Annotated in this window: 51 protein-coding genes and 10 pseudogenes (2 of these 61 cut by a window edge); 31 read left to right on the top strand and 30 right to left on the bottom strand. The window is 71.9% G+C overall.

Features of this window, described 5'->3' with window-relative positions; translation table 11 throughout:
- The 6 genes and pseudogenes from ABEB13_RS02000 to ABEB13_RS01975 all read left to right on the top strand — a co-directional run.
- Positions 1–360, top strand: a pseudogene (locus ABEB13_RS02000) (ABC transporter ATP-binding protein) (it extends 658 nt beyond the left edge of the window).
- Positions 357–1,370, top strand: a complete 1,014-nt coding sequence (locus tag ABEB13_RS01995; protein ID WP_345703976.1) for an ABC transporter ATP-binding protein — start codon at positions 357–359, stop codon at positions 1,368–1,370. Before ABEB13_RS02000 ends, ABEB13_RS01995 begins: the two are co-directional and overlap by 4 nt.
- Before the next feature lie 241 nt (positions 1,371–1,611).
- On the top strand, positions 1,612–3,687 hold the full coding sequence (locus ABEB13_RS01990) for a CocE/NonD family hydrolase (protein ID WP_345703975.1): 2,076 nt from the start codon (positions 1,612–1,614) through the stop codon (positions 3,685–3,687).
- 275 nt (positions 3,688–3,962) lie between these two features.
- Positions 3,963–4,412 (top strand): ATP-binding protein, encoded by a 450-nt coding sequence (locus tag ABEB13_RS01985; RefSeq protein WP_345703974.1) that lies wholly within the window; start codon positions 3,963–3,965, stop codon positions 4,410–4,412.
- Positions 4,413–5,180: 768 nt separating this feature from the next.
- Positions 5,181–5,336: a hypothetical protein gene (locus tag ABEB13_RS01980; protein WP_345703973.1), complete on the top strand. Its 156-nt coding sequence runs from the start codon at positions 5,181–5,183 to the stop codon at positions 5,334–5,336.
- Positions 5,337–6,491: 1,155 nt separating this feature from the next.
- Entirely contained in the window at positions 6,492–7,838 is a 1,347-nt protein-coding gene (locus ABEB13_RS01975) for a potassium channel family protein (RefSeq protein WP_345703972.1), read from the top strand.
- A gap of 55 nt (positions 7,839–7,893) precedes the next feature.
- Here ABEB13_RS01975 and ABEB13_RS01970 read toward each other — a convergent pair whose 3' ends face one another.
- Positions 7,894–8,148: a hypothetical protein gene (locus ABEB13_RS01970; RefSeq protein WP_345703971.1), complete on the bottom strand. Its 255-nt coding sequence runs from the start codon at positions 8,146–8,148 to the stop codon at positions 7,894–7,896.
- A 6-nt stretch (positions 8,149–8,154) separates the two neighbouring features.
- On the opposite strand from ABEB13_RS01970, the gene ABEB13_RS01965 reads away from it, so the two are divergent.
- Both ABEB13_RS01965 and ABEB13_RS01960 read left to right on the top strand, forming a co-directional pair.
- On the top strand, positions 8,155–8,352 hold the full coding sequence (locus ABEB13_RS01965) for a hypothetical protein (RefSeq protein WP_345703970.1): 198 nt from the start codon (positions 8,155–8,157) through the stop codon (positions 8,350–8,352).
- A 296-nt stretch (positions 8,353–8,648) separates the two neighbouring features.
- A complete protein-coding gene (locus tag ABEB13_RS01960) occupies positions 8,649–9,245 on the top strand; it encodes a hypothetical protein (RefSeq protein ID WP_345703969.1) in 597 nt (198 codons plus the stop codon).
- 192 nt (positions 9,246–9,437) lie between these two features.
- Here ABEB13_RS01960 and ABEB13_RS40175 read toward each other — a convergent pair whose 3' ends face one another.
- From ABEB13_RS40175 to ABEB13_RS01940, 5 genes and pseudogenes are all read right to left on the bottom strand, one after another.
- Complete coding sequence (locus ABEB13_RS40175) at positions 9,438–9,581, bottom strand: zinc-binding dehydrogenase (protein WP_425559945.1); 144 nt, start codon at positions 9,579–9,581, stop codon at positions 9,438–9,440.
- Positions 9,569–10,372, bottom strand: coding sequence for an NADP-dependent oxidoreductase (locus ABEB13_RS01955; RefSeq protein ID WP_345703968.1), 804 nt, complete (start codon positions 10,370–10,372; stop codon positions 9,569–9,571). The genes ABEB13_RS40175 and ABEB13_RS01955 overlap by 13 nt, the downstream gene beginning before the upstream one ends.
- Positions 10,373–10,796: 424 nt before the next feature.
- A pseudogene (locus tag ABEB13_RS01950) lies at positions 10,797–11,312 on the bottom strand (transposase); the annotation flags it as partial.
- On the bottom strand, positions 11,243–11,458 hold the full coding sequence (locus ABEB13_RS01945) for a winged helix-turn-helix domain-containing protein (protein WP_345709506.1): 216 nt from the start codon (positions 11,456–11,458) through the stop codon (positions 11,243–11,245). The gene ABEB13_RS01945 and the pseudogene ABEB13_RS01950, both read right to left, overlap by 70 nt.
- 181 nt (positions 11,459–11,639) lie before the next feature.
- Positions 11,640–11,837, bottom strand: a pseudogene (locus tag ABEB13_RS01940) (helix-turn-helix domain-containing protein); the annotation flags it as partial.
- 858 nt (positions 11,838–12,695) lie between these two features.
- Here ABEB13_RS01940 and ABEB13_RS01935 point away from each other — a divergent pair.
- The 4 genes and pseudogenes from ABEB13_RS01935 to ABEB13_RS01920 form a co-directional block, all read left to right on the top strand.
- Positions 12,696–14,453, top strand: coding sequence for a hypothetical protein (locus ABEB13_RS01935; protein ID WP_345703967.1), 1,758 nt, complete (start codon positions 12,696–12,698; stop codon positions 14,451–14,453).
- Between the two features lie 1,496 nt (positions 14,454–15,949).
- The gene (locus ABEB13_RS01930) at positions 15,950–16,255 is read left to right on the top strand and encodes a hypothetical protein (protein ID WP_345703966.1); all 306 of its coding nucleotides are present in this window, start codon (positions 15,950–15,952) and stop codon (positions 16,253–16,255) included.
- Positions 16,256–16,697: 442 nt separating this feature from the next.
- Complete coding sequence (locus tag ABEB13_RS01925; protein WP_345709505.1) at positions 16,698–18,281, top strand: FMN-binding glutamate synthase family protein; 1,584 nt, start codon at positions 16,698–16,700, stop codon at positions 18,279–18,281.
- Between the two features lie 19 nt (positions 18,282–18,300).
- Positions 18,301–18,659, top strand: a pseudogene (locus ABEB13_RS01920) (thiamine pyrophosphate-binding protein); the annotation flags it as partial.
- Positions 18,660–19,033: 374 nt separating this feature from the next.
- On the opposite strand, the gene ABEB13_RS01915 reads toward ABEB13_RS01920, so the two are convergent.
- Positions 19,034–19,465: a hypothetical protein gene (locus ABEB13_RS01915; protein ID WP_345703965.1), complete on the bottom strand. Its 432-nt coding sequence runs from the start codon at positions 19,463–19,465 to the stop codon at positions 19,034–19,036.
- Between the two features lie 1,072 nt (positions 19,466–20,537).
- Between ABEB13_RS01915 and ABEB13_RS01910 the strand changes: the two genes are divergently transcribed.
- The 5 genes from ABEB13_RS01910 to ABEB13_RS01890 all read left to right on the top strand — a co-directional run bounded on the left by ABEB13_RS01910 (position 20,538) and on the right by ABEB13_RS01890 (position 23,692).
- The gene (locus tag ABEB13_RS01910; protein ID WP_345703964.1) at positions 20,538–21,095 is read left to right on the top strand and encodes a hypothetical protein; all 558 of its coding nucleotides are present in this window, start codon (positions 20,538–20,540) and stop codon (positions 21,093–21,095) included.
- A gap of 215 nt (positions 21,096–21,310) precedes the next feature.
- Positions 21,311–21,946, top strand: a complete 636-nt coding sequence (locus ABEB13_RS01905; protein WP_345703963.1) for a PIG-L deacetylase family protein — start codon at positions 21,311–21,313, stop codon at positions 21,944–21,946.
- Positions 21,943–22,608: a class I SAM-dependent DNA methyltransferase gene (locus ABEB13_RS01900; RefSeq protein WP_345703962.1), complete on the top strand. Its 666-nt coding sequence runs from the start codon at positions 21,943–21,945 to the stop codon at positions 22,606–22,608. The genes ABEB13_RS01905 and ABEB13_RS01900 overlap by 4 nt, the downstream gene beginning before the upstream one ends.
- The gene (locus tag ABEB13_RS01895) at positions 22,605–23,306 is read left to right on the top strand and encodes a glycosyltransferase family 2 protein (protein ID WP_345703961.1); all 702 of its coding nucleotides are present in this window, start codon (positions 22,605–22,607) and stop codon (positions 23,304–23,306) included. Before ABEB13_RS01900 ends, ABEB13_RS01895 begins: the two co-directional genes overlap by 4 nt.
- Before the next feature lie 125 nt (positions 23,307–23,431).
- Positions 23,432–23,692 (top strand): DUF4235 domain-containing protein, encoded by a 261-nt coding sequence (locus tag ABEB13_RS01890; protein ID WP_345709504.1) that lies wholly within the window; start codon positions 23,432–23,434, stop codon positions 23,690–23,692.
- Between the two features lie 138 nt (positions 23,693–23,830).
- Here ABEB13_RS01890 and ABEB13_RS01885 read toward each other — a convergent pair whose 3' ends face one another.
- The 5 genes and pseudogenes from ABEB13_RS01885 to ABEB13_RS01865 form a co-directional block, all read right to left on the bottom strand.
- Positions 23,831–24,790, bottom strand: a complete 960-nt coding sequence (locus ABEB13_RS01885; protein WP_345703960.1) for an SDR family NAD(P)-dependent oxidoreductase — start codon at positions 24,788–24,790, stop codon at positions 23,831–23,833.
- 62 nt (positions 24,791–24,852) lie between these two features.
- Positions 24,853–26,037 carry a zinc-dependent alcohol dehydrogenase gene (locus ABEB13_RS01880; protein ID WP_345703959.1) on the bottom strand — a complete coding sequence of 395 codons (1,185 nt, stop codon included), beginning with the start codon at positions 26,035–26,037 and terminating at the stop codon, positions 24,853–24,855.
- 652 nt (positions 26,038–26,689) lie between these two features.
- Positions 26,690–27,142 (bottom strand): annotated as a pseudogene (locus tag ABEB13_RS01875) (DUF5709 domain-containing protein); the annotation flags it as partial.
- 93 nt (positions 27,143–27,235) lie between these two features.
- Positions 27,236–27,874, bottom strand: coding sequence for an endonuclease (locus ABEB13_RS01870; protein ID WP_345703958.1), 639 nt, complete (start codon positions 27,872–27,874; stop codon positions 27,236–27,238).
- Between the two features lie 18 nt (positions 27,875–27,892).
- Positions 27,893–28,483, bottom strand: a complete 591-nt coding sequence (locus tag ABEB13_RS01865) for a type 1 glutamine amidotransferase domain-containing protein (RefSeq protein ID WP_345703957.1) — start codon at positions 28,481–28,483, stop codon at positions 27,893–27,895.
- A gap of 443 nt (positions 28,484–28,926) precedes the next feature.
- On the opposite strand from ABEB13_RS01865, the gene ABEB13_RS01860 reads away from it, so the two are divergent.
- Positions 28,927–29,643 carry a hypothetical protein gene (locus ABEB13_RS01860; RefSeq protein WP_345703956.1) on the top strand — a complete coding sequence of 239 codons (717 nt, stop codon included), beginning with the start codon at positions 28,927–28,929 and terminating at the stop codon, positions 29,641–29,643.
- Positions 29,644–29,950: 307 nt separating this feature from the next.
- Here ABEB13_RS01860 and ABEB13_RS01855 read toward each other — a convergent pair whose 3' ends face one another.
- Complete coding sequence (locus ABEB13_RS01855) at positions 29,951–30,241, bottom strand: WhiB family transcriptional regulator (protein WP_345703955.1); 291 nt, start codon at positions 30,239–30,241, stop codon at positions 29,951–29,953.
- A gap of 295 nt (positions 30,242–30,536) precedes the next feature.
- Here ABEB13_RS01855 and tkt point away from each other — a divergent pair.
- A pseudogene (tkt, locus tag ABEB13_RS01850) lies at positions 30,537–32,680 on the top strand (transketolase).
- 127 nt (positions 32,681–32,807) lie between these two features.
- Here tkt and ABEB13_RS01845 read toward each other — a convergent pair.
- The gene (locus tag ABEB13_RS01845; RefSeq protein WP_345703954.1) at positions 32,808–33,338 is read right to left on the bottom strand and encodes a hypothetical protein; all 531 of its coding nucleotides are present in this window, start codon (positions 33,336–33,338) and stop codon (positions 32,808–32,810) included.
- Positions 33,339–33,517: 179 nt separating this feature from the next.
- Here ABEB13_RS01845 and ABEB13_RS01840 point away from each other — a divergent pair, with 179 nt between their 5' ends.
- From ABEB13_RS01840 to ABEB13_RS01830, 3 genes and pseudogenes are all read left to right on the top strand, one after another.
- The gene (locus tag ABEB13_RS01840) at positions 33,518–33,946 is read left to right on the top strand and encodes a hemerythrin domain-containing protein (protein WP_345703953.1); all 429 of its coding nucleotides are present in this window, start codon (positions 33,518–33,520) and stop codon (positions 33,944–33,946) included.
- A 5-nt stretch (positions 33,947–33,951) separates the two neighbouring features.
- Positions 33,952–34,074 carry a hypothetical protein gene (locus ABEB13_RS01835; protein ID WP_345703952.1) on the top strand — a complete coding sequence of 41 codons (123 nt, stop codon included), beginning with the start codon at positions 33,952–33,954 and terminating at the stop codon, positions 34,072–34,074.
- Positions 34,075–34,497: 423 nt separating this feature from the next.
- Positions 34,498–34,836, top strand: a pseudogene (locus ABEB13_RS01830) (LLM class flavin-dependent oxidoreductase); the annotation flags it as partial.
- Between the two features lie 683 nt (positions 34,837–35,519).
- Here the strand turns inward: ABEB13_RS01830 and ABEB13_RS01825 are convergent.
- Both ABEB13_RS01825 and ABEB13_RS01820 read right to left on the bottom strand, forming a co-directional pair.
- On the bottom strand, positions 35,520–36,056 hold the full coding sequence (locus ABEB13_RS01825) for a DUF6328 family protein (protein ID WP_345703951.1): 537 nt from the start codon (positions 36,054–36,056) through the stop codon (positions 35,520–35,522).
- A gap of 364 nt (positions 36,057–36,420) precedes the next feature.
- On the bottom strand, positions 36,421–36,627 hold the full coding sequence (locus ABEB13_RS01820; RefSeq protein WP_345703950.1) for an LPXTG cell wall anchor domain-containing protein: 207 nt from the start codon (positions 36,625–36,627) through the stop codon (positions 36,421–36,423).
- A 541-nt stretch (positions 36,628–37,168) separates the two neighbouring features.
- Between ABEB13_RS01820 and ABEB13_RS01815 the strand changes: the two genes are divergently transcribed.
- The 5 genes and pseudogenes from ABEB13_RS01815 to ABEB13_RS01795 all read left to right on the top strand — a co-directional run bounded on the left by ABEB13_RS01815 (position 37,169) and on the right by ABEB13_RS01795 (position 42,238).
- Positions 37,169–37,600 (top strand): STAS domain-containing protein, encoded by a 432-nt coding sequence (locus ABEB13_RS01815; protein ID WP_345709503.1) that lies wholly within the window; start codon positions 37,169–37,171, stop codon positions 37,598–37,600.
- A 326-nt stretch (positions 37,601–37,926) separates the two neighbouring features.
- Positions 37,927–40,205 (top strand): annotated as a pseudogene (locus ABEB13_RS01810) (catalase).
- A 310-nt stretch (positions 40,206–40,515) separates the two neighbouring features.
- Entirely contained in the window at positions 40,516–40,863 is a 348-nt protein-coding gene (locus ABEB13_RS01805; protein WP_345703949.1) for a phage holin family protein, read from the top strand.
- Positions 40,864–41,023: 160 nt separating this feature from the next.
- Positions 41,024–41,461, top strand: coding sequence for a DUF3618 domain-containing protein (locus ABEB13_RS01800; RefSeq protein WP_345703948.1), 438 nt, complete (start codon positions 41,024–41,026; stop codon positions 41,459–41,461).
- Between the two features lie 612 nt (positions 41,462–42,073).
- Positions 42,074–42,238, top strand: a complete 165-nt coding sequence (locus ABEB13_RS01795; protein WP_345703947.1) for a hypothetical protein — start codon at positions 42,074–42,076, stop codon at positions 42,236–42,238.
- Between the two features lie 247 nt (positions 42,239–42,485).
- Here ABEB13_RS01795 and ABEB13_RS01790 read toward each other — a convergent pair whose 3' ends face one another.
- Complete coding sequence (locus tag ABEB13_RS01790; protein ID WP_345703946.1) at positions 42,486–42,740, bottom strand: hypothetical protein; 255 nt, start codon at positions 42,738–42,740, stop codon at positions 42,486–42,488.
- Between the two features lie 150 nt (positions 42,741–42,890).
- Here ABEB13_RS01790 and ABEB13_RS01785 point away from each other — a divergent pair, with 150 nt between their 5' ends.
- The 3 genes from ABEB13_RS01785 to ABEB13_RS01775 all read left to right on the top strand — a co-directional run bounded on the left by ABEB13_RS01785 (position 42,891) and on the right by ABEB13_RS01775 (position 44,686).
- Positions 42,891–43,067, top strand: a complete 177-nt coding sequence (locus ABEB13_RS01785; protein ID WP_345703945.1) for a hypothetical protein — start codon at positions 42,891–42,893, stop codon at positions 43,065–43,067.
- Between the two features lie 705 nt (positions 43,068–43,772).
- Positions 43,773–44,099: an SDR family NAD(P)-dependent oxidoreductase gene (locus tag ABEB13_RS01780; protein WP_345703944.1), complete on the top strand. Its 327-nt coding sequence runs from the start codon at positions 43,773–43,775 to the stop codon at positions 44,097–44,099.
- Positions 44,100–44,185: 86 nt separating this feature from the next.
- Positions 44,186–44,686 carry a hemerythrin domain-containing protein gene (locus ABEB13_RS01775; protein WP_345703943.1) on the top strand — a complete coding sequence of 167 codons (501 nt, stop codon included), beginning with the start codon at positions 44,186–44,188 and terminating at the stop codon, positions 44,684–44,686.
- A gap of 567 nt (positions 44,687–45,253) precedes the next feature.
- Here ABEB13_RS01775 and ABEB13_RS01770 read toward each other — a convergent pair.
- Entirely contained in the window at positions 45,254–45,511 is a 258-nt protein-coding gene (locus ABEB13_RS01770; RefSeq protein WP_345703942.1) for a hypothetical protein, read from the bottom strand.
- A gap of 227 nt (positions 45,512–45,738) precedes the next feature.
- Positions 45,739–45,912, bottom strand: a complete 174-nt coding sequence (locus tag ABEB13_RS01765; protein ID WP_345709502.1) for a CsbD family protein — start codon at positions 45,910–45,912, stop codon at positions 45,739–45,741.
- 128 nt (positions 45,913–46,040) lie between these two features.
- Between ABEB13_RS01765 and ABEB13_RS01760 the strand changes: the two genes are divergently transcribed.
- Positions 46,041–46,211: a hydrophobic protein gene (locus ABEB13_RS01760; protein WP_345703941.1), complete on the top strand. Its 171-nt coding sequence runs from the start codon at positions 46,041–46,043 to the stop codon at positions 46,209–46,211.
- 444 nt (positions 46,212–46,655) lie between these two features.
- On the opposite strand, the gene ABEB13_RS01755 is transcribed toward ABEB13_RS01760, so the two are convergent.
- From ABEB13_RS01755 to dnaK, 11 genes and pseudogenes are all read right to left on the bottom strand, one after another.
- Positions 46,656–47,780, bottom strand: coding sequence for a hypothetical protein (locus tag ABEB13_RS01755; protein ID WP_345703940.1), 1,125 nt, complete (start codon positions 47,778–47,780; stop codon positions 46,656–46,658).
- 475 nt (positions 47,781–48,255) lie between these two features.
- Positions 48,256–48,696: a DUF1931 family protein gene (locus tag ABEB13_RS01750; protein WP_345703939.1), complete on the bottom strand. Its 441-nt coding sequence runs from the start codon at positions 48,694–48,696 to the stop codon at positions 48,256–48,258.
- Positions 48,697–48,741: 45 nt separating this feature from the next.
- Positions 48,742–49,689 (bottom strand): NAD(P)/FAD-dependent oxidoreductase, encoded by a 948-nt coding sequence (locus ABEB13_RS40170; RefSeq protein WP_425559849.1) that lies wholly within the window; start codon positions 49,687–49,689, stop codon positions 48,742–48,744.
- Between the two features lie 440 nt (positions 49,690–50,129).
- A pseudogene (locus ABEB13_RS40165) lies at positions 50,130–50,429 on the bottom strand (cyclic nucleotide-binding domain-containing protein); the annotation flags it as partial.
- 98 nt (positions 50,430–50,527) lie between these two features.
- Positions 50,528–50,791: a UBP-type zinc finger domain-containing protein gene (locus ABEB13_RS01740; protein WP_345703938.1), complete on the bottom strand. Its 264-nt coding sequence runs from the start codon at positions 50,789–50,791 to the stop codon at positions 50,528–50,530.
- Entirely contained in the window at positions 50,788–51,291 is a 504-nt protein-coding gene (trxA, locus tag ABEB13_RS01735) for a thioredoxin (protein ID WP_345703937.1), read from the bottom strand. Before trxA ends, ABEB13_RS01740 begins: the two co-directional genes overlap by 4 nt.
- Positions 51,288–53,914 (bottom strand): annotated as a pseudogene (clpB, locus tag ABEB13_RS01730) (ATP-dependent chaperone ClpB). The gene trxA and the pseudogene clpB overlap by 4 nt, the downstream one beginning before the upstream one ends.
- Complete coding sequence (locus ABEB13_RS01725) at positions 53,905–54,114, bottom strand: chaperone modulator CbpM (protein ID WP_425559848.1); 210 nt, start codon at positions 54,112–54,114, stop codon at positions 53,905–53,907. The pseudogene clpB and the gene ABEB13_RS01725 overlap by 10 nt, the downstream one beginning before the upstream one ends.
- A gap of 169 nt (positions 54,115–54,283) precedes the next feature.
- Complete coding sequence (locus tag ABEB13_RS01720; protein WP_345703936.1) at positions 54,284–55,255, bottom strand: DnaJ C-terminal domain-containing protein; 972 nt, start codon at positions 55,253–55,255, stop codon at positions 54,284–54,286.
- A gap of 7 nt (positions 55,256–55,262) precedes the next feature.
- Positions 55,263–55,856 (bottom strand): nucleotide exchange factor GrpE, encoded by a 594-nt coding sequence (locus ABEB13_RS01715; RefSeq protein WP_345703935.1) that lies wholly within the window; start codon positions 55,854–55,856, stop codon positions 55,263–55,265.
- 9 nt (positions 55,857–55,865) lie between these two features.
- A protein-coding gene (gene dnaK, locus ABEB13_RS01710; protein ID WP_345703934.1) for a molecular chaperone DnaK crosses the window boundary here: on the bottom strand, positions 55,866–56,147 show its 3' end. The gene runs 1,623 nt beyond the window's last position; the window shows 282 of its 1,905 coding nt (coding positions 1,624–1,905); the start codon falls outside the window, past its right edge — the gene reads right to left on this strand; the stop codon is at positions 55,866–55,868.

Below are 56,147 nucleotides of genomic sequence, written 5' to 3'. Positions count from 1 at the left end.
AAGCGCAGACGACGTCCTCGTCATGTACGCCGGCCGCGCCGCGGAACGCGGCACCGTCCGAGAAGTCCTCGGCACACCGCAGCACCCCTACACCTGCGGCCTGCTCGGCTCGGTCCCGAGACTCGACTCCGACCCCGACGCCGACCTGCCGCCCATCGAAGGCTCCCCGCCGGATCTGCTCAACCTGCAGGCCGGCTGCGCGTTCGCCCCCGCTGCCCGCACACCGAGCTGGTCGGCGCCGCCTGCCGCGACCGGCGCCCACTCCTCGCGCCCGCCGGGCACGCCGCGGCCTGCCACCTGCCGCTGGTCACCCAAAAGCGCCTTTTCACGGACCAGCTCGACGCCCGGAGCAGCGCATGACACCCTCCCAGACCCCCTTGCTGGACGTCCGAGGCCTCACCAAGCACTTCCGAGTCCACCGGGCCACGGTACAGGCCGTCACCGGCGTCGACTTCACCCTCGACCGGGGCGAGAGTCTCGGCCTCGTCGGCGAGTCCGGGTGCGGCAAGTCCACCACCGGCCAGCTCGTCGCGCGGCTCCTGGAGCCGACCTCCGGGCAGGTGCTCTACCGAGGCGAGGACATCACCCACGCCTCGCGGCGCCGGCTCGCACCGGTCCGCTCCCAGATCCAGATGATCTTCCAGGACCCCTACTCGTCCCTGAACCCGCGCCAGACGGTGCGCCAGATCATCTCCATGCCGATGGAGGTCAGCAACACCGCGCCGCCCGCCCAGCGGCGCGCGAAGGTCGAGGAACTCCTCGAACTCGTCGGGCTGCGCCCGGAGCACGCCAACCGATTCCCGCACGAGTTCTCCGGCGGCCAGCGCCAGCGCATCGGAATCGCCCGCGCCCTTGCCGTCGAACCGAAACTCATCGTGGCCGACGAGCCCGTATCGGCCCTCGACGTGTCCGTGCAGGCACAGGTCGTCAATCTGATGAGGCGCCTGCGCCGAGAACTCGGGATCGCCTTCCTGTTCATCGCCCACGACCTCGCCGTGGTGCGCAACTTCTCCCAGCGCGTCGCCGTCATGTACCTGGGCAGCATCGTCGAGATCGCCGAGCGGGACAGCCTCTACGCCGGCCCTCTGCACCCCTACACCCATGCGCTGCTGTCGGCCGTCCCGGACGCCGATCCCGGCGCGGCGGCCCATCGCAGCCGCGAGCGGATACGCCTCGCCGGAGAGGTTCCCAGCCCCGCTGACCCACCGTCGGGCTGCCGCTTCCGTACCCGCTGCTGGAAGGCCACCGACCTCTGCGCACAGCAGCCCCCGGCCCTGAGGGAGCTGGCCCCCGGCCACTCGGTGGCCTGCCACTTTCCCCACGCCGTCCCCGGCACTCCGGGCCAGACGGGCACCCGCGCGCTCGCCTGACACCATTCAAGGCCGCTCCTGAGGGCGCGCCGCCATCCATATCCCGGCCCGGTTGTCCGCATGCGGAAAACCGGGCCGATTGCCTTCTGTGGAATGCAAGGGTATGGAACATTGGCATTTCCATAGCCGTTCATCTGCCTGCAAAACTCCACATATGAGACCCCTTCACAGAAGACTCATCGGTGTCGCGATCGCCGGAACGCTCACGGCGTCCGGCACCGCTGCCGCAGCCGCGGAACCAGTGCCGGCGGCCCCCCAGGTCCAGAACCCGGACACGAAGATCTGCGACCAAGGCAACGTCGCCGCCGTCGCAGCCGATCGCAAGTCGGCCCTGGCCAGCCAGGCCAAACAGGCAGCCCCACAGCCCGAGACCATGCCGCAGTGCGACCTGTCCCAGGCGATCACCCAGACGATCAACATCGTGTCAGGGGCCAAACGGCCGGACGGCACGCCCGCCCGGGTGCAACTGCGCCTGAAGCGGCCCAAGACCCTGCCGGGTGTCACGATCTCGACCATCATCGAGCCGAGCCCGTACAACGGGCACGCCAGCGACACACTCGGCCGCCACGCGAACACCTTCGCGCAGGACGCCACGCCGCCGCTCGGCCAGGCCATCCAGCAACAGATCGACAAGATCTTCGCCGACGCCTCGGGGGCCGACAACCCCAACCGGGAGGACCTGCCCGTCACCGCGACCGCCGACCCCACGGTGCCGGCCGACGCCAAGTGGGACATGACCTATGAGGCCTACTTCGACAACTACTTCGTCCCGCGCGGCTACGCCGTCGCCGACCTCGACGCCGTGGGCACCGGCAACTCGCAGGGCTGCGTCGACCCCGGCAGCGCATCGGAGCAGGCCGGGATCACGGCCGCAATCGACTGGCTGAACGGCCGCGCCACCGGCTACGGCGAGAACGGCAACGAGATCACCGCCGCCGACTGGTCGAACGGCAAGGTCGCCCTCAAGGGCAAGTCCTACGACGGCGCCCTGTCCATCGAAGGCGCCGCCGCCAAGCCCCAGGGCCTCAAGACCATCCTGTCCGTCGCCGGCATCGCCGACTGGTACGACTACACCCGGTTCGACGGCGTCGTCACCAATCCGTCCGGCTCCAAGGGCTACGACCTGGACAACCTCGCCACCTACGTGAGCACCGGACCGGACCGCCACAGCTGCAACGACGCTATCGCCTCGAACGTCACTGCCCATCTCGAGCGCGACACAGGCCAGCGCAACGCCTACTGGGACGCGCGCAACTACACCGCCAAGGTCACCGCGGACCAGCCCAGCGTCTTCCTCGTCCAGGGCGTGAACGATCCGGTGGTCCGCCCCAGCCAGTCGGTCAGCTACTGGCAGGCCCTCCAGAACGCCCACGTCCCGAGCAAGCTCTGGGTGACCCAGGGCCTGCACTACCGGCCCTACAACCAGCGCCCCTACGACTACGTCCGCCAGGTCCACCAGTGGTTCGACTACTGGCTCGACGACGTGGACAACCACGTCCTGGACCAGCCTAAGGCCGATGTGCAGGGACCCGACCTCACCAGCTGGACCACCCAGGACAGCTGGCCCGCGGCCGGCACCGCCGGGGTCAAGCTCACCTTCAATTCCGACGGCTCCCTCGGCAAGAACGCGAAGCTGCCGTTCGTGCGCCAGCAGCTGACCGACGACGGCGTCACGAAGACCACGGGCAACCTCATTGACCCCGACGGGGCCAGCAACGCCCAGTCCCTGGCCTACCTGTCACCCGCCCTCGACCGGGACGTCACCCTGCAGGGTGCGCCGTCCTTCACCGTCAACGCGGCCCTCAACGGCCCCTCTCCGTACCTGACGGCCCTGCTCGTCGACTACGGCCCGCAGAGCAACAACTACTACACGCCGGACACCCGGTACGACACGGACACCAGGGCATCCCAGAAGCTCTGCACCGGGCAGAGCATCGCCGGCAACGACCCCTGCGTCAGCCCGTACAGCATCTTCTTCCGTACCACACCCGAGAACTACAAGTACAACGTCATCACACGGGGCTGGGCGGACATCCGCCACTGGATGGGTGACCGGCACCAGGCCATCGTCGTCGACGGCCAGCCCACCACCGTGACCTGGAAGGCCGAGCCGACCAACTACACCGTCCCCAAGGGCCACCGCATCGGTGTGGTCCTCCTGGCCACCGACAACGAGCAGGTGTCGATCTTCGCCAACACCACCTACACGCCGCACTACACCGGGGCCAACAACGACCCCACCACCCTCGGCGCCCTCACCGGATTCAGTTCGGTCACCCTGCCCGTGACCACCGGATCCGACGCACTCGGAGGCTAGCCGACCCCCGGCGCCCCCGGCGCCCCCGGCGCCCCCGGCGTCCCCGGCGGGCGGTCGGCTGTCCGGCACCCCCGCGCCGTTCAGCCCACCGCCCACCCCGAACCACCAGCACACGTCCCCTCCATCATCGCCGCGACCCGCAGACAGCCCCGGAGAGGACGACCCGGGAGGAGAATCCCGATGCACCGCCAGCCCCACGCCAGCCCGCCCGTCCCGACCCCCGCCACAGCGGACGATGCCGAACCGCAGTCTTCCTGCTCGCAGCGACCAGCGAGATGGCACACCTTGTACGATCCTGCTCAACGCGGCTGCTGACCGCATGGGGCCTGGCGGCCGACGACCCGATCGTCGTCCTCGCCGAACTGGTGGCCAACGCCGCAGAACACGGTGGCGACGACATGGCCGTCCGCCTCCACCACTGCAGCGACACCCTGGAGATAGAAGTCGTCGACACGGGCACGACCCTGCCTCTGCCCCACCTCCCGGTCATCCCAGGTGACGGCGCGTGGGGCGACCTGGAAGGCCTCCGAGGACGAGGCCTGCTCATGGTGTCCGCCCTCTCCGAGCACGTGCTCCTGCGGCGCGAAGCGGACGGCACCACCCGTGCCACGGCACGGGTGCGAGCCACCCTTCTCCCGGACGCCGCACAATGCCCAGCCGCCCCCTGCCCGCCCCCGGCGATCGATCCAGCGCAGCCCCAGATGCTCAGGCTGTCCCACGCGTGAACCTCCACCCGCGCCTCTCGCAGCGGACCGGCCGTCCAGCGCCGCACCGCCTACTGCCCTGGTGCCACCCCGCTCCCGCCGCGCAGCTTCAACCGCAAGAGATTCTGTCCCAGCTCGACGAGGCGAAAGCAGACACCGACCGGATGTGGTCCCGTACGGCCCGCCGGTGGGCCGACCTCATCCAGGACCGACGCACCGATCCCGCTGCCGCAGCCGCGCACTGAACCGTCGACCGGGTTGGGCACCGCTGCCGACACACCCACGACCGCTTCCTCCCACGCCCTGGACAGCCGTGGGAGGGGAGCCGCCCCTGTGCGCAGGTGGTCTTCCACACCCGCTCGGCGGTGACCCCTGCCGGTAGGCCCCGCACAGCACATCGGCTCCCAGCCCCGCCTGCCAGGCCGGCGGCCGGGCGTCATAACCGTCCCGCAGCACCGGACCCGCGGGCAGTGTCCCGGCCACACGCACGGGTTCCTCCACAACGGCCGGTGCTGATGACGCCCCGTCACCCTTTGGGCCCGCGCCTCCCGGACTTCCAGCAAAGCGATCACCGACGGCACTCCGCACCTCCACAACCTGACGCACCCTCCGCTGGTTGCCCGCAGTCAGCCACCCCGACACCGCCACCACCCGAAAGCTGCTGGTCATCGAGCTGCAGACCGGTTCACCACCGCGCTCTTAACGGTTCGGCTCGTTGCACTGGCATGGGCGAGATGGCGGAACCTGCCGGGGCGGGCGATGAGGACTGGATGGTCGAGCATCGGTTCCGTGCGGTGGTGGAGCCCAGGCGTCGCACACGCCGGCAAGACCGTCACCGTGGTCATCGAGGACACCTGCCTTCGCGTCCTCGACGGCGACGTCGAGATCTCCACCCACCCCCGCAGAGGCGGTCCCGTCGCCCGCTACATCGCCGACTTCCGCTGACCGGCAAGCATCACCTGGAACCGTCAGACATCACGCGAGACACCGTCAAGCAAGTCCCAGACCGAAACGTCAAGCATCTCCCCGGACCTCACAGACAGCTGCTGTCCAGGGTCCGCCACGGAGCGGGGTCCAACCGCGACGTCGCCCAGAGCGATGACACTCGGATCTGCTACGACGGCGTGGCCGCGGTGGTGGAGAAGCGACCGCCGGAGGCGAGGCGGCTGGGCCCTGGGGGCGCTGCAGCTCCGGACCGGCGTGTTCTCCCTTCCACGTGGACCCGCCCACCCTGCCGACAGGCCTCGGCTACCGGCCGCCGGATTTGGGGCAGACAGTCCACATTCCCGCCCGCCACGCATCGACTACTCCATCACTCCAGTGAACATGCGTCCGTGGTGGCCACAGACGCCACCACGGGCCACCGGCTGCAACCACCCGGCCCACCCGGCGAACGTTCGAGTAGTGCACCACCAAAGCCCCGTGCTCAGGACGATCGGCTGCCATGCTTCACCTCACCCGGTGTCCGTAAATCCTGCGGGAACCGCGCCCACAGCCGGCCCATCGCCGCGGAGTGTCCATGGCTGCCTGCCGGCAGGCGGGACCCATTCTTGTGCCGTTCGCCGGCCCCGTGGCCGGTTGGCCAAGGCCATGTCCACTGAGCGTCAGTTCTGGACCGTCACACGCCGACGGGCCCGGGCTGTACCGATTTCGGGGAAATCCCGTCTGTCCGTAGAGGTCGGCACGGAGCCGGGAAGCAGGTGGATCGAACGCGCCATGAAGCCGCCTGCGTCGTCAGACGTCATGTCCGCGAGTCGCCGCAACACCGTCAACGTAGTCACAGCCCCACCCTGCCGCCAGCAGCCATGTCCGGACAAAATTCCCCACACTGCGCATAAGGATCCATGGCAACTTTCGATAGTGCGCACGGGATTATGGAAAGCTGGAAGTACCCTGGCTGCCCATCACCTGCAACATTCCAGGGGTGAAGAGTGACTGTGCCTCGGAGGCCCGGACTTCGAGGATTGTGACGGTGTGTCAGGTTCGTGAACCGAGTCGGGTCCGTACAGGGTGCGTCAGCCATGCCTGGGTCGTGCACCCACCCGCCGGGAGACCCATCAGACCGTCGCACCACCGGGCCGGGCACTGAGCTGACACGATATGAACCACGTCCCCACCCCCGACGGCACTCGTTCCTTCGTCGTCATCGGAGAGACCAACCTCGCCCGCCGGGTGTGCGCGTCACTGCGCGAGGACGAGCATGCCGTCCTGCACCTCACGCAACCCCGTGACGAGGACCTCCACGCTGCGCTGTCACCAGAACCCACAGGAATCGCGGTGCTACTCCACGAGGATGCCGCAGCCCTGCGGTATGCACTGGCCCTCGCCCACATCTCCACCGGCATCCCCATCGTCGTGACGATCTTCGACCGCACGATGGCGGATGAGCTGCTCCGCCTACTACCGCAGTGCGACGTCACCTCGCCGGCCGATCTGGTCGCCCCGGCCCTTGCCGGGCCCTGTGTCGACGTGGCCATTGCAGCCCTGTACCGCCAGGGTCCTCTGACGCGGGCGGTCCGGGTGTCTGGCACCGACGTACGTGCCGAGCACTGGACGCCCGAGCGGGTCCAATGGCGCTCCCGTCTGGACAGGCTGACCGGGCAGCCGCATGACGCAGGTGCTCGGCTCATGCTCGCCGGCATGGCCGGCATGCTCGCAGCATTGCTCGGCGACTGGGCGTGGCTCACCAGTCTCGGGCACCCGGCGGCGGAGGCGCTTTTCGACGCCGCCCGCGTGGTCGCCACGGTCGGCCCGGCAGCCGCCCCGCCCCACTCTTCTGCCTACCAGGTGGTGGCGAGCGTGCTGATGCTGAGCACGATCGTCTTCAGCGCGATGTTCACCGCGGGCGTCGTCGACCGGATGCTCGGCCCCCAGCTTGTCGGATTGATCGGGCCCCGCACCGTGCCCCGGTCCGGGCACGTGATCGTGGTCGGCACGGGCCAGGTCGGACTTCGGCTGTGCGGGGAGCTGAGGCGCCTGGGCGTCCCCGTCGTCGGTGTGGACCGGGATCCCCACGCGCCGAATGCACGACTTGCGCGGTCACTGGGCATACCGGTGTTGGTGGGACACGGAGGCGACCGGGCTGTGCTCGAACGGCTGCACCTCAACCGTGCCAGGGCGCTGGCTGCCGTGGGCTCCGATGATCTCGACAACATCGCCGTCGCCATCACCGCGCACGGAGTCTCGCCTGGGACAAGGATCGTGCTGAGAGCCGGTGAGCACGAAGCAATAGCCGAAACCCGTTCGCTTCTGCCGCTGGGCACCATCCGTGACGTCACCAGTCTGGCTGCCGCGTACGTCCTGGCTCGTCTGCTGGGGAAGCCGGCCATCGGCGTCGTCGCCCACCGGCACGGCATTTTCGTGGAGTCCCACGGAGAGAGCTTCACGGCATGGCCGCTCGCCGCCCGTAAGGGATGCCTGCACATCGACGTTGCAGCCTCGGCATGAGCGGCTGTGTCGGCCGGCGCCGCCGCGAGCTGCCGGATCAGCCGCTTCGCCCAGCTCACGGGTAGCCCTCCTCGGGCGCCGGGTACTCGATTGAGGTGCGCAGTTCGCGGAGCTTCAGGTCGGCGACCACCGACACGTTCCCGATTGTGTCCTCGATCCGGAGCTCGGCGCGCAGGCGGTCGTCGTCGCCCAGCTGCTCGGCGAGCGCGGCACGGCGTGCCCCGACCTCCGCGCCCGCCGTCCGCGCTGGACCGGGACGACCTTCATCCCGAGCTCGCCGCTCAGGGTGAGACGCCTGTCGAACGACCACGCTTCGGTGGCGTACCAGGTGAAGCTGGGTGTGCTGGGTGACCAGCCGATCGTGCGGGACTGGGACGGCGACGGCCGCGACGAGGTCGGTGTCTACCGCGGGCAGTACTCCGACTTCTATGAGGCCTCCTACGACGGTGGCGCGACCGTCGGCAGCGCCCGTTTCGGCGTGAACGGCGACCTCCCCGTCATCGGCCAGTGGTGACCGGACCGCCTCGAAGGCGGACCGCGCCCGGACACGGGAGTCGCGGACCAGTTCGGCCAGCCCGGGGACCGTCGTGGTGGCCATGTCGGCCGCCGGCGCCACGGTCCCTCCCCGCGCCTTCGTCTCGATCTTCCTCGTCCACCCCTGACGGCTCACCACCGCCGACGGCCGGTGGCGCGGCAAGCCAGTACGCTGCCTCGCCGAGGAACCCGGGGGCGCTCCGCAGCGTCTCCCCTGGAGGAGGCGGGGCCCCACGGCGGGGCCGTGGGTGCGGGCACCGGTGCGGGGAGGGCTGCGTGAGCGAACGCGAGGCGGCGCTGGCGATGGGGGCTGCCGACGGGCTGGGCGGGTACCGGGGCCTCGCGGTCCCGGGATCCACGGTCGGCGACGGGTTTTTCATGATGCTGGGCGTGCTCTTCGTGGGGGCGGCGGGCTACGAGCTGGTCCGCGGTGTTCCCCGCTGGCCCGACGGTCTGATCACGACCCTGGGGCTGATCATGGGCCTGGGGCTGGCCGGCCTCACCTGCTGGCCCCTGTTCGAGCGACGCGAGGGCGGCCCGATGACGCACCTCTACTGCTTCGAGGACGGCTTCGTGACCGCCGCCCGTGACTCGATGCGCGCGGTCCGCTGGTCGCACGTCACCGTCACCACCGAGAGATGGGAGTCGGGAACGGGCGACTACCGCGAGTCGGGCACGCGCCGCACCCTCCGAGCACCCGACGGCACCGTGCTCGCCCACTTCACCGGTCGGGAGCCCGAACAGGTCGGCGGCTACGGCGTGCTGCGCCTCCACCAGGCGGCCGTCGAGCGCGAAGACGCCCGGCCGTTGCCCGATCCACCATCGAACGACCGGATCGAGCAGTCGGACCGGCGCGGAGCGGAGGAACGGTGACGCGCACCTTCGGTCGAGCGGTCCGCCCGCTACCGGTTCTGCGTCATCGCCGCGCTGCTGGCCGTGGCGGTCCTTGCAGAGGCCGCACCGGTGATCTGGACGGCCTCGCAGGACGAACCGGGCGATTTGCACGGGTGGCTGGTGGTGTGCGGAGCGGGCCTGGCGGTGGCGTTGCTGCCGTCGCTGACGTCGTTACGGGCCGGTAATGACGACCTTGCCCCGGATATGTTTGCCTGCGAAGTCCGACACCGCCTGCGGGGCCTCGGCGAAAGGGTAGGTGGCGCCGATCTCCACCCGCAGCCGCCCGTCGGCCGCGCGGGCGGCTAGGTCCTCCAGGTCACCGGGCTCGGCGGTGAAGCTGCCGATGTAGGCGCCGGTGACTCCCCGGCCCAGGTCCTGCGGCCCGAAGAGGGGGAGACCAGCCGGCCCCCGTCGCGGACTGCCCGGGCCGTGCTGGACAGCGTGTCACCACGATTGATCAGGTCGACCACCACGTCCACACCGTCCGGAACCTGGCGCAGCGTCTGCTCCGTGACATCGCCCGCCTTGTAGTCGACGGTGCCGTGTGCGCCGAGCCCGCGCACGTAGTCCGCATCCTCGGGGGTCGCTGTGGCGATCACGTTGGCGCCGAGCGAGGCGGCGAGCTGTACCGCGTACAGGCCGACACCTCCCGTCGCACCGACCACCAGCACGCTCTCGCCCGCTGTGAGGCCGACCGCCCGCAGTAGGCACGTGGCCGTCATCCCGGACTCGGGGATGGCCGCGGCGCGCTGTGCGGCAAGGCCGGCGGGCCTCTTGGCGAGGTGCGGACCGACCGCGACCACGGTGTACTCGGCGACAGCCCCGGCCTGACCGGTGAAGGCGAGCACCGGGTCACCCGGTGCGTAGGTCGTCACCCCCTGACCGACTTCGCCGACGGTGCCAGCAGCGTCCATCCCTACGACGAGGGGGTGCTCGACGGGGAAGAAGTCCTTCATCGCACCCGTGATCAACGCGAGGTCCAGCGGATTGAGGGCGGCGGCTTCCACCTTGAGCAGCACCTCACCGGGACCGGCGACGGGCTTCGGGAGGTCGGTGACGATGACCCCGTCGAGTGTCGTGTACTCGCGGGCTACGAGAGCCTTCATGCGGGAACTCCAGTCGGGCGTCAGCGCGGAACAGGTCGCGTTCACTTCTACACCGTGGCGCCCCTGAATCCAGGTGAGCGGTGGCGGCGCGGCGGGTCATGGGATACCGGAGGGACCAGCCGAGTCCCGAGGCGTTTGGTGATCAGCTCTGCGGTGTCAGCAGGCCGACTCTGCGGTTCACTCCGACCAGGAGCTGTCCGGCCGATCATTGATGGCGTGCTCTGCGGGGAAAACCCCACCGTCTCGCAGATGCTGCCGCCCACCTTCCCGGAACCGAGCCCGGGGACTCGCCTACTTTCGCCCGCACCCGCGCACCACTGCACGACCGGTGGCTCAACCTGCCGGCCCTGACCACTCTGTGCGCCGTCGACGGTCCCCAGCGCCGTTGCCGCTGCACCCCGGCACTCGCCCACGACCGCGGCCACTACCCGAGGAAGCCGTTGAGGACGTCGGGACGGTACTGCAGTCGCTTGAGGCGGTTGGGTACGAGGGTCTCGAGCCGGTCGATGGCGACACCGGCGAGGTTCGCGAGGCTGCGCTTGACGTGAGCCCACAGGAACTCGACGGCGTTCAGCTCGGGTGCGTATGCGGGCAGGATGAACACGGTCAGCCACTCCCGCGCGCCGATCAGGTCGCGCATGGCGTGTGAGACGTGGGTGTTCAGCCGGTGCCACACCAGCACGATCGGTGCTCTGACCAACTGGTGCAGACCGTCGATCAGGCTGATGTAGTCGCGTTCGGACAGGCTGCGGCGTTCGCCCTTGCGGCCGGTGTGGCGTCGCAGCCGGTGGCACAGTCGGGTCCGCGATCCCGGGCGCATCGCGAGCAGCTCGGCGACCGAGACCCGTCCGGAGCCCCGTCCGGAAACCCTCACGACCGGGGTGATACCGCGCCGTCCCCACGTGCGTCCCTTGGGCGGTCTGCGGGTGAACCCGGCTTCGTCCTCGAAGCAGATCCATCCGTCGCAGGCCGCCCGGGTGCTTTGACCTCCGTCCAGGTCACCTCCTGCCACGCCGTCACGGCCCGCTCGTCGCGCTCGGCGGCCCGCCGCGTCGGGACCTGCGGGGTGAAGCCGAGCCGGCGCATCAGGCGGGTGGCGCCCGAGACGCTGTACGTGACGTGGAACCTCCGGCCGATCACGTCGCCACCCGCGCCCCGGTCCAGATCTGGTCCCGGTCCCAGCCGTGGGCAGCCGGCCCCTGCTCGAGGTAGGCGGCCAGCTTCTCCTGGCACCGCACCGACAGCTTGCACCGCTGCCCGCCCGGCCCTTCCGAGCCAGGACCTCCGCCCCGCCCTCCCGCCAGGCCTGCTGCCACTGGTAGGCCGACTTCTGACTCACCCGCAGCCTGCGAGCGACCTCCGGTGGCCTGACCCCTTCGGCGAACAACCCGGCGGCCTCCAGCCGCACCGCCTCGCGGCGCCGACGACCCTTCGCCGTCAGCCCGCCCCCATCCGCATAACGCATACCAACGGCATAGCGCGCAGATGACCGGCAGTCAGCTACCCGAACAAGCCAATCACCTCGAAGCGCCGAAGTCAGTAGCCGCGCGGTCGGGGTCGGCCCACCGTCCGCCCCCGGCAGCGGGCGGACGGCGGACGCGGCGCCCTGACGCGGCGTCGCAGCCGGGAACCTCCGCCCGACGCGCAGCGTCCAAGATGTACCACGACCCCGACGTCGGGAGACCCAGGATGCCCGGAAGGAACGCGGTGCTCGCACTGGCCGCGCTGCTCACCGCAGTCGGCGGTACGGCGGCCGGCTGCGGTCCCGGAGCCCGACCGGCCGGGCCGGCGTTGCCGACCGGGAGCGCGGTGACGCCCTCGCACCCCGCCGGGCCCGCGGGCGCGCATCCCGCCTCGGCCACGCCGCGGGCGTCGTCGGCGGCGACGGCTCCCGCCGTTACGCCGTCGCGGGGAGCGGCGGTGACGCCGACGGGGTCCCCGTCCCACCCCGCCGGGCCCCGTGCCACGGCCACGCCGACCGGCGACCCGGAGAACCCCATCGACCCGCGGCGCGGTTCGCTCACCCCACCTTCACACCCGGCCCCGTAGCCGGGCGCACCGCCCGCCTCGCCGGCGCACCCCCGGCCGCCGCACCGCCACCGCCGACGGACCGGCGCGCCGGACCGGGGGAGCGGAGCCTGCGCCCGCCCGGGCGGCCCGCCGCGGCGTTCTCTCTGTCCGCCGGTCCATTCACTGTTTAGAGTTTTGACGATTCGTTACGCGCGCCGCCCTTCCCGCCGCGCGCTGCGACCCGGGAGGCTTCGACTGGCCCCTCGCCGAGGCGTCCGACCGACGCCCGGCCACACCCGGGAGGAAACGCACCGTGCCCAACAGGCAACGACGCCAGCTGTTCCTGTGTGCCGTCACGCTGACCGCACTCGGCCTGACCACCAGTCAGGCCCTCGCCGCTCCCGCACCCGGGCCGAGGCCCTGGCAGGCCCGGCACCTGGCCGACGCGGGTCGGCAGCACGCCCAGCGCACCCGGGCGGGCACCCTCGCCCCGCTGTCCGCCGCCAAGGCCGACGGCGGCGGTGAGGACGAGGGCGACGAGGCGGAGAACTCCGCGGAGGCGACCGAGCAATTCACCGAGGCCCGCACCGCCCCCGGTATCGTCGCCCCCGGCGCGTACGGCGCGGCCTGGGCCCAGCTGCAGTCGATTGCCCACACCTCCGGCTCCTGGGACCACGTCACCGGCAAGCCCTACGACTCGGACGACCCGCGCTACCGCGACGTCGACTCCAACTCCAGCGGCGGGTCCGGCCGCGTCACCGGCCGGATCACCGGTATCGCCGCCGATGACGACGGCTACGTCTACGCGGGCGGCGCCAACGGCGGCGTCTTCCGCTCCCGCACCGGCGGCGGCCGGTGGCAGGCCATCTCCGACCGGCTGCCCTCGCTCTCCACCGGCGCCCTGAACCTCGACGGCTCTGGGCGTCTCTGGTACGCCACCGGCGAGTCGAACACCGGCGCCACCTCCTACGTGGGCACCGGCGTGTACCTCCTCGCAGACCCGAAGCACGGCCAGTTCCAGCCCGGCGACCGGGTGGGCGGCGCCGAGTTGGAGTCCACCACCATCCACGCCCTCCGCTTCGCCGGCTCCAAGGTGTGGGCCGCCACCAGCCGCGGCGTGTGGAGCCACTCCACCACCGACCTCTCCGGCCCGTGGACACTCGAGTTCGCCCCGAACCCGAGCTATCTGCCCGGTGGCGCCGACGCGAAGGACCCGAGCGCCCCGTACAAGAACATCGCCAACGACGTCGCCGTCGACCCCAGGGATCCGGCCAAGGTCCTGCTGGCGGTCGGCTGGCGCAGCGGCGACACCTACAACGGCTTCTACGCCAAGGCCGCCGACGGCACCTGGCAGCGGGTCACCTCGCTCGGCGACCTGCCCACCGGCGCCGGGGACGTCGGTAACGTCACCTTCGCCCCCTCCCGGGACGGCTCCCGCTACTACGCCGTCGACCAGTCGCCGACCAGGCTGGCCACCGACCCGGACAGCGGCCTCCAGGGCGTCTACGTCTCGAAGTCCGGCTCGCCGTTCGGCCCGTGGACCTTGATCGCCGACAAGGACAAGCTCAAGGGGTCCGGCTCCGCGCTGCAGGACAGCGGCTACCAACCGGGCATCCAGTCCTGGTACAACCAGTTCCTCCAGGTCGACCCGGCCGACGCCGACCACGTCTACCTGGGCCTGGAGGAGGTCTTCGAGACCACGGACGGCGGCGCCGCCTGGACGACGCCCGGCCCGTACTGGAACTTCGGCTTCCCGTGCTGGTCGATCGACCCGGCCAAGCAGACCGGCGACTGCTCGCCCACCACGCACTCCGACCAGCACGCCGTGGCCGTCGGCAGCTACCACGGCAGGACCAGCGTGTACGTGGGCAACGATGGCGGCATCTACAGCCGCCCTCGACGGGGCGCTGGACGCCGGAGGCCACGCCAAGGACTGGAGGTCCCTCAACGACGGAACGATCGACACGCTCCAGTTCTACTCGGTCGGCGTCGGTGCCGATCCGGCCGGGCACGGCGTCGTCGTCAGCGGCGGCCTCCAGGACAACGGCGAGTCCGTCCTGCGCGCCCGTGACAACGTGATGGGTTCCGACTTCGGCGGCGACGGCACCGACACCATCGTCGACCCGGCCAACGGCTGCAACATCGCCGAGGAGTACGTCTACCTCGCCGTCGCCGTCACCCAGAACTGCGCCACCAACGACGGCTCCTGGACGACCGACCCGACCAGGGCCACCAGCTACTCCGTCGCCCCGCCGGACAGTGCGCTCGGCGGCGCCGGCGCCCGCTTCGTCGCGCCGATCACCACCGACGACCGGAACACCGATACCTGGATCGCCGGCGGCCGACACGTCTGGGTCCAGGACAAGGGCTTCGCCATCCGCAGCGGCGACGAGTGGAAGGCCGCCTACGACCTGGGCGCAGGCCACGTCGCCACCGCGGTCGCCTCCTCCGGCGGCACCGTCTACGCCGGCTGGTGCGGCCCCTGCAACAACCAGGGCTTCACCCGCGGCATAGCGACCGGCAACGCCGACGGGACCGGCTGGCACCAGCTCGCCCTGCCCGTCGACGGCGCCCTGCCCAACCGGTACGTCTCGTCGCTGGCCGTCGACCGGGCCGACCACAAGCACGTGTTCGTCGCCTTCAGCGGCTTCTCCCGGGCCTGGACGGAGGGCCCCGGAGCCGGTGTCGGCCACGTCTTCGAGAGCCGTGATGGCGGCACCACCTGGACGGACATCTCCGCCAACCTGCCGGACGTCCCGGCGGACTCGCTGCGCCTCCTGCCCGACGGCGGCATCGTCCTGGGAACCGACCTGGCCGCATTCCACCGCGCGGCGGGAGCCAGGGACTGGAAGGTTCTCGGCCGGGACCTGCCGACCACAACGGTAATGCAGCTGAGGACCGGCCCCGACGGCCGGCTCTACGCCGCGACGCACGGGCGCGGCATCTGGTCATTCGACCTGCGCGCCCTGGGCCGCGGCCACCGCGGCTCGGAGGACTGACCCCGCCGGGGCCAAAGCAGCGCCGGTGGCCGCCCCGATGCCGATCGGGCCGGACGCCGGCGCTGCGGCACGCTGTTCCACCGTCCCGGCGCGCCGACCGGGGATCGGGCGGCTCGGCGCCGCCGTGTCAGGACACCGGGCTGCCGGCGCAGTTGGTCGTAGGGACCGCTCGCGGTGGCGGACTTGCCGTGGCCGCGGCACTGCAGGTTGCAGGGGTCGACGGTCATGGCCTGGTCGGGGTATTGCGCGCCAGGTCACCGTGGCCGATGCCGGTGCTCCAGGCCGATGTCCGGCACCCGCGCCTTCTCACACCCATTTGTGCCGCTACCGGGGTCATCGTGTGCGACGCCACCGCTCCCGGCCGGCCCGACAGCGCAGCCCGTATCCGCGGGGAACTCTGCGCATTTCTCGTTGCAGGCACGATCCCGGACGACGACCCGGGGCTTCATGGAACGGCGGGCCAGCAGCCGCCCGCCGCCCAGCACGGCGGCCCGCAGGCGGGCACCGGCGCCTGCGCCGGGAGATCGCGGGTACAGGCCGGTCGACCACGTGTGGATCCTGCCCCGGAATGCGACCGGTCGTGTTGACGCTGCGTGAACTGCACCTACTCGATGAGATCGAGGTCTGCCTCGCCCACGACCGGCGGCTGACCCGACGGCTCGCCCGCCACCGGGTCGGACCACGCTGGTGGTGGCGCTCCCGGTCGCTCGTCCTGCTCCTCGCGGTGCACGCCTGCCTCACACCTCCGGCCCTCGCCGTCGTCGCCGGCAGCGCGAGCCGGCTCGCGATCCTGGAAGCAGGGACGGCAGCCGCCCTGGCGGTGGCCGCCACGCTGCTCGCCCGTATCACCTGGCTCTCACATGTCACGCAGTGACGCAGCCCCACCGCCCGAGGGGCGCGCGCACGAAAGCCGCCTACCGGGATCCCGCACTGCAGTCTCGACTGGTTCCGGCAGCCCACGGGAACACCCGCCCCGGGCGCAATCAGGTGGTGAGAGGTGCGGACGGCCTACCGCGTCGACCTTGGAAGCCCCTCGATGCGTCGCCGGCGCTGCCTGCAGCGGTTGATCGTGCGAGCGGGAATCCCGCCCGGGTGCCCACCTCCGGGACTCCGCCGGCCGGTACCGGCTGCGGCCGGCCGCCGTTGCGCCCGGCGCTGTGGCGCGGGGAGAACGTGCAGCGATGAACGGTGAGCCCGGCCCGGGCCCCTCCAGGGGTCCGGGCCGCCGTCCCGGCGGCCACCGCCCGCCGCGCCTACGGGCAGCGCCGACGCCCGCGCCGTGGGTTGCCCGGGAGGATCGGGGTTAGACGGTGAAGGTGCTGAGAATCCTGTGGGTTGCCTGGCTGGTCTGCGCGGCGACGGCGGCCGCCGTCGCGGGTTTGCTGCTGTCGCCGTGGTGGTGGTGCGCCGCCGGTCCGCTACTGGCCCTGGCGGTGCTTGCGGTGGCGGACCTGCTGCAGACCCGGCATGCCGTGTTGCGCAGCTACCCGGTCCTCGGCCACCTGCGCTTCGCTCTCGAGAGCATCAGGCCCGAGCTCCAGCAGTACTTCATCGAGCGCAACGTCGACGGCCGTCCCTTCGACCGCGACACCCGCAGCATCGTCTACGAGCGGGCGAAGGGCACCGACGCCGAGGAGCCGTTCGGGACCGAGCTGGACCTGTACGAGAGCGGACGCGAGTTCCTGGTGCCGTCGATGGCACCGGTCGCGGTGCGCACCGATGTCCCCAGGGTGCGGATCGGCGGCCCGGATTGCGCTCAGCCCTACGACATGGCGCTGCTGAACGTGTCCGCGATGAGTTTCGGCTCGCTGTCGGCCAACGCCGTGCTGGCGCTGAACGCCGGAGCGGCCCGGGGAGGGTTCGCCCACGACACCGGGGAGGGCGGCCTGTCCGAGTACCACCTGCGGCCCGGCGGCGACCTGGTGTGGGAGATCGGCACCGGGTACTTCGGCTGCCGGACCCACGGCGGCGGCTTCGACCCGGACCAGTTCGCCGCGAAGGCCGCGCACCCGCAGGTCAAGTGCGTCTCCCTGAAACTGAGCCAGGGTGCCAAGCCCGGCATCGGCGGTGTCCTGCCCGGCGCCAAGGTCAATGCCGAGATCGCAAAGGTGCGCGGTGTACCGCAGGGCCGCACCGTCATCTCACCGCCCTACCACCAGGTCTTCTCCACCCCGCGTGAACTGGTCCGTTTCGTGGCCCGCATGCGCGAGCTGGCGGGCGGCAAACCGACCGGGTTCAAGCTCTGCGTCGGCTCGCGCCGTCAGTTCCTCGCGGTCTGCAAAGCCGTGCTCGCCGAGGGCGTGACGCCGGACTTCATCATCGTCGACGGCGCCGAGGGCGGCACCGGCGCCGCTCCGCTGGAGTTCGCCGACCACATGGGGATGCCCCTGACCGAGGGCCTGATGACCGTGCACAACGCACTGCTCGGCACCGGCCTGCGCGACCGGATCCGCATCGGCGCGAGCGGCAAGATCGCGACGGGGAGCGATCTGGTGAAGCGCCTCATCCAGGGCGCCGACTACACCAACGCCGCGCGGGCCATGATGTTCGCCATCGGCTGCATCCAGGCACAACGCTGCCACACCAACACCTGCCCGGTCGGCGTGACCACCCAGGACCCGCGCCGCGCCCGTGCCCTGCACGTGGGGGACAAGTCGCGGCGGGTGCAGCTCTTCCAGGAAGCGACCGTCAAGAGCGCCCTGCAGATCATGGCGGCGATGGGCGTCGACGACCCGTCACAGCTGGACCCTCATATGCTCCGGCGCAGGCTCGACACCCAGACGATCCGCTCCTACGCCGAGCTCCACCCTCCGCTGGCGCCGGGACAGCTCCTCGACGACGCCCCCGATGCGTGGGCGCAGGACTGGCAGGCCGCACACCCCGACCGCTTCACCCTCTGACCCCTTTGGAAGGACTCGCGTGGCCCGTACCGTCGCCCGAGTGATCGTCGATGCCCTGCAGGAACTGGGTGTGCGCCATGTTTTCGGGGTGTCGTCGGTGACGCCCTGAACCCGCTGACCGACGCCATCTGCACCACTGACGGCCTCTCGTGGGTCGCCTGCCGCCACGAGGAGGCCGTCGCGTTCGCCGCCGGCGCGCAGTCCCAGCTGTCCGGGACCCTGGGCGTGTGCATGGGGACGGTCGGCCCCGGCTCCGTGCACCTGCTCAACGGCCTCTACGACGCCGCCAAGAGCCGCACCCCCGTGCTGGCCATCGCTGGCCAGGTACCCCTCGCCGAGCTGGGCAGCGACTACTTCCAGGAGGTCGACTACGACCTGCGCGGGTTTGCCGTCGTCGGCCGTGTCCGACACCGGGCACCGTCCTCAAGTCCGCCGTTGTGAGGGGCGCCGATCCCAGTCCTCGTCGACGCTCTGCAGATACAGCGCCGAAGGCATCCGGGGTGTCACACGGATGGACGCGGACTGCCGAGTGTGCAGGCAGCCGACCCGGGGCGCCGGGCCTCGGGTAGGCGGTTCCCTGGGGTAGGCCGGCGCACTTCGGCCCCGCCGTGGCTGATGCGGCAGCGGCGGGGCCGAAGGGGCGGGGGTCAGGGCTGGTGGTGGGAGTCGCCGCGGGCCTGAGTGACGCCGTGGGCGGAGCCGCGCCGGTTGGGGTTGGGGCGTATCCCGGTGCGGCGGATTCCGGTCGGGTTTCAGGGCTTGTGGTCCGGGGTGGTGGCGATGCGGGCCAACATGCCGTTCAGGCGCCGTACGGCGTGTTCGGCGTCGGTCATGTCGTCAGGCGTGGGGAGCACGGTGCCGAAGGCCTGGCCCTGCGGGGCGGGCAGGGCGCGCCAGTGCAGGACCGGGGTCAGGTCGCTGGTGCACTGGGCGAGGAACCAGGCGAGCTGGCCGTGGGTGCGGGCCACGGTGAGAGCCATGGCCGCGAGGGCCTCGCGCAGGGATTCCAGTCGCTCGATCCGTAACATGGCGTCCCGTTTCTCGGCCGGGCCGACGGCCTGCTCGAGCGCTGCGGCGGTCTGCCTGGCCAGGTCCACGTCGCCGGGGATCGGCTGCCATTCGCCCCGTGCGAGCTGACGCTCGGCCTCTTGGGCCGTCTTCTCGACCGCGGTGAACATGCTCATGGTTGTGAACGCTAGCGGGCCACACCGGGCCGGTGCTCGCTGCATCCCGCGGAGAGCCGGCTCCTGGCAGCCAGTCGGAGCTGTCGAGGCTCGAATCCGGCGGGTGGGGGTGGGCGGACGCCGTTTCGCTCCGGTGTGCCAGGCGGTAGGTGTGGCGGTGGTGGTGTCCGCGGCCCTCGTCCCACACAGACGTCCGGCAGAGCGCCCATCAGGTCAGGGTCGAAGAAGTCCTTGACGTCGTCCCACAGCAGATCCGGCATACCGCCATGCTGCCTGGCCCGCACGCCCGCGCGCAGCCCGATTTCCTTGACGAACCCCCATAGAGCCACCCCCGCACCGCGTCCCGGCGACCGGGCGCGGGCCAGCCCCAGCGACGGCACGGTGGTGCCGGGCGTGCGGTCGGGCCGTGCAAGGTGCAGTGTCGAACGGGAGTCCGGGCCGCTGCGCCGTGCCGCCCGGTGGCCGCCTAGACACCGAGGAGAAGGCCATGCCTGTTGGGCCGCTGCTCCAACCGTCCGAGTCGCGGGCGCTCCTTCGCGACACGGTCCGGGGCCCGGGATGGGGCCCGTGACGGGGGACGACTCCCCGGCACCGGGCGTGGTCCTCGCCGCAGGTGCGGGCCCCGGTCGGGGCACCGACCCTGAGCAGCATCGGCGGTGCATTGCGCAGGCGTTCACCCGTCTGGCCGCCTGTGGGCATCTTGATCTGCCGCTGCCCGGCCGGGGCAGGACCCGCACCCGATGGGAAGCCCTCGGCCAGTGGGCCCGCTGGGACCTGTCGCTGGCCCGGCTCGCCGAAGGACATGCGGATGCGATCGCGATTCTGGCCGATCTCGACGCCCAGCACGGCGACGACATCCCGGTGACCGGACCCGACGTCCGGTGGGGGTGTGGGCGGCCGAGCCGCCGGGCTACTCCCTGGCGGCCCGCAGGGTGCCCGGCGGCTGGCGCCTGTCGGGGGTGAAGCCGTTCTGTTCGGGCGCCAGGGTGTGCACGCACGCTCTTGTCTCGGCGCGTGAGGGGAGTCCCGCCGGCTGTTCGCCGTGCGCACGGACCAGCCCGGCATTGGGCCCGTGCCGGACAGCTGGCCCGGGCCCGGCATGGCCGGCAGCGACACGCTGGACGTCGGCTTCGACGCCGTCCGGGCCACCCCCGTCGGTGAACCGGGCGCCTACCTTCAGCGCCCCGGATTCCACCACGGCGGGATCGGCGTCGCCGCATGCTGGCAGGGCGGCGCCGCCGCGGTCGCCCGCACCCTGCTGACCGCATCGCGGACCTGGGACCTGGGCCCGCACGCCCTCGCCCACCTCGGCGCCGTCGACGCCCGTCTGTCCACGGTCGACGTCCTGCTGGACGGCGCGGCCACTGCCGTCGACGCCGACCCGCACGACCGGGAGGGCAAAGCCGCCCTCCGCACAATGCGGGTGCGCGCCGCCGTCGAGGACGCCGCCGACGACGTCCTGCGCCGGGTGGGCCGCGCACTCGGCGCCACCCCGCTCGGCCACGACGCCGTCCATGCACGGGCCGTCGCGGACCTGACCGTGTACCTGAGGCAGCACCACGCAGAACGCGACCTCGCCGCGCTCGGGCGGGCGGCCAGCGAGTCCCGGTCCGGCTGGGGGGACACGTGACCAGCCACCCGATCCCTCGCCCACCCGCGCCGCAACCGTATCCCGCCCCACCGGCCGACCCCATTCAGGCCCCAGGCACGCCGGAGAGCGCGTGGCGCGCCTGGCCTGGCCTGGCCCACCTTCCCGTCGCCGACCCGCTCGAAGCCCTCGCCCGGACGGCCCCTCTCCACGGGCCCGCGAGCCCCAAGCCCGCCGGCCGCGGCAGGGACCCGCGCGTGCTGGTCGTGGCCGCCCACCCGGACGACGAGGTCCTCGGCTTCGGCGGGACCCTCGCCGTCCTCGCCGCGGCCCGCATCCGCCTGCGACTGGTCTCCGTCACCGACGGAGAGGCCTCACACCCCCGCAGCGCCACCGCCACGGCCCGCCACCTGGCGGCCGTACGGACCCGCGAGCTCCACCACGCCCTCGGCCGCCTCGGCGCCGACGCGCAGCACGTCACCCTCGGACTACCCGACGGCCGGGTCGACCACCACGAGCGCGATCTCACCCACAGCCTCACCGAGCTCCTGGACACGTGCGACCTGTGCGTGGCCCCCTTCCACTGCGACCTGCACCCGGACCACGAGGCCGCGGGCCGGGCCGCGCTGGCCGCCGGCACAGCCCGCGGGGTTCCGGTCTGGGAGTACCCGGTCTGGGCCTGGCACTGGGCTGCGCCCGGCGACCCCCGGCTGCCCTGGCACCGCGCTGCCCGCATCCCGCTGCCGCCCTCCGCCGTGGCGCGAAAGAACGAGGCATTGGAGTGCTTCCGCAGCCAGATCCGTCCGCTGGGCGAGGATCCCGGAGACGAGGCGATCCTGCCGCCCGCCGAACTCGACCACTTCCGGCGCGACTTCGAGGTGGTCTGGCAATGACCGGCAGCCGCCGCGAGTGCCGCCCGCAGGGGGCGGACACGTGCACGCCGGATGCCTACTTCGCGCGCATGTACGCCGAACGGGACGACCCGTGGGATCTGGCCGGCCGCTGGTACGAACAGCGCAAGTACGCGCTCACCGTCGCGGCCCTCCCGCGCCCGGTCTACCGCAGCGCCTACGAGCCCGGCTGTTCGGTCGGCGTCCTGTCCGGCCTGCTCGCCGCCCGCTGCCGAAAACTCCTTGCCTGTGACCGGGAACAGAAGGCCGTCGAGCGTGCGCGCCGCAGGCTGTCGCAGCATCCTCACGTCCGGGTCGAACACCAGGTGCTCCCGCGCGACTGGCCCACGGGTCGCTTCGATCTGATCGTGCTTTCCGAGCTGCTGTACTACTTCAACGCTCCGGTCGGTGCCGACCTGCTGGACCTCGCCGTGCAGTCGCTCGAACCGGGCGGCACGCTCCTCCTGGTGCACTGGCGGCACGCAGTCGCCGACCACGCCCGGGGCGCGGAGGAGGTCCATCGGCAGGCCCGCGCCCACCCGGCCCTGGTCGCTGTCGCCGCGCACACCGAGCCCGACTTCCTCCTCGACGTCCTGGTCCGCCCCGATCGGCCGGACACGCCCGCAGCCCGGCTGTCCGTGGCGGCGCTCGAGGGCCTGACATGATCCGGTCCGTTGCCGTGGTCGTTCCGGCCCGCGACGAGCAGGACCTGCTCGGCGGATGTCTCGACTCGCTGCGTCGGGCTGCCCGCCACCCGCGAGTGCGGGGCATACCGGTGGACGTCATCGTGGTGGCCGACGCCTGCACGGACGGCACCGCAGCGCTCGCCCGGCAGTACGGCGCGTCGGCGGTCGAGATCGCGGTGCGCAACGTCGGCAGGGCGCGGGCCGCCGGCAGCGCCCGCGCGCTCGACCTCGCGCTCGGCCGCGGCCTGGCCCTCCATGAGGTGTGGCTGGCCCACACCGACGCCGACTCCCGCGTGCCGTCCGGCTGGCTCGCGCACCAGCTCGCCTGTGCGGCGGCCGGCTGGTGCGCGGTCGCGGGGACCGTCCGCGTCACCGACTGGACCGGCCACCCGCCAGCCACCGCCGTCGCCTTCCACGGTCACTACACGGCAGCAGAGGACGCCGGAGCGCATCCCCACGTCCACGGTGCGAACCTCGGGGTGCGGGCCGACACCTACCGAGCGGTCGGTGGCTTCGCTCCGTTGCCGGTCGGTGAGGATCGGGCGCTCGTGGCGGCCCTGGAGGCGGCGGGGGTGCACGTCACACGCACCGGCCGGCATCCCGTCACCACCTCGGCGCGCCGCGATGCCCGGGCGCGCGGCGGATTCGGCGACTTCCTTCTCCGCCTCGCCCGCTGACCACGGGCCGGTGCCCGCGGCGCGTGCGCGCCCGGGCCGAAGGAGCCGAGGATTGCCGGTGCAGGGCGTGGACAGACGCACCGCAGGCGCCGTGACGCGGTGGCCGACTGCATCGGGAGACCATGATGGTGAAGATCCTCTACAAGCCGCTGGGACTGCTGTTCGGCATCCTCGGCGGGCTGATCGCCGGCGCCCTCTTCAAACGCCTGTGGGCACTCCTCGGACACGAGGGGGACGCGCCGAAGGCCACGGACGAGGACCGCACCTGGAAGGAGGTGCTCGCCGCCGCGGCACTGCAGGGGGCGCTGTTCGCGTTGGTGAAGGCGGCTGTCAACCGCGGCGGTGCGGCCGGCACGCGGCGGCTGACCGGCACCTGGCCGGACTGACGGGCCACCGTCGGCATCGCCGCTCGCGGACACGGCCGCCGGGACGCCGGGCCGCCGGGCCGCAAGGCGGGGCGTCCCGCGACCCGTCCGGGCGACGGTGACGGCGCGCCCGCTGACTGTGTGGCAACAGCCGAGGAGTCAGGGGTTCGGCCGCGGCTCGCCGAAGCGGCGTCCGGCGCGGTCGCCCAGGACGGTGACCGCGGCGGGGAGCCCGGACTCGCGGGCCGCTTCGGAGCCCGGGATGTCGCGGTGCGGATGACTGCCGGCATCGGGGAGGATCCTGGCGGCGAGGCCGAGCAGCCGGGTGGTGGTGGCAGGGGCCAGTCCGTGCAGCCGGACGGCGAGCTTGGCCGGTGTGGTGAGGACGAGTTCGGGCCGGCGGTGTTCGGCCGCGCGCACGATGGCCCGGGCGGCGCGCTCGGCGTCCATGGAGAGCAGCGGCATCGAGGCGGCTGTGGCGAACCAGCCGTACTCGGCTCCAGGGCGGCCGTGGAAGCGGGCGGCGGTGTGGGACCCGGTCCGCATGAGGCCGGGGAACACGGTGGTGACGCCGACTTCGGCGTCGGCGAGTTCGGCGCGCAGCCCCTGGGAAAGCCCGGCGACGGCGAACTTGGCCGAGGCGTAGGGCAGCAGATGGGGAGGGGAGAGCCGCCCGCCGATCGAGGAGATGTTCACCAGTGTGCCCGCCGTGCTCGCGCGCAGGTCGGGCAGGGCGGCCAGGGTCAGTCGCAGGGGCGCGAAGAACATGGTCTCCATCGCCCGGCGGAAGTCCTCCTCGTGCAGAGTGTCCAGCGGGCCGACCTGGATGATGCCGGCGTTGTTCACCAGGATGTCCAGCGGGCCCAGTAGCGCGTGCACGGCGTCGAGGAGGTCGTGCGGCGCGGTGTCGTCGGTGATGTCACAGGCCAGGGAGGTGACGTCGGCGCCGGTGGCGCGCAGGCGGTGCTCCGCCGCCGTGAGCTCTGCGGGGTCGCGGGCGCACAGCAGCACCCGGCACCCTCGTTCCGTGAGCCGGCGGGCGATCAGTAGCCCGAGGCCGCGAGAGGCGCCGGTGACCAGCGCGATCCGGCCTTGGAAACGGTGCGGTCGACGGGTCATGTCACAGCTCCGGGAGATGGTGGCGGGCGGGCCCGTCCACGTCACGCGGGCGGGGCACGCGGTCAGGGCTGGAAGAGGATCTTGACGGCGCCGTCCTGCTTCTTCTGGAACATCCGGTAGGCGTCGGGTGCGTCCGTGAGCGGCAGGTGGTGGGTGGCGAAGGCGTCGACGCCGAGCGGGTCTTCGTCGGTGAGCAGCGGGAGGATGTCTCCGGCCCAGCGGTGCACGTTGGCCTGGCCCATCCGGAGCTGGATCTGCTTGTCGAACATGGTGAGCAGCGGCAGCGGGTCGGTCATGCCGCCGTACACGCCGGACAGGGAGATGGTGCCGCCGCGGCGGACCAGGTCGATGGCCAGGTGGAGGGCGTGCAGACGGTCGACGCCGACGTGCTGCATGATGCGGGCCACCAGGGCGTTGGGGAGCAGGGCGGTCGACTGCTGGGCAAGTGCGGCGGCGGGGGAGCCGTGGGCCTCCATGCCGACCGCGTCGATGACGGCGTCGGGTCCCCGGCCGTCGGTCATCTCCCGGACGGTGGCGGCCAGCTGCTTGCCGTGCCGGTCGAGGTCCAGAACTGTGGTGCCGCGCGCACGGACGCGTTCCAGCCGCTCGGGAACGAGATCGACGCCGATCACCTGCCCGGCGCCGCGGTGTGCGGCGATGCGGGTGCACATGTCGCCGATCGGGCCGAGACCGAGGACGACGACACTGCCGCCTTCCGGGATATCGGCGTACTCGACTGCCTGCCAGGCGGTGGGCAGGACGTCGGAGAGGAACACGAACCTGTCGTCCGGCGGGCCGTCGGGCACCTTGATCGGCAGGGTGTTGCCGAACGGTACGCGAAGCAGCTCGGCCTGACCGCCGGGGACCTGGCCGTAGAGCTTCGTGTAGCCGAACAGTGAGGCGCCGGTGCCGTAGGCGTGGACCTGTGTTGTCTCGCACTGCGAGTGGAGGCCCCTATCGCACATGAAGCAGGTGCCGCACGAGATGTTGAACGGCACGACCACCCGGTCTCCGGGCCGGAGGGCGGTGACCTCGGGGCCGGTCTCGCGGACGGTTCCCATGGGCTCGTGGCCCAGGACGTCCCCCTCGTCCAGGAACGGGCCGAGGACCTCGTAGAGATGGAGGTCCGATCCGCACAGGCCCGTCGAGGTCACTTCGACGACGATGTCCGTCGGCTGCTCGATCACCGGATCAGGGACGTCCTCGATGCGTACGTCCCGCCGGCCGTGCCAGGTCAATGCCTTCATCGTCACTCCTCGGAGAGGGTGCCGGGGATTGGCCCCGGTGGTCCGCGTCGACAGCATCCCGGTGCTGTACGGGAGATCGGCGCGCCAAGCCCGCGCCTGCCCGTGCATCCCTCCGCCAAACGCCGCCTCTCTCGGCGGGGCCGACGTTGCATATGGGCTGGCGGGCAGGTCAGCCACCGTGTCCTCGCGAGTGCCGGGACCGTCATCGTCTGCTGTTCGCTGCAGGTGTCCACGCCGGTCCCGAGCAGGAAAGGCAGGTGCAGCGCGTCTTCGGGACCGTGGTGCGGTGCGGATCGACGCGCACCAGCGCGGGCGCGGCGGCGTGAGCGAGCCGGTCGAAGGCGCACAACTACAGGCCGTCGGCGCCGAAGCCGATGGAGTCGGGAAACCGGGAGCCGGTGATGTTTCACCGGCAACGGGCAGACGGCCGGCATGAACCAGTGCCCTCGCGGCACACAGCGCCACGCAGCGGACCGAGGAGTGGCCGAGGCCATGGGGACGGGCGTGTTCGCCGCCGGCATCCCGGCCACCGGCGGCCTTGGACGACCGCCTGGCATCCCCCGGCATCCTCAAACAGGCCCAGTGGCTGACGGGCGAGCCGCCGAGGCCGGCCGCGCCTTCTCACCCCGCGACAGCTCCCTGCATGCGGGTCGTCGTCGGGCAGGACGTGCACGGCTGCCTCCTCTGCGCCGGCGGCGCCGCCGTCGATGCCCACGTCGGTGGCGATGATTTCCGCCTCGCTGTCCGGGTGGGCGCCCTCGTCCGGTGCGACGAGGCGGCCCGCACGATCCGTCCCGGCCTCGGGATCGACCGGTTCACCCTGCCCTGCCGAAAAGTCGCCGACGCCGTCGCCGTCCTCCGCGGCCAAGTCCGGTACCTCCTGCGCCAGCCGTTCGTCCAGGCTCTCGCCGTCCCGTTGCTCGGCCGCGGTGGTGCCCACCTTGGTGACCCCGAGCGGCTTCTCCGGCGGCGACCAGCCTTCGTCCAGCAGATCGTCATAGTCGCGTTCGTCCACATCGTTCTCCAGGTCCGGGAAGGTCGTGCCGTCCCGGTCCCCGGCGGCGGAGGGTTGGTAGACCTCGTCCGCCATGTCGCTCTCGCTCATGGTCGTCACTCCTTCTCCGGGGCACCTCCCGGCGGCCGGGAGCGTGTCCGATGATGGGGTTCGCCGGTCCCGGGTGTCCGCGGCCACCCGGTCTCAGGCTCCGAGCAGGTCCCGCACGCCGTCCTTCGCCAGCCCCACGCGCACCAAGGCCGCGGCGAGCCGGGCCAGCTCCTCGGGAGGGACTAGAGCGGACAGGCCGGCGGGGGAGTGCGGCAAGCCGAGGTCACCGGCGGTGCGCCGGGCCCGTTCGTCGAGGCTGGGGCGCAGTTCGGGCCATACATCCTGCGCCTCGCGGCAGAAGATTTCGGCGCCGACCGGCCCGATCCGCGGCACTTCCCGGAGCAGTTCGCGCACCGACGCAGGATCGCGCCCGGCCTCCTCGCGGAGCCTTCTGAGGTCGCCCTTCCAGCGGTCGAGGACGAGGGCGGATCCCTCCCCGAGGGCAGTGGAGGTGCTCTCGTCGTACCGCACGTAGTGGGCCCGGCCGAGGGCGTCGACCCGCTCCTGCCAGGACGAGCCGGCCATCGCCCGCGGCGTCCGCAGCCCTGCCCGGAACAGCTCGCGGGCCGCCGCCGTCGCCGTGCGGGACGAGATCCGGGATGCGCAGAGCGTCGCCAGCACCAGCAGCCGGTAGAGCGGTGCGGGCTTGTCCCTGAGGGTGATTCCCGCCTCGTCGGCATAGGTGCGCCCGTGCGCGTCCAGCAGACGCGCGGTCAGCTCGGCGTTGTCCATCGTGCGACCCTCCGAAGCTCAGCGGTGTCCCGCCGCCCGCCCGGCGGTCGCACCCTGCAGGGCGGCGTCGATCTCGTGCAGGAAGTCCCCGAGGTCGTCCGGGGTGCGGGCGGTGATCAGCGTCCAGCCGTTCGTGTCGTCCGTGACGACGGACTCGTCCACCCAGATCCCGCCGGCGTTGCCGATATCGGTGCGCAATGACGCGTACGAGGTGAGGGTCTTGCCCTTGACCACGTCGGCCTCCACGAGGGCCCAGGGGCCGTGGCAGATGGCGGCGACGGGACGGCCCGAGGACGTGAACGCGCGGACGATGTCGAGCGCGTCGCCGTCCAGCCGCAACGAGTCGGCGTTCAGGGTCCCGCCAGGGACGAGAAGCAGGTCGTAGTCGGCCGGATCCACCTCGGCCAGGGTTGTGGTGGGTCGGACCTCCTTCCCCGGATCCCTGTCCCCGACGAGGGTCCGGATCGTCTCCGGCGAGGGTGCCGCGATGTCGACCTGCGCGCCGGAGCCGCTCAGGTGTGTGTGGGGCACGAGCAGTTCGTCCTGCTCGACGCCGTAGGTGGTCACGATGGCCAGGACCTTCGGTCCGGGCTGTGCGCGGTCGGCCATGGTGTTCTCCTCCTGACGGAAGGGTGGGCGGTGCGCATGCCGGGTCCGGCGACGGCGCGCCCAGGGGCCACGGCGTCGGCCGCGGGGCTCGTCAGCCCTGGCCGGACGGGGGCCCGCCCACCGTCGGCGTTCCTCACCTCGGCCCGGTGCCCCGATGATGTCGGAACACGGCCGGGCTCACCCCCGCGGTTGCCCGGATGCCGACGGGCCACACCCGGTCGGCGTGCGTGTCCCCCGCGTCCGGTCTTCGCCCCGCTGCTGCCCCGACGCGGTCTCCCACGGGGGCGTCAGCGCGGGCTGCGCCATCCATGGCGGGCAGGGAGTGATCCGCCCGGTGCAGCAGGGAGGTTTCGGGCCGCGCCGGGTGTGATCGGCCGCTCGGCGTGCAAACGCTGAGCGAGCCGCCCACCGTGGCGCAAGCTTCGAAGCCAGGGGAGACGATCATGACGCGCGGTCGCGAGGAGTTGCGACACCGCCATCCGCGGCACGAACGACGCGGTGAGGCCCGGCTGCCCGCCGTCGCGGCCACGCTGGCCGCGATCCTGCTCTATCTGGCACTGCCCGAACGGCTCCTGGTCGCCCCGCGTTACCTGCTGCCGACGCTGGAGGTGCTGCTGCTCGTCCCGCTGATCGCCGTCAACCCCCGGCGGCTGACCCGCCAGACCCGCCTCTCCCGCGCCGGCTCCCTCACCCTCGTGGCACTGATCGGCGCCGGCAACCTCACCGCACTCGGCGTGCTCATCCACGCGCTCGTCTCGTCCCAGGTCAAGGACGGCGGCCAACTGCTCGTCGCCGCCCTGCAGGTCTGGCTCACCAACATCATCGTCTTCGGGCTCGCCTACTGGGAGCTCGACCGCGGCGGCCCCGTCACCCGTACCCAGGCACCGCGCGCCGACCTCCCGCTCGCGGACTTCCGCTTCTCCCAGGACGAGAACGACGACGCCGTCCAGGAGGTCTCCGACGGGGCCAGCGGGTCGTCCGACTGGGTCCCCACCCTGCCGGACTACCTCTACGTCTCGGTCACCAACTCGACCGCGTTCAGCCCGACCGACACCATGCCGCTCTCCACCCGCGCCAAGCTCCTCATGAGCATCGAGAGCATCGCCGCCCTGCTCACCTCGCTGCTCGTCATCGCCCGCGCGGTCAGCGTCCTGCACTGACCCCCACCTCCGGCCACTCCTCGGCCCACTCCCGCTGTCGGCCCGGCCGGAGTCGGCGGCGGGCCGGCGAGAGGACATGCCCCGGTCCGGACTGCGGGCGGGGTGCCGACCCGCCGCCGCCCCTGCGCCTTCCAGCCTGCCGGCCGTACCGTCAGGAACCGAAGCGCTGCTGTCTGTACCGCCCGGACCTGCGACAGCGCCTCACCGCGGGGCTGGTCGGCCTGGGCCGGGAGCAAGGCGGGGCGCCCGACAGCGCCCCCGGTGTCCCGGTGCCCTCGGACACCGCTGCCCGGGGGGAGTTGTCGGCTCAGCGACGGCGGTGGCGGACGGGACCGAGCAGGGCGATGCGCTCATCCTCGCCCAGGCCACCCCAGACGCCGTAGGGCTCACGGACGGCCAGCGCGTGTTCGAGGCACTGCGCGCGGACGGGGCACCGGGCACAGATCCGTTTGGCGGCGGCTTCCCGATTGTCGTGGGCCTGGCCGCGTTCGCCCGACGGGTGGAAGAACAACTGGTCGTCCGCGGCGCGGCACGCGGCCCGTAGCTGCCAGTCCCAGCGGTGGTGGATCGGTCCGGGAAGACGAGATATGACCGTCACGAAAGACTCCTCCTCGGCGAATACGCAGGGCACCGGCCGTCGGCGACCGGCCTCCGGAGCGCCGTCTTGCCGCCGCCGCCCGGTTCCACACGCCCGACCTGTGTGGATGCTCGGCGCATTCCGCGCAGGGCCGCGCAGCCGACGGGCGCCGTCGTGCGAGCCGGAACGGTGGTGGGGAGGCGGCGGCACCGGGAAGTGCGGTCGAATCCGCCGGCCGATGCGGTCATGGCCGGGCCGAGCCCGGGCAGGCGCGGGGTGGTTACCCGCCCCGCCCGACCGCCATGGGAGGACACTCATGACACCGCGCACCACGCCGTTGCCCGACCGCCATCCGTCCCTTGCCGAGCCCGTCGCCGAGCGGGCCGGCTGGAGCGCGGTGGACCTCCGTGCGGTCGACACCGCCCGGCTTCTCGCGGCCGATGCCGTGCAGCGCACGGGCAACGGCCACCCCGGCACGGCCATGAGCCTGGCCCCGCTCGCTCACCTGCTCTTCCAGAACGTCCTGCGTCACGACCCCGCGGACGACCAGTGGCTCGGCCGCGACCGCTTCGTGCTGTCCTGTGGACACACCAGCCTGACGCTGTACGTCCAGCTCTACCTGACCGGGTACGGGCTGGAACTCGACGACCTGAAGGCCCTGCGGACCTGGGGTTCCGCCACTCCGGGACACCCGGAGTACCGGCACACCCGGGGGTGGAGATCACCACCGGGCCGCTCGGCCAGGGACTCGGCGCCGCCGTCGGCATGGCGATGGCCGCCCGCCGCGAACGCGGACTGCTCGACCCGGACGCCCCGGACGGCGAAAGCCCCTTCGACCACCACGTGTACGTGCTCGCCTCGGACGGCGACCTGATGGAGGGCGTCACCGCCGAGGCCAGCTCGCTCGCGGGGCACCAGCGGCTCGGCAACCTGATCATGGTCTACGACCAGAACCACATCTCGATCGAGGACGACACCGACGTCTCCTTCAGCGAGGACGTCGCCGCTCGCTACCGCGCCTACGGGTGGCACGTCCAGACCGTCGACTGGACGGCCACCGGCCGTTACGTCGAGGACGTCGACGCCGTCCTCGCGGCCCTGGAGGCGGCCCGCGCCGAGACCACCCGGCCCTCGCTGCTCGTGCTGCGCACCGTCATCGGCTGGCCCGCGCCCAACCTGCAGAACTCCGGAAAGGCCCACGGAGCCGCACTGGGGGACGACGAGGTCGCCGCCACCAAGGAACTGCTCGGTTTCGACCCCGCGCGCAGCTTCACGGTCGAGGAAGAGGTCCTCGCGCACACCCACAAGGCCCGCGAGCGCGGCCGGGAACTCCACGAGACGTGGACGCCGCGCTACGAGCGCTGGCGCAGTGCCCATCCGGACCGGGCGGCACTGCTGGACCGGCTGCGGGAACCGCGACTGCCCGACGGCTGGCACACCCGGATACCCGCCTTCCCGGCCGATCCCGAAGGACTGGCCACCCGCGCCGCCTCCGGCAAGGTCCTGACGGCGCTCGCGCCCGTCCTGCCCGAGCTGTGGGGCGGCTCGGCCGACCTGGCGGGCAGCAACAACACCACCATGGACGGTGAGGCCTCCTTCCTGCCGGAGGGCGTCGAGACCGCCGAATGGAAGGGCGGCCCCTACGGCCGCACCCTGCATTTCGGCATCCGGGAGCACGCCATGGGCGCGATCCTCAACGGGATCGCCCTGCAGAGCCTGACCCGTCCCTACGGCGGCACCTTCCTGACCTTCAGCGATTACATGCGGCCCGCCGTCCGGCTGGCCGCGCTGATGCGGCTCCCGACGATCTACGTGTGGACGCACGACTCGATCGGTCTCGGGGAGGACGGCCCCACTCACCAGCCGGTCGAGCACCTCGCCGCGCTGCGCGCGATCCCCGGACTCGACGTCGTGCGGCCGGCCGACGCCAACGAGACCGCCGCCTGCTGGCGCGCGGTGCTGGAGCACATCGACCGTCCGACCGGCTTCGCCCTGACCCGGCAGAAGGTAGCCGTCCTCGACCGGGGCCCGGACGGCTGCGCTCCGGCGGAGGGGGCTGCCCGCGGTGGCTACGTCCTGCGCGATCCGGCCGACGGCGAGCGGCCGCAGGTGCTGCTGCTGGCGACCGGCTCGGAGGTGCACCTCGCGCTGGCGGCGCAGCGACTGCTGGCCGACGACGGAGTGCCGAGCCGGGTGGTGTCACTGCCGTGCCTGGAGTGGTTCGCCGCCCAGCCCGGCGCGTACCGAGAAGAGGTCCTGCCGCCCGCTGTCACCGCGCGGGTCAGCGTCGAGGCCGGCGTCGCGCTCGGCTGGCGGGAACTGGTCGGCCCGCGGGGCCGGATCGTCAGCCTGGACCACTACGGTGCCTCCGCCGACTACCAGCGGCTCTACACCGAGTTCGGCCTCACCGCCGAGGCGGTGGCCGACGCCGCACGGCAGAGCCTCGCCGACGCCGGGTGAGGTGACGGCCGCGCGATGCGCACCGGCTGCCCGGCCCGGGAGGGGACCGACCGGACGGGCGTTCCGGCCGTGACGCCGAACGACGACGTCCGCGTCCTGCGCGGGTCGGCTGCCCGCTTCCTCGCAGCTACCGCCGGACGCTGCGAGCAGCCGGCCGGCCCGGATGCCCGGCCAGCACCTCGGCGCTGGTCTCCCGGTGCCAGCCGTTGAGGAGGTCGGCCTGCGCCCGGGCCCGGTCCGCCAGGCGATCGAGCGCGGCGGCGTCCAGACGCGGGTCGTCCTCGGCGACGCTGCGCAGGGCCCGCCACAGGGCTGCCTTGCCCTCGACGCCGGTGCGCATGGCCTCCAGCTCGACGAGATCGCTCAGCGGCGACCGGCGAATCAGGGTGCCGTTCGGCTTGAGCCTGCCGATCCGCTCGCCGGCGACACCCAGCCAGGTGCGGTAGTGCCGAACGGGCACGCCCAGCCGGCCCATGATCCGCACCAATTCGTCCCGGTCCTCGGCGATCTCCCGGGCGAGTCGGCCCATGTCGGCGGCGCGCCACGGGTCCGCTTGGCTGCCCGCCATCCGGCGGGCCAGCGCGGCGCCGCCGAAGGCACCGGTGAGGTGGTCGTTCAGATAGATGTTCAACGGTTCGGCGATCTGCTGTCGGGACATCGTGCCCTCCGTCGATGGTGAGCCGGCTGCGGACGGCGGCGCGCTGCGGCCGAGCCACCGCCTGCGGTGCGCCTACCCGGATCGCCGAATTGTCCCGCCCCTGAACGGCGCTTTTAGCCGGGGCGGACCGGGGCAGGCGTCTGCCCGCAGCAGTCACCACGGCGACGGGAGTGCAAACCATGGCCGCCCCCGGCGGAGACGTGATCGCGGAGCTCGAGGCGGACCATCGGGAGGTGCAGATGCTCTTCGCGCGGATCGCCGTGGCGCCCCGCACCGAGCTGCAGGAGCTCGTCCACCGGGTCAGCGTGGAGCTCGTGCGGCACTCGATCGCGGAGGAGGCCTACCTCTACCCGGCCGTCCGCGCCCACGTCCTCGATGGTGACCGGCTGGCCGACAAGGAGGTCGCCGACCACGCCCAGGTCGAGAGGCTGCTCAAGGGCCTCGAAGGCAGGTCCCCGGCCGATGCGGACTTCGATCCGCTCCTGCGGACGCTGAGCCGCGAGGTCGACCTGCACATCCAGGACGAGGAGCAGCGACTGTTCCCCGCGCTCGCTTCCGGCACCACGCCGGAGGAGCTGGCGAGGTTGGGGAGCGGGTCCGCGCGATGAAGGCGATGGCGCCGACCAGGCCGCATCCCGACGCGCCATCCTCGCCAACCGCCCGCCGGCTGCTGGCCCCGGGGATCGGCCTCATCGACCGGGTCCGCGACTACCGCTCCGGCCGGGGCCGGGAATGATCCGCCGGACCCGGTTCCGTTGCGGAGCCGGACGCCGGGCCGATGACGACGACTTCGTCCGCGCCGGTGGGGCACAGCAGCTTCAGAACAGCTTCGGAGGGATCGGAGAGGGCGGAGGTGCTGCCCCGTCGTTCGGCTCGCCTGCAGAGGAGCCTCAGCCCGATGGGTGCGGCCGGAATGCAGCCCCGTACCGACCCCGATGCTGGCGGGCACGGGGCGGCCGGCGAGGGCGCGCTGAAAACGGGTCCTCCAGCGGCGCGCTGCGGCCGGAGTCGAGCAGACCCGTCACCACGACGGCACGCCTGTGCGCGGCGGTCCATGAGCGGCGGCAGGGCCGGCAGGCGTCGGGGCGGCGCTCCTTGCGCAGGTGGAATCGCCGCCCGGCCCGCGTTCCGAATCGCCGGGGCCGGGCACGCGCCGGGCATGGTGAAATTCGGCTACACGATGATGACCGAACAGACCGGGCCGAGCCGGCTGGTACGGGACGTGGTCCACGCCGAGCGGGTGGGCTACGACTTCTCCGTCATCTCCGACCACTACTTCCCCTGGCTCGACAGCCAGGGACACGCCTCCTACGCATGGGCGGTGCTGGGGGCCGCCGCTCAGGCGACCTCCCAGATCCCGTTGATGACCTACGTCACCTGCCCGACCTTCCGCTACCACCCGGCCGTGGTGGCCCAGAAGGCGGCGACCGCGCCAGTCGGTGAAGAGCAGCAGGTCCCCGGCGCGCTGGGCGCGCACGGCGGCGAGCAGTTCGGCGAAGTACGCGGCGCCGTGGACCAGCGGCCGTACCCGGTTGCCCTCGGACCACGCCGCCCGGCCGGCCCGTCGGTGGTCCAGGACGGTCGCCCGGTTCCCGCGTTCGTCGGGTCGCAGCAGCCAGTCGGTGAGTTCCACGGTGGGTCCCCTTTCTGCGGCGATGGATCCCACCCGTACGGCTACCCCGGGGCGCCGGTCCAAAGGGCGTGCCGGTCGCTGCGTCGGCCGGGATGTCGGTGCAGCGGCCTGGGGGCTGATCCGGGAGGTGGAAGGACCTGGCAGGGGCCGGGCAGAGGAGGTGGGCTCACCACCGGGTGCCCGTGCGCGGCGGGGCCGGACGCACATGCGGGCTTCGCCGTCGCCGTCCGCCGGCACCTTTGCCGCTGCTGGCCCTGCCCGCGCCGACGTGCCGGGGTCGTCGACTCGGGCCTCTGCCAGCCGGCGGGCGGCCTCCACGACCCGATCGCCGGCGTCCTGGACGCCACGCCCGCCGGCGTCCCACGCGTGCCGGCGGCGCTCGGGCCCGCTCTCGCGGCGGGCGGCGATACCGGCCTGGTTCTACCCCGGATCGGATCCCAGGCGATGGCCACGGCGCCCGCCGGTAGCGCTGTGACCCGTGCCGCGGCGGCCACAACGGTCTCGGCGACACGATCACCGAGGGGACCGGCCGCGACAACCGCGGCCGGTCAGCCCTCGGTCCTGCTCCGCTCGGCGCGGCGCAGGACGAGATGGGGGAGCAGCAGCCACGAGGTGGCGAACCAGCCCATCACGGCGGCGCTGAGGATCCAGGCGAGGGTGGGGTTGCCGGTGGCCGTCCGCAGCAGGAGCAGCAGCGCGCAGCCGATGGTGAGCGCCAGCAGGGCCAGGCCGACGCCGACCATGCGCGAGGCCGTCCGGACGAGAGCGGGCTTCAGGTTGTGGCCGGCCAGGAAGCGGTGGAAGCAGACCGGCGCGATGAGGGTGCCGGTGGCGCAGGCGCCGAGTATGACGGTGACGACGTAGAGGTCCGTGTCGAAGCTGCCGAGGCGGGCGAAGACGGGCGTGAAGGCGACGCTGACGAGGAAGCCGAAGAGGATCTGGGCGCCGGTCTGCGCGACGCGGACTTCCTGGAGCACCTCGTTCCAGCGCCGGTCGGCCCGTTCCTGCGGGGTCTCGTCCCGGCCCGGCCCGCCACCGCCGCCGTCGTCGTCGTGGGGCTCTGGGGTGTCCCAGGTATGGCCCAACGGTGTCGCCTCCTTCAGCGGCAGGGTTCCGGTCCCACCCTGCCCGTACCGGCAGAGTGTGCAGGCCACTGCGCCAGACCAGGACGGCTCCAGCTGCGCCGCGCCGTGGGTGACCTGGGCCCGCGGTCCGGGCAGGTGCAGGACGACGACATCGCCGCGGCGGGGCCGGACGCCTCCGGGCTGGGCGTCCCCTCGCCCGCGTTCGGTCAGGGGCCGCTCGTGGCCGGGGCGCGCCCTCTGCTGCCTCGGTCTGGCCCCGGCACGCCGTACCGGCACGATCCTGTGCCGGGGTTCCGTGCTCATGTCGGTCCCTTCCGCCCCGTTGTGCCCGCTTCCGTTCCGGGGTCGTGCCGGCCTGCCGTGATCAGCGCGGTCGCGCGTGACGGCGCGGACCGGAACCCGCGTCGCCCAGGTCGGCCGGCGGTGGTTCGCGGTCCTTGCGGCGCTGGCCCAGCACGAACGCCAGAAGCAGCCCGAGGACGAGGACGGCACCGACGGCGATGAGCCACAGGTGGGCGCCGGTTCCGCCGGTGGCGAGCGGGATCTGCTGCGCGAGGTCGGTGAGTGCCATGGCGGGCGCCTGTCCGCCGGGGACCCGACAAACCCGTGCGTCCGCCCGATCCGGCAGGCGGCTGCCCGATCCGCGCTGCTCACCGGGGCTTCTCGCCGGACGATTCGAGGAGGACCGAGAGGTCGTCGGGCACGGTGAACCAGGCTGCTCCGACCCGGCACGCACCAGCGCCTCGGGAACGTCCGGAGCACCCCGGCGTCCTCGTGCACGACCGCCGCGCCGCCGGTGCCCGTGATTGCCATCTCCGCTGCCGACTCGGAGGTGGCCGAACCGACTGGTTCGAGGTGAGGCCCCGAGACGTGGCCGGACCGGACCGCGAGGCGGCGCGCGTGCCCATCCCGCTGTCCGGCGCGGGTCCCCGCCCGGATCCAGGCGGCCGACCGCAGCTGTGACGAGCACCCGGGGGTGCCACCGGGCCGCGCCAGCCTGCGGATTCGGCCGACGGGAGACGACCGGCCGCTCAGCCTCCGGGTCGGTCGCCGCGGAGAGCTGACGGCGTCCCAGCCCGGCGAACGTCGTCCGGCGCCCGCGTCGGAGGCACCTGCCTGCCGTACGGTGGTCATGTCCACCACACGGGGATATTCGAGGGAGTCACCCGATCGCCGTAGCCGAGCCCGATCCCTTCTTCACCGTCACCGTCCGCGACAGCCTCGCCGGTCCCGTTCTGGAGTGCCAGGGCGAGCTGGAACCGGACACCGCGAACCGGCTGCGCACCGCACTCGACCGGGCCCTTGCCAGCCTGCCGGTGCCGCCGATGCTGATGGTCGACCTGAGCGCCGTGACCTTCATGGACTCCTCGGGCCTGAACACTCTTCTGCGCGCCCGGATGGCGGCCGTGCGCCAGGGCACGATTGTTCACCTGGCCCGGCCCTCGCACCCGGTCGTCCGCGTCCTTCGGATCACCGGCACCGACCGGCTCTTCGACATCGACCAGGACGCGCCTGCCGTCGTGCCCAGGACCCGGACCGGCTGACCGCCGCCCGCCGACCACCCCGCCCGGCCGTCGGCAGCAGTCCGGGATCCGGCCTCTCGGCTCCAAGGCGGCCCCGGACAGCGCGGAAATGTCGCGGGGGCGGATGGCGGCCCGGATGCTTGGCGGAGCGATGTGCGCGGCCCTGACCGCTGCGGCTCGCGCCGAGGCGGGGGCAACGCACGGGCGACGGCAGCCGGGCCTACGGCGTGGAGTCGGATCATCCGGGCAGGCGCACAGGTCGCAGAACCCGCCCGGTGCCCCGCGAGGCCGGCCCGGGCCGACCGTCCCGCCGGACGTGTGCAGTCCTTACTTCCTTCGGAGGAACCGTGGAAATCCCCAACCCCGTGCAGAAGGCCGTGGACGCTGTGGCCGACGTGGTCTCCAGGCCTGCGGGCCGCGCCCACGCGGAGGGACCGGGCGCTCCCGGAGTCGAGCCGCCGACGGTGGCCGAACCGACCGAGCCGAGGGCCCCGTTGCCGCCCAAGGCGGACCAGGACGAACCCGCCGCCGTCTCCGCCACCGGACGCGACAGCCACGCCCCCCGCAACGTGCGGGCGCAGAGCAGCGGCTTCCTCACGACGGCCCAGGGCACCCGGGTGGCAGACGGCGATCACTCGCTGAAGGCCGGCCCGCGCGGGCCTGTGCTGCTGCAGGACCACCATCTGCGGGAGAAGATCACCCACTTCGATCACGAGCGGATCCCGGAGCGGGTGGTGCACGCCCGCGGCGCCGCCGCGCACGGTGTCTTCCGCGGCTACGGCACCGCCGGTGAGGTGTGCCGGGCGGCGTTCCTCGCCGAAGGCGTCGAGACCCCGGTCTTCGTGCGATTCTCCACTGTGCTCGGCTCGCGCGGCTCGGCCGACACGGTACGCGACACCCGCGGCTTCGCGACGAAGTTCTACACCACCGACGGCGTCTTCGACCTGGTGGGCAACAACATCCCGGTGTTCTTCATCCAGGACGCCATCAAGTTCCCCGATGTCGTCCACGCCGCCAAACCGCACCCCGACCGCGAGATCCCGCAGGCGCAGAGCGCCCACGACACCTTCTGGGACTTCGTGTCCCTGCACACCGAAGCCACCCACCACACCATCTGGAACATGTCGGACCGCGGCATCCCGCGTTCCTTCCGGATGATGGAGGGCTTCGGCGTCCACACCTTCCGCCTGGTCAACGCCGAGGGCGCATCGAGCCTGGTGAAGTTCCACTGGAAGCCCAGGGCGGGAGTGCACTCGCTGGTGTGGGAGGAGGCCCAGCTGCTCAACGGCATGGACCCGGACTTCCACCGCCGCGACCTGGCCGATGCGATCGAGGCGGGCGCCTTCCCCGCGTGGGAGCTCGGCATCCAGGTCTTCCCCGACACCCCCGAGCAGACATTCCAGGGCATCGACCTGCTCGACCCCACCAAGTTCGTCCCGGAGGAGCTCGCTCCGGTCCGGCCGCTCGGCCTGATGACCCTCAACGCCAACCCGACCAACTACTTCGCCGAGACCGAACAGGTCGCCTTCCACCCCGGCCACCTCGTCCCCGGTATCGACGTCACGGACGACCCTCTGCTGGCCGGACGGCTCTTCTCCTACCTCGACACGCAGATCACCCGGCTCGGCGGCCCGAATTTCGCCCAGATCCCGATCAACCGCACCCACGCGCCCGTCAACGACATGCTCCGCGACGGCTTCCATCAGGACGCCGTGCACACCGGAGTCGCCCCGTACAAGCCGAACTCCTCGACGGCGGCTGCCCCTTCTTCGCCGGGAGCGCCGACCACGCCTTCATCGAATACCCCACCCCGATCGCCGCCGCCGCCAAGGTGCGGGAGGCGCCGGCCTCCTTCGCCGACCACTTCAGCCAGCCCCGGATGTTCTGGCTCAGCCTCAGCCCGGTCGAGCAGCAGCACGTCATCGCCGCCTACACCTTCGAACTGACCAAGGTGCACGAGCAGGCCATCAAGGAACGCGCCCTCACCGTGCTCGCCAACATCGACGCCGGCTTGTGCGCCGAGGTGGCCAGCGGCCTCGGCCTGCCCGTCCCGGCGGCAACCGTCGAACCCGCCAGTGCATCGCCGAGCCCGGCCCTGTCCCAGCTGGGCGCGAGCTGGCCCACCCAGGGCCGGGTGATCGGCATCGTCGCCGACCCCACCGGTGACCCCGACGCCGTACGGCAGGCCCGGGACACCATCCGCGGAGCCGGCATGACCGCACTCGTCATCGCCCCCACCGGCGCGCCCCTGGCCCAGGACCTCCCCGTCCAGCGGACCTTCGCCGCCACCCGCTCCGTCGAGTTCGACGCCCTCCTGGTCGTCGGTACCCCGGCACCGGCCGCCGACGACCTCGGCGCACGCGACGCCAAGTCCGGTGCGACCCGGGGCACGGTCGACTCACGCATCGCCCTCCTGGTGAACGAGGCATACCGGCACGCCAAGCCGATCGGCGGCCACTCCTCGGCGCGCGCGGTGTGGACCGCCGCGGCCGTCGACCCGCAGGCCCCGGGCGTGCTCACCGGAGGGGACCTCGACGAGGTCCTCGCCGCACTTGTCGGCCTGCTGGGCGCCCACCGGGTCTGGGACCGCTTCCCGCCCCCCGCCCCGCTCCCGCCGTCCGCCTGAGGGACGAACGCACACCCTGCCCTGGCTCCCCGGCCCGGGGCAGGGTGTGCGGTTGTGCTCGGCCGAAGACGGCTCACCGGCACGCCCGGGCGGATGCCACTTTGCCGGCGCCAAAGCTCCGGGGCTTTCCTGCCACGACGCGGGGCCGGGGCAGGGAAGAACGCCAGCACGATGGCGATGGTGACGAGCGAGGGCCGCGGGCGCACCCGGACGGGATCATTCGTGCATGTTTGCCCCGGGCGCCTGCGGTCAGGCGCGGTGAGAGGCGACCGCAGCACGGACGAAGGGAAACGGCGAGGTGAAAACGATCATGAACACAGGCCGGGCCGGCACCGCCGCACCACCGAACCCGGCGGTCGGCGCCCACGACCCCACCAGCAGCGCTCCGGCCACCTCCAAAAGCACCCGGCCGGTGAACCAGCTGGTCCACGAGGTGACCGAGCTGGCCACCCGGCTGGTGCAGCAGGAAGTCCAGCTCGCCAAGGCGGAGCTCGCCGAGAAGGGGAAACGCGCCGGCCTGGGCAGCGGCCTCGTCGGAGGCGCCGGACTCCTCGCGATCATCGGCCTGCAGGCCTTCGTCGCTGCAGCGATCGCCGCCCTGGCCCTGGTACTGCCACTGTGGGCGGCGGCCCTGATCGCGGGGGAACGCTCCTGCTGATCGCGACTCTCCTCGCTCTGAGCGGCCGAGGGCAGCTCAAGAAGGCAGGATCCCCGGTGCCCGAGGCCGCCATGGCGACCACCCGCGCCGACATCGACGTGATCAAGGAGCGTGTGCACCGATGACCCCCGCGCACAACACCGAGGACGCCCCACCCAGCGTGGCCGACCTGACGTCACAGATCGCCGACACCCGTGACCGGCTGGCCGACGCCGTCGAAGAACTCACCGCCAAGGCCGACGTCAGCGCCCGCGCGCGCGAGGCCGCCGACCAGGCCAAAGCACGCGTCAACCGCACAGCCGACCACGCCCGTCAACGCGCCATCCAGACCACCGACCACGTACGGCACACCCTCGAGGAAGGCGTCAACGCCGCTGCGCACAGCGTTCGCGTCGCAGGGGGCCGGGCCAAGGAGCACGCCGCAGGCCTCACCCGCGCGTCCATAGGGGCGGTCCGGCCCCAGAAGTCGGCCCGCGGCCTGGCGCTGTCGTCCGCCCGGTACGGCGGCCCGGCGCTCGCTGCCGCCGGTGCCGTGATCCTCGGGACCGCTGCCGTTCTGACCCTTACTCATCACGGACGCCAGCCGATCGGGAAATGAGCGCCGCGACCGCCACGCACGGCCCGAGGCCGATCGTCCGCCCCGTCCGCGACCGAGACCGGTTGCGGGCCCCCAGAACTGTCGGACCCGCCACCGATCTCCACCCCCCCGCTGGCACGCTCCCGGGGCTGCCGCGCCGCGGTCTCGGCCCCGAGCCCCACGCCACCGACCAACGAGAGGAACATCGACCATGGGCGAACATCAGCAGGAGACGGCGTCCACACGCCAGACAGACACCGACCCCAGCAGCGTCGATAAGGCGGTCGCAGCCGAGGCCGACCGCGTCCGACGGGCCCTGGAAAGCGACGATGCGGGGCGAGTCGCCGGCCCCGGGGCCAAACCGGGCAACCGGCCGAAGCCCCCGTCCCCGCCGGGCCACGGCGCCCAGGACCAGGACGAGCCCCCACAGGCCGACGCCGGCCCCCTGAGCACGCGGGCCGCCCGGCCTGCGACGCCTGTGTGGCTGCCGCACGGGATCCGCGTCCAGCGCTGTGCAAGGGAAGCGCTGGGACACTCCCCCTGCCCGCGGACGTCACCCGTGGTATCGCCCACCGGTGCGCCCGGCGTGGCCGGGTGCGAGGGTGATGAGAAATCAGCGAAGGGAGAACCGCCGTGAGCACTTCGAAGAAGAACGACGACCCGCGGATCGACGAGGAAGCCAGGGAGCGGTCCGCGCAGCAGCGGAACGTCACCGCACCGACCCCACCGGACGTGCGGGCCAAGGCCGACGAGGAGGAGGAGCCCGAGCCGCCGGCGGCCGACGCACAAGCACCGTGACCCTCCGTCCAATGTGGTGCCGCCGGTGGCGTCGAGGATCTCGCCGATCACACCGGACTGCAGGCGTCCTTGCGCGGTGCCGCCCGCGATCGGCAGCGCGTGCTGGCACGTCTGCCCTGCCCGGTCCCGGAGTCCGCACCGGTGATGATCGCGATCGATCCCCCGCCCGGCGGCCCGAACCGCGGTAGGAGTCCTTGCCGCGCTCCGGCCGGGGCACCATCCGCTCCCTACTGCAGAAGCGTCGCGGCTACGCCGCAGCGGTATTTTCCGCAGCCAGCAGAGCGGCGAGTTGTGCCCGGTGCAGGGACGCGACGACGTCGAGCAGGTCCGGATGCCGTAGCAGGACAGCTGCGTGGGTGTCGTGGGTGCCGGGGTGAGCAAGGCGCCGCAGGCCTCCAACGCCCACGGAGCACCCGGCCCGGGCGACCACGTCGTGGGCGAGGGCGGCGAGGGAGGCGTCGGCCAGCAGGCAAGCGGCCCAGCTGACAATGCTCTCGTCCACCCACGTCCGCCATGCGCTGTCCTCGGCCTCGACAAGGTGGCCGGTGAGCCAGTCGAGTCGATCGGATCAGCTGGGGGCGAGCAGGTGCAACAGCTGCACATCGAAATCGGTGGGGTAGCGCAGGGCACCGGCGATGGTCGCTGCCGGGCCATGACCGTGCTGATGGAGAACGTGCGCCACCACGTCGAGGAGGAGGAGAAGGACTGGTTCCCCGAAGTCCGCAAGGCCATGGGCCGCAACCGCCGCGTCGAACTCGGCGAACAGCTCACCGCCGCGAAGACCGACGCCCCCCGCGACCCGCTGAAGGTCCCCAGCGCCACCGAGTGACCATCCCGGATTCGGCGGGCAACGGAGCGGCCGCGCAACTGATCCCGGCTCAGCCGACCCTGGCCTGAACACGTCTGCTCCACCATGCCGCCGGAAATGGTGATGTGCAGCCCGTGGGTGCGGGCGAGGCGGGAGGTGCCGCCACCTGATCGGTTGATGACGTCAGCGGCGGTGATCGGCGGCCAGGAGGCGGCGGGCGAGCGTGGCGGTGAGCCGAACACCGCAGGGCCCGCACGGGCGACCCCGCCGAAAGCCGAACCCGTGGCAGGTCGCGCACTGCGGGTCCGCAAGGCGCACCGCTGCCTGTTCAGACGCCCGTGCCTTCTCCACCTGCTCCACCGCCTGTCTCGCGAGACCAGGCCCGCTGCCGCCGACTGCACGCCGGGCCGGACTCAGAACGTATTCCGCTGCTGCACCGTGCTCCTTTCGCAGCAGTTGTGCACCGCTTGGCCGGACATCGGCCTCCGGATGATCTCTGAGGGGGCCGTGCCTCTCGGCGTGCTCCCGGCCCCGACCGGTTTGCGGCCCGGGGACGCCGGCCGCGCAGGCCAGGTCCCCTCGCGGCCCTGCTGCGCCCGATCGCTGCATCCCACTCGCCCTGAGTGCTTTTGGGTCCGGTATTGCCGAGCGTGTGTCAGGGTCCGGCGGCTGCCAGCGGTGCGTCCTCCTGTTGTGTGGGTTCGGGGGTTTGGGCAGGAGCGGGGCATGTCGGTGGCTTCGGTGATGGATACGGCGCTGGACCGGTCGGTGGTGCTCGGGTACGGCAATGTCGGGCTGTGGGCCCGGCGGCACCTGGCCGACTGGCCGGCTGACCCGCCGCGTATGGACGGCAAGGTGGTCCTGGTGACCGGCGCGGCTTCGGGAATCGGGTTGGCCGCCGCGGCCGGGTTCGCCCGCCTCGGCGCCTCGGTGCGGGTCCTGGCGCGGGATCGGGTGCGCGCCCAGCAGGCGGTTCGCCTGACCCGTCAGCGGGCCGGCGATGAGGACGAGGAGGAGTTCGGGGAGGACGGTGGTGAGCGTGCCCGCCGTTGACCGGCGCGGGCGCCGGTGCAGGCCGGCCGCCGGTCGTGGGTCCCTGTGGGGCGCTGTCGTGCGGTTTGCGGAAGAGAGGGAAGGACATGTCCACTGATGCCATCGTGCTGCTCAAGGAGGACCACAAGGAGGTGCGTCGTCTCTTCCGGGAGTTCGAAGGCGCCGATGCGGGCGCGGCCGAGGTCAGGGCCGATCTTGTGAGGCGGATTGTGGAAGCCCTGACGGTCCACACCTACATCGAGAACGAGGTCATGTACCCGGCGGTCCGCGAGCGTGTCCCCGACCTGGAGCAGGACATCCTGGAGTCGTACGAGGAGCACCACGTCGCCGATCTCCTGTGCGCCGAGCTCGATGCGATGGAGCCCGGTGACGAGCGGTTCGACGCGAAGACCACCGTGCTCATCGAGACGGTCGGGCACCACATCGAGGAGGAGGAGAACGACTGGTTCCCGAAAGTGCGGGAGGCCCTGGGCCGTAAGGAACTGCAGGAGATCGGGGCCCGGATGCTGGAGGTCCGGGCCTCGGCACCCAGGCGGCCCGAACACCCGGGTTCGCTCAAGAAGGCGGCCGACGCCATCCTCAGGTGAGGCCGCGCGGGCGGCCTTGCCACTACGGCCGGGCGCGGCAGCACGCCATGGCGCCCCCCATCGATGGGAGTGGGCGGCCCTGTTCCCAGTCTTGCCCAGGCCGCGCAGCTTTCGGCAGGGCCCGTCACCTCGGCGGGCCACTGAACCGCAGGCTGCCAGGAGAGTCTGCGGAGTCGGCCGTCTGCCGCCGAGCCACGCCGGGCCCGGTGGCATGCCATCGCTCGCTGCTGTCGCGGAGCGGGAGGGCAGCCGCTGACTGTGGAGGCCGCCAGGTAACGGTGGGCTCGGAGCCGCAGCGCGAACAGCGTGTCGGTGCCAGTGGTCTCCAGCACCTGCACTCGGAAGAGAGGGCCAGGAGCAGGCGTACGCCGGCCGCATCCGCGTCCAAGCGGATATGGCCGGCCCGACCTGCTTCGCCACCCCGATCGAGAGCTTCACCTCACCGCGCTGCGGCAGAGCGCCGTCCTCGGGGCCGATGTGGCTGGCTTCGGCGGGCGAGGCCAGGTGGGAAGGCCTGTATGCGGCGCCAGAACGTGTGGTGTTGCGATGTGAGGGGGCCGGATCGGCTCAGACGGTGCCGGAGTGCCATGCGTCGCGGGCAGCGTGGGAGGCGGACACGGCCTGGTGGGCGGTGCGGGAGGCCATCTCCACGGGGTGGGTCTCCCAGGCGGTGACCACCCGGCGTCCTGCGGTGGCGAGGGCGGTGGCGATCAGTGCCGCCCCCGCGACGCCCAGGAAGGCCCCGGCGCCGGTCATGGCGGTGCCTACGGCGAGGAGGCGGACGTTCGGCTTGAACTGCTCGGTGCGGAAGGGATTGTTCGGCATGCCTCCACGATGCGTTCCGCCTCCGCGCGCCGCACCTGCGGCGCCACGGCGGTTGTGGCGGCGGCCGTCGATCTCGCTTTCGACGTGGCGACGTGGGCTGGAACAGGAGGGCTGAGCCGGTGGGTCAGGCGCCGCAGCGATCTCGTCCGGTTCCGCCAAGCCGCTTTAAAACCCCTGTGGCGGTGGGCCACTCCGGGTGGCTCACCGCCACAGGGCAGGCGGGTATGTCAGTCCTTGAAGGCGTCCTTGATGTGCTCGCCCGCCTGCTTGAGGTCGCCCTTGGCCTTGTCGGCCTTGCCCTCGGCCTCCAGGCGCTCGTTGCCGGTCGCCTTGCCGGCGCCTGCCTTGACCGTGCCCTTGGCCTTGTCCGCGGCGTTCTCGATCTTGTCACTGGCACTCATGTCGGCCTCCGGTTCGTCGAAGCTGTGCTGGCTCATCGCCTGCCCCTGCCCCGGCCCGAGATTCCCCCGAATATGTGCCGCAGGCCGGGGCACGCGGATCGCCGACGACGCTGACGACGGAGGTCGAGATGGTTCCGCTTCTTCTTGTTCTGCTGCTGGCACTGGTCCTCTTCGGTGCCGGCTTCGCACTGAAGGCCCTGTGGTGGGTGGCGATCGTGGTGCTGGTGGTGTGGCTGCTCGGGTTCGTGGCCCGCGGCACCGGCGCTTCCGGCAGCCGCGGCCGCTGGTACCGCTGGTAGCGGGGCCGCCAGCGACACCGGAAGGACTGCGGGGACGAGGGGCACGCACCACACGGTGCGTGCCCCTCGTCACGTCCGCTTCCGCCGCCGGGGCTGCCCATAGGGTCTGCCGCCTGCCTTGGCCCACGGTGCTCGTGGACAGAGCCAGCCGCCTCACGGCGCCGGTCCGCTCCTCGACCGGGACTGCGGTACACCTCAGGGGGCAGAGGGAGGACGGCGAGGTGAAACCGCCCACTACCCGAGGGCCCGAGGAGGAGCGATGGACGCCGACTCGTCCGCGAGCAACCCCGCCCCCAACCGAGCGGGCCCCCGGGGGTGGGGGCGCGGCGGCGCCGGAGCTGTTGGCCGAACCTGGCGAGGACGTGCTGCCGGATGCCGAGGCCGGCACCGGCCCTGTGCGGGACGGGTGCGGCATGACCGGGCTGGGGCTCGGGCCTCCAAGCCCTACTGGTCACCGTGGTCGTCGAGCAGCACTCTGCGGCGTTCCTGTTCGCGCTTGGAGTAGGCGGCTGCCCGGATCGCCTCGTCGCTCTCCAAGCCCGATCCAAGGGCGCCGCCCACGGTGGCGACCGAAGCGACGAACCAGGACAGCGTCCAGTACTGCGTGGCGTGAAGCGGGGTTTGTGTCATGGAGGCGAACAGTCGGTCGTTGAGGATGAACAGCGCCCACGCCCAGTTGATGACCAGCAAACCGACGTAGCAGACGAGCACCCCGATCCCCACGGTCACGATGGTTGAGGCGTTGTAGAGAGCCGCCCGCTGCCTCGCCTCCGGCGAGCTCTCCGGTGATCGATGCCACAGGTTCGCGTCCACGATCAGCCAGCCGATCATGATCGCGACAGAGCCGACCGTGGCGATCACGAGGCGTGGTGTGCCCAGGGATGTGGCCAGGCTCCAGACGGTGGAGTTCACGGTGGCTGCTGTTCCCGTGGCGAGTGCGGCCGCCAGGGCTTTCGACAAGCCCGGCACCAACCGCCACGGCCGGTTGGCGCGGACCATACCGGCGAGCACCCGCAGGTAGCCGCGCGGGCCGCCGACGACGTACCGGACATCGTCGGTCTCCTCGTCACCGGATTGGCCCGGATGAATGGGCGCGGGAAGGTTGACGAAGGCCCCCGGGAGCGGCTGACTTCGCAGCGGTCCTTCAGCCCCAGGGGTTTGCGGACCTGCCAGGCCGAGCACAGCTTCTTCAACGGCTTGCCGGGCCCTCGTCTGCAGCCGTAGGCCCCCCAGTGAAGGGAGAGAAAGCAGCGCCAAGCCGTTTTCGTGATTCCGATACACGGCGAGCCTGCGCCCTTGTGAGTGCAACGGAAGGTCGGTGAGGGCCACGACGATGTCCCAGTTCTCCGCACTCCCGCGGTCCATGATCCGGCGCATCAAGGTGGGCGGGTCCTCGGTCCCCGAGGTGAAGGGTTCACTGACCACCTCGACGTTGAACCGTCGCCCCTGGCCGGACTTGTCGGCGAGCCGATCAGGAAGCGTCCGGGCCATGCGCTGAGCGATCTCCGTCGGCGCGTCCGGGTCCGCGAGGAGCGTCACGACCGTTACGTCCTGCGACGACACCGGCATCGCTGGACCCTTCTCGTCGACTGTTCCCGCGATCGCAAGTGCCCTCAGGATGCCCTCGGGGTGGCGTCGGCGCCATGTGACACGCTGGCTCCCGTCCGGTGCAGGTGGTACGGCCGGTCCCCTCACTCTCCCAGTACAGGGCCTGCACTCACCACCAAGGCCGCGATCGCGTGGGTCGCAACTCCCCCACCCCTGATTCCCTGACGGCCGATAAATTGCATGGGAATCACTGAGCCCTTTCAACTGCTGCTCGGCAGGGTGAGCAGTCGTCCACCGTTGACAGCCACCTGGACCAGAGAGATCGCGGACGGTCACACCAACCGCCGCGTCGGCTCTGTCACCCGATCGGTGGACACTCTGAAAGAGCTCACTGGTCCGGGCCCGGTCCGTCTCGGAGGGCAACGAGTTCTGCGTGCTGAGTTCGCCCGCCACGTGTTCGCTGGCCGAACCGGCTGCAACGGGTTGAGGCCCGCGCTCAGATCAGCAGATCGAAGAGTTCGAAAGCCTCGTCCCACTGGGCCGTGGAGGGGCGGCGGGAGTCGCGGGCGATGGTTTTGAGGGCGCGGGCGAGGGCGACGCTGAGGCCGCCGGCCAGGTCGGGCAGCTGCTGCTGGGTGTCCTCGGCTGCGTCCATGCCGAGGGCGGGGCGGGCGGCGAGCTGGTCGAGCAGCGGGCGCAGTTCGATGCCCTCCTCCAGCTTCTTGAAGGCGTGGATGCTCTCCTGCAGGCCTTTGGTGACCGGGAGGTCCTGTGGCTCGATGATGTCCCGGCCGTTGGCCTTGGCGTCGGCTGTGCCGATGAGGAAGAGGTCGTAGAGCTTGGCGTCCACGAAGTCGTTGTAGCGCTTGAGGTCGTTCTTGTTGACGTCGAGGCCTGCGGCTGCGCGGAAGAAGCGCTCGAACTTGGGAACTCCCATGACGGGCATGTCATTTCGCCTTTCGCGGCGGTGGATGGGCTGAGGTCATCGGATGGCGGGTGGTCCCACCTCCTCGAGGTGTTCGTGTGCCAGGCGGACGGCCATGGCCCCCTCGCCCACCGCGGAGGCCACCCGCTTGACCGAGCCACTGCGGACGTCGCCGACGGCGAAGACTCCCGGCAGGCCGGTCTCCAGTGCGAGCGGGGCGCGGGCGAGGGGCTTCCAGATGTCCGCTGTCAGAGGGATTACGTCCTGCCCGGTCGGAATGAAGCCGCGCGGGTCCAGGGTGAGGGCGTCGGCGAGCCAGGACGTTCCGGGGCGCGCGCCGATGAAGACGAACAGGGCACGGGCCGGCAGCACCTGCTGCTCGCGGGTGCGGTTGTCCTCGACGACGACGGATTCGACCCGGTCCTCGCCGGTGACCTCCCGGACCTCGGTATGCAGCTGGACATGGACCCGGGGGTGCCGCTCGATCCGGTCGATCAGGTAGCGGGACATGCTGTGGCCGAGGTCCCCACTCCGGACCAGCAGGTGGACGGCGGGCGACTCACGCGCCAGGAACAGGGCAGCCTGACCGGCGGAGTTGCCGCCGCCGACGACGGCCACCGGGTCAAGACGGCAGCTCCGTGCCTCCCAGAGGGTGGCGGCGTAGTGGACGCCGAGCCCCTCGAAACGTTCGACGCCGGGGGCTGGCAGCCGCCGGTAGCGGGCGCCGGTGGCCACCACCACGTTCCTGGCGGTGACTGTGCTGCCGTCGGTGAGCCGCACCATGGTGGTCCCGTCGCGCTGTCCCAGGCCGGTGGCTTCGGCGGGGACGGAGATCCGCGCGCCGAACCGGCTGGCCTGTACGACGGCGCGTTCGGCGAGCTCCATACCGGAGATCCCGGCGGGGAAACCGAGGTAGTTCTCGATCCGGGAGGAGGTACCGGCCTGGCCGCCGGTCGCCACCGCGTCCAGGACGACCGTGGAGAGCCCCTCGGATGCGCCGTACACCGCGGCGGCCAGGCCCCGGGTCCTGCGCCGACCACCAGCAGGTCGCAGACGGCCCTTGTGGTGGTCCCGGTCCGCAGCCCGATTGCCTGGGCGAGTTCGACGTTGGAAGGATTGCGCAGTACCCGGTGGTCGTGCCAGACGACGACCGGGGTTTCCTGCGGTGTGACGCCAAGACGCGTCAGCAGCGCCTCGGCCTCGGTGTCCTTCTCCAGATCGGCCCAGCGGTGCGGGAGGCGGTTACGGGCGGCGAACTCCAGCAGCCGCCGCGTGTCGGGCGAGAAGGCGGAGCCGATGATACGGAAGCCCGTTCCTGCGCCGGCCAGCATGGTACGCCGCAGCACGTAGGCCCGCAGGATCACGTCGCCGAGCGCGGGCTCGCCGCTGAGCAGGTCGCGCAGGGCGGCCGAACCGACGGCCAGCACCTCGCCGGGCGTGCGCACCACCGCGCTGAGGACGGCCGTCTGGCCTTCCAGGAGGCCGAGTTCGCCGAGGAAGCTGTGCGGGCCGTGCAACTGGACGACGTGCTCCTGGTCGCCGTGGTCTTCGACCACGGCCACCGTGCCGCTGAGGACGACAAAGAAGTCCTCGCTGGGTTCGCCCGCCCGGACGAGGTGTTCCCCTCGAGGACCGGCCGTACCCGTCCGCAGGATCTCAGGATCGCAATCTGGTCGTCCGTCAGCCGAGGATAGGCGCCGTAGACGTCGGCGACGTTCGAGGCACTGGTGGCGGTCACGGTTCACTCCCTTCGACGGAGACAGCGGCGGAACCGGAAAGCGAGGCGGAAGCAGAAGCAGACTTCGCAGGCTGGAAGAAGCACGGCCGGGCGAGGCTGCCGGGCTCAGACCATCGCCTCGTGCACGAAGCACCACCGCCAGTCCTCACCGGGCTCGAACGACCGTACAACCGGGTGCCCGTCGCTCGCCGCGTGAGCACGGGCGTGCCGCATCGGCGAGGAGTCGCAGCAGCCGACGTGGCCGCAGGTCAGGCACAGACGCAGATGCACCCACGGAGCCCCCATGCGCAGGCAGTCCTCGCAGCCCTGCGGGGTTCTGGGCGTGACAGGCCGGACCATGGACAGGTGCGGGTCGGGCAGAGTGGTCATCGCGGCCTCCCCGAGGTGGGATCGGCTGACCCGTGGGACGCCGACAGTGACTCGTCCACCCACCGGCGAAGCGCGTGCGCCGGCGCGGCACCGGTCTGGCGGGCGACCGGCCTGCCGCGGTCGAGAATCAACAGGGTGGGAACGGCTTGGACCTCGAACCGCCGCGCCAGGTGGGGCGACTCGTCGATGTCGACCTTCACGAGCTTGATCTGGCCGGCCAGGTCCTTGGCGACCTGTTCGAGGGCGGGGCTCACCATGCGGCAGGGACCGCACCAGCTTGCCCAGAGGTCGACGAGCACGGGCAGGTCCGCCTGCTCGGCGACCTTTCCGAAGTCGGCATCGCCCGCTTCGGCGATCCACGGCAGCGGGGCCCGGCAGTTGCCGCAGCGCGGGCTGCCCTTTGCCGCGGCGGGTACGCGATTGGTCCGGCCGCAGTTGGCGCAGGCGACCGTCCACGTACTGCCGCCGAGGTGGGCGTGGCCTGCTGGAGAAGTACTCATCCCGGCTCCTGCGGCTCGTCTTGGAGGGTGACGGTCAGTTCGTCGCCCCTGGTGTCGACCAGGATGGTCACGCCTTCACGTGCCTCACCACTGAGCAGCGCGCGCCCGATCCTGGTCTCGACCTCGTGCGAGATGAAGCGGCGCAGCGGCCTGGCCCCGTACACCGGGTCGTAGCCCTCGCTCGCGATCAGTCGGCGGGCCGGCTCGGTGAGGACGAGGGCGATGCGCTGCTCGGAGAGGCGGTTGCGCAGCTCTTCGAGGAGCAGATCGACGATGCGCTCGATCTGTGCGATACCGAGCGGGTGGAAGAGAACGATGTCGTCGATGCGGTTGAGGAACTCGGGACGGAAGTGGCCGTTGAGCTCGGTCATCACCAGCGCCCGCGCCTCGGGCTTGATCTCGCCGGCCTGGGTGGCGTCCTGGAGCAGGTACTGGGAGCCCAGATTCGAGGTCATGATGATCACGGTGTTGCGGAAGTCGACGGTTCGGCCCTGGGCGTCGGTGATCCGGCCGTCGTCCAGCACCTGGAGCAGCGTGTTGAAGACGTCCGCGTGCGCCTTCTCGATCTCGTCGAACAGGACCACCGCGTACGGCTTGCGGCGCACCGCCTCGGTGAGCTGGCCGCCCTCGTCGTAGCCCACATATCCGGGGGCGCGCCGACCAGCCGGCTGACGGTGTGCCGCTCCTGGTACTCGCTCATGTCGAGGCGGATCATGTTGGTCTCGCTGTCGAACAGCGCGGCGGCCAGTGTCTTGGCCAGCTCGGTCTTGCCGACGCCGGTGGGGCCGAGGAAGACGAAGGAGCCGATCGGCCGGCGCGGGTCGCGCACTCCGGAGCGGGCCCGGATCACCGCGTCGGCGACGAGCTGTACGGCCTCGTCCTGCCCGACCACCCGCTCGCGCAGGATCTCGTCGAGCTTGAGCAGCTTCTGCCGCTCGCCCTCCTGGAGACGGGTGACGGGGATGCCGGTCCACGCGGAGACGATATCGGCGATCTCCTCGGCGGTGACCACCTCGCGCAGCAGCCGGCTCTCGCCCTGCTTGGTGGCGAGCTGTTCCTCCTCGGCGGCCAGGCGGCGCTCCAGTTCGGCGACGGTTCCGTAGCGGAGCTGGGCGGCCCGGTTGAGATCGTAGGCACGTTCGGCCTGCTCGGCATCCTGCCGGGCGGCTTCCAGTTGCTTGCGCAGGTCCTGGACCTTCCGGATGGCCTGGCGCTCGGCCTCCCACTGGGCGTGTTTGGCGTCCACCTCGCCGCGCAGGTCTGCCAGTTCACGGCGCAGGTCCTCCAGGCGGGCCCGGCTGGCGGGGTCGGTCTCCTGGTCGAGTGCGGCCTCCTCGATCTCCAGCCGGGTGGCCCGGCGGGAGAGTTCGTCGAGTTCCGCGGGCATCGAGTCGATCTCGGTGCGCAGCCGCGCGCAGGCCTCGTCGACCAGGTCGATGGCCTTGTCCGGGAGGAAGCGGTCGCTGATGTACCGGTGGCTGAGGGTCGCCGCGGCGACCAGAGCGTTGTCCTGGATCTTGACGCCGTGGAAGATCTCCAGCCGCTCGCGGATGCCGCGCAGGATGGAGATCGCGTCCTCGACGGTCGGCTCGTCCACCAGCACGGTCTGGAAGCGGCGCTCCAGCGCTGCGTCGGACTCGATGTGCTTGCGGTACTCGTCCAGCGTGGTCGCGCCGATCATGTGCAGCTCACCGCGGGCCAGCATGGGCTTGAGCATGTTGCCCGCGTCCATGGCGCCTTCGGCGGCACCGGCCCCGACGACGGTGTGCAGCTCGTCCACGAAGACCAGGATCCGGCCCTCGGCGCCCTTGACCTCGGCCAGTACGGCCTTCAGCCTCTCCTCGAACTCGCCACGGTACTTGGCTCCGGCCACCAGCGAGCCCATGTCGAGCGAGAACACCGTCTTGTCCCGCAGCCCTTCGGGCACGTCACCGCGCACGATCCGCTGCGCCAGGCCCTCGACGATGGCGGTCTTGCCGACCCCGGGCTCGCCGATGAGGACTGGGTTGTTCTTGGTCTTCCGGCTGAGGATCTGGATCACCCGGCGGATCTCGGCGTCCCGGCCGATCACCGGGTCGAGGCGGCCGGTGCGAGCCTCCACGACGAGGTCGCGCCCGTACTTCTCCAGGGCCTCGTACGCTTCCTCTGGATTGGCGGATGTGACCCGTTGATTCCCGCGCACCGTGGTGAGAGCGGCGAGGAAGGAGTCCTTACTGACGCCCTGTTCGCCGAGCCGCCGGCCGGCCGCGGTGGTCGAACCCTCGTCCACCAGGGCCAGCACCAGGTGCTCGGTGGAGACGTACTCGTCCTTGAGCCGCTTGGCCTCCTGCTCCGCGGTGTCGAGGAGTCGGGCCAGCCGCTGGGTCACCATCACCTGGCCGGGGGCGGCGCCCGGACCGGTCGTGCGCGGGCGCTTGGAGAGATCGGACTCGACGCTGTCCCGAAGGGCGGCCGGGTCGGCGCCTGCCCCGGCCAGCAGACGGGTGGTCAGGCCGTCCTGCTGATCGAGCAGGGCCAGCAGCAGGTGCTCCCCGTCCACCTCGGTCTGGCCCATCCGTACAGCGACGCTCTGCGCTGCCTGGAGCGCTTCCTGGGACTTCTGGGTGAGGCGGTTCATGTCCATGTCGTGGGCTCCTTGGCGGCTCGTTCGCTGCGCCGCAGCGCGGCCTCCAGGCGATCGATACGGTCGAGCAGGTCCATGACGACGCCAACGGCCGCGTAATTGAGGCACAGTCCGGCCCGCAGCCGCTGTACGCGGGCGATGGCCGACGGCGCGCCGGCCCGGAACCACAGTCGGCCCCGGGCGTCACGCTCGGTGTCCACCAGCCCGAGGGCCACGAAGCGGCGTACCAGGTCGGGGGCAGCCCGCTGTGGGCGGCCACCTCGGCGATGGTGAGCTGGTAGGGGCTGGTCCGGTAGACCCGAACCAGGGGATAGGCGGCCCGGGCGCCAGTCTGTCCGGCGCCGTCGGCGGGATCACGGTGATCGGCTCTCATGTCTGCTTCCTCGGGTCGAAGGAGGAGACGGCGGCCAGTTCCTCGAACAGCTCTCGTTCGCGCGGGCCGGGCGAGGGCGGCACCATCACCTTGATCTCGGCGTAGAGGTCACCGGGGGAACCTTTGGGATGAGGCATCCCCTCGCCGCGCAGCCGCAGCCGGCGGCCGGTGGAGGTGCCGGGCGGCACGTGCACCTTGACCGTCCCGCCCGGACCGGAGACAGGCACCGTCGCGCCGAGGGCGGCTTCCCAGGCGCTGACGGGCAGATCGACGTGGATGTCGCGCCCGACGAGCCGGTATCGCGGGTGGGGGGCGATCCTGACCAGGAGGTACAGGTCCCCGGAGGATCCCGGTCCTCGGCCTCGGCCGCCCTCTCCCGCGAGCCTGATGCGCTGCCCGTCGACCACCCCGGCCGGGATGCTGACGTCGTAGCCGCGCTCCCCGCCGGGGCCGCCCAGGGTGATCTTCCGCTTGCCGCCGCGGTATGCCTCCTCCAGGCTGAGCGTGAGTTCGGCTTCCTGGTCTGCGCCGGGGATCGGGCTGCCCCGCCCGGCGCGGCCGGCCCGGCCGCCGAACATGCCCCCGAAGAGGTCCTCGAAGTCCACGCCGGAAGTGTCGAAGTCGGTCTGCGTCCAGGTGCGGGCACCCGACCGGTCGGCTCCTCGGGCGCCTCCGAAGGGACTGCCGCGGTACGCGCCGCTGCCGAAGCCGGGGCCGGCCGCGACCCGCTCGTCGTAGTCCTCCGGAATCTGCCGGAAGTCCGGGCCGAAGCGGTCGTAGCGGGACCGGGTGTCGGGGTCGGACAGCACGCCGTACGCCTCGTTGATCTGCTTGAAGCGCTCCTCGGCAGCCGGATCGCGGTTGACGTCCGGGTGGTAACGGCGGGCCAGGGTACGGAACGCCTGCTGGATCTCTGCGGCGTCGGCGGTGCGGGGGACGCCCAGCACCTCGTAGTAGTCCTCTGCCATGGCGGCCTCACCCCTGCGTGCGGCTGACCACTACTGCGGCCGGCCGCAATTGGCGGCCGGGTTCGCCGTAGCCGGGCCGCAGCACCTTCACGACAGTGCCCGGAGCGGTGTCCGGCTCATCCACCACGGACACCACTTCGTGGAGTTCGGGGTGGAAGGGGACGCCGGTCTCCTCGTAGCGGGGGTAACCGAGCCTTCGCAGCACCTCGACGGCCTGGTCGCGTACCGCCTTGACACCGCTGACGATCGCCCCGGAGTCCGAGTCTGCGTGCTCCAGGGCCAGGTCGAGGTTGTCGACGACGGGGAGCCACGCGGAGGCCACCCTGGCCCGCTCGGCCTCCAGCTCTCGGGGGCGTTCGCGGGCGTACCGCTTGCGGATGTTGTCGACGTCGGCGAGCGCACGCCGCCACTTGTCCTCCAGTTCCGCGATACGGGCGCCCTGCTCCTCGGGCGACTCCTGTCGCGTCTCGTCGGGCGGCCGTGCCCTTCCCGCGGCCTCGTGGGCCCGGGGTTCGGCCGCCGCCGGCTGCGCGGGGCCGGGCGGGAGCTGGTCCTCGGCGGAGCTGGCCACGGGGCGGCGGCTCTGTTCCTGATCCGACATGCCGGGGCCTCAGCTCTTGTCGAAGTCGGCATCGATGACGTCGTCGTCGCCAACCTGAGATCCGCCCCCGGGACCGGGGCCGGGCCCCGCACCGGGCTCGGCGCCCGGCTGCCCGGCCCTGGCGGCGTGGGAGGCCAGCGCCGCGTGGATCTGCTGGAGTTCGGAAATGAGACCACGGACCCGGTCCAGCGGCGCCTCCTGCTTGTCGGCGGCACGCGCCTCTTCGATGAGCATCTGAGCGCGGGCCCGCTCGTGCTCCGGCGCGGCGTCCTCCAACTCGTGCAGCCGGCG

It is taken from the genome of Kitasatospora paranensis, from assembly GCF_039544005.1.
Classification (GTDB): domain Bacteria; phylum Actinomycetota; class Actinomycetes; order Streptomycetales; family Streptomycetaceae; genus Kitasatospora; species Kitasatospora paranensis.
The sequence above is the reverse complement of the archived record's forward strand: the minus strand, read 5'-3'. Positions and strand labels throughout refer to the sequence as shown.

Excerpts from the sequence above, each read along its gene's own strand:
- ABEB13_RS01840 (WP_345703953.1), top strand. The coding sequence starts at position 33,518 with ATGGCCGCCCCCGGCGGAGACGTGATCGCGGAGCTCGAGGCGGACCAT.
- ABEB13_RS01770 (WP_345703942.1), bottom strand. The coding sequence starts at position 45,511 with ATGCCGAACAATCCCTTCCGCACCGAGCAGTTCAAGCCGAACGTCCGC.
- ABEB13_RS01865 (WP_345703957.1), bottom strand. The coding sequence starts at position 28,483 with ATGGCCGACCGCGCACAGCCCGGACCGAAGGTCCTGGCCATCGTGACC.
- ABEB13_RS01785 (WP_345703945.1), top strand. The coding sequence starts at position 42,891 with ATGACCGTGCTGATGGAGAACGTGCGCCACCACGTCGAGGAGGAGGAG.
- ABEB13_RS01715 (WP_345703935.1), bottom strand. The coding sequence starts at position 55,856 with ATGTCGGATCAGGAACAGAGCCGCCGCCCCGTGGCCAGCTCCGCCGAG.
- ABEB13_RS01760 (WP_345703941.1), top strand. The coding sequence starts at position 46,041 with ATGGTTCCGCTTCTTCTTGTTCTGCTGCTGGCACTGGTCCTCTTCGGT.
- ABEB13_RS01880 (WP_345703959.1), bottom strand. The coding sequence starts at position 26,037 with ATGAAGGCATTGACCTGGCACGGCCGGCGGGACGTACGCATCGAGGAC.
- ABEB13_RS01975 (WP_345703972.1), top strand. The coding sequence starts at position 6,492 with ATGAACCACGTCCCCACCCCCGACGGCACTCGTTCCTTCGTCGTCATC.
- ABEB13_RS01995 (WP_345703976.1), top strand. The coding sequence starts at position 357 with ATGACACCCTCCCAGACCCCCTTGCTGGACGTCCGAGGCCTCACCAAG.
- ABEB13_RS01900 (WP_345703962.1), top strand. The coding sequence starts at position 21,943 with ATGACCGGCAGCCGCCGCGAGTGCCGCCCGCAGGGGGCGGACACGTGC.
- ABEB13_RS01740 (WP_345703938.1), bottom strand. The coding sequence starts at position 50,791 with ATGACCACTCTGCCCGACCCGCACCTGTCCATGGTCCGGCCTGTCACG.
- ABEB13_RS01955 (WP_345703968.1), bottom strand. The coding sequence starts at position 10,372 with ATGAAGGCTCTCGTAGCCCGCGAGTACACGACACTCGACGGGGTCATC.
- ABEB13_RS01915 (WP_345703965.1), bottom strand. The coding sequence starts at position 19,465 with ATGAGCATGTTCACCGCGGTCGAGAAGACGGCCCAAGAGGCCGAGCGT.
- ABEB13_RS01885 (WP_345703960.1), bottom strand. The coding sequence starts at position 24,790 with ATGACCCGTCGACCGCACCGTTTCCAAGGCCGGATCGCGCTGGTCACC.
- ABEB13_RS01945 (WP_345709506.1), bottom strand. The coding sequence starts at position 11,458 with ATGCGCCGGCTCGGCTTCACCCCGCAGGTCCCGACGCGGCGGGCCGCC.
- ABEB13_RS01775 (WP_345703943.1), top strand. The coding sequence starts at position 44,186 with ATGTCCACTGATGCCATCGTGCTGCTCAAGGAGGACCACAAGGAGGTG.
- ABEB13_RS01835 (WP_345703952.1), top strand. The coding sequence starts at position 33,952 with ATGGCGCCGACCAGGCCGCATCCCGACGCGCCATCCTCGCCAACCGCC.
- trxA (WP_345703937.1), bottom strand. The coding sequence starts at position 51,291 with ATGAGTACTTCTCCAGCAGGCCACGCCCACCTCGGCGGCAGTACGTGG.
- ABEB13_RS01765 (WP_345709502.1), bottom strand. The coding sequence starts at position 45,912 with ATGAGTGCCAGTGACAAGATCGAGAACGCCGCGGACAAGGCCAAGGGC.
- ABEB13_RS01870 (WP_345703958.1), bottom strand. The coding sequence starts at position 27,874 with ATGGACAACGCCGAGCTGACCGCGCGTCTGCTGGACGCGCACGGGCGC.
- ABEB13_RS01985 (WP_345703974.1), top strand. The coding sequence starts at position 3,963 with ATGGCACACCTTGTACGATCCTGCTCAACGCGGCTGCTGACCGCATGG.
- ABEB13_RS01780 (WP_345703944.1), top strand. The coding sequence starts at position 43,773 with ATGTCGGTGGCTTCGGTGATGGATACGGCGCTGGACCGGTCGGTGGTG.
- ABEB13_RS01860 (WP_345703956.1), top strand. The coding sequence starts at position 28,927 with ATGACGCGCGGTCGCGAGGAGTTGCGACACCGCCATCCGCGGCACGAA.
- ABEB13_RS01845 (WP_345703954.1), bottom strand. The coding sequence starts at position 33,338 with ATGTCCCGACAGCAGATCGCCGAACCGTTGAACATCTATCTGAACGAC.
- ABEB13_RS01720 (WP_345703936.1), bottom strand. The coding sequence starts at position 55,255 with ATGGCAGAGGACTACTACGAGGTGCTGGGCGTCCCCCGCACCGCCGAC.
- ABEB13_RS01890 (WP_345709504.1), top strand. The coding sequence starts at position 23,432 with ATGGTGAAGATCCTCTACAAGCCGCTGGGACTGCTGTTCGGCATCCTC.
- ABEB13_RS01895 (WP_345703961.1), top strand. The coding sequence starts at position 22,605 with ATGATCCGGTCCGTTGCCGTGGTCGTTCCGGCCCGCGACGAGCAGGAC.
- ABEB13_RS01755 (WP_345703940.1), bottom strand. The coding sequence starts at position 47,780 with ATGCCGGTGTCGTCGCAGGACGTAACGGTCGTGACGCTCCTCGCGGAC.
- ABEB13_RS01930 (WP_345703966.1), top strand. The coding sequence starts at position 15,950 with ATGCGACCGGTCGTGTTGACGCTGCGTGAACTGCACCTACTCGATGAG.
- ABEB13_RS01820 (WP_345703950.1), bottom strand. The coding sequence starts at position 36,627 with ATGGCACTCACCGACCTCGCGCAGCAGATCCCGCTCGCCACCGGCGGA.
- ABEB13_RS01805 (WP_345703949.1), top strand. The coding sequence starts at position 40,516 with ATGAACACAGGCCGGGCCGGCACCGCCGCACCACCGAACCCGGCGGTC.
- ABEB13_RS01750 (WP_345703939.1), bottom strand. The coding sequence starts at position 48,696 with ATGGGAGTTCCCAAGTTCGAGCGCTTCTTCCGCGCAGCCGCAGGCCTC.